The following is a 52772-nucleotide window of genomic DNA, read 5'->3' as shown; positions in this document are numbered from 1 at the left end:
CGGATATGTCAGTAGAGCCGATTTTGCACCCACTTACTTGGCCGTAGCCACGAACTGAACCCAGATTGTGACAATTTTCCGCCGTATTCTTGGCTAACTGACCTGCATACTCTTCAATCAGAGAATTCCCCAAACTCAAAAAGGTCGCCTCACGCCATGAATTCTCAGCCCGCAAAACAAATTGCCAGCCTCCCACCAGCAGGTGGGCGAGCAGCATTATTTGTGCTGGTTGGTTCCATCGGGGTGCAAAGCTCTTCAGCAATCTCGGCTTCCATGTTTGCTTCTCTAGGCTCCCCCGCAGTCAGCTCGTTACGACTAGCTTTGGCTGCCGTAGTCTTATGGCTTTTCTTGCGGCCAACCTTGCGCGGAAGGAACCGCGCAAATTGGTCCGCAATCATTTTCTACGGCGTCGTGATGGCCGCGATGAATCTGCTGCTTTATAAGGCAATCGAACACCTGCCCCTAGGGATTGCCGTGACGCTGGACTTCCTGGGTCCGGCGGTAGTCGCTTTGGTGTTCTCTCGGCGCTTGCGTGAAGCCGTCTGGGCTTTGCTCGCCTTGGCTGGAGTGATTCTCATCGCCGGACCCGGAGGTCACTTTGATGCGGTGGGCTTTGCCTTTGGACTCGGTGCGGGCCTTTGCTTTGCGCTCTACACACTGCTGGCAGAAAAAGTAGGTAAAGCCGACGATTCTTCGGTCAGTTCCTTAGCATTGTCCGTGTCCATTGCCGCCCTCGTTTCACTACCTTTTGGTACCCCTAAAGTGGCCGAAGTTTCCGCGCCTCAATGGGGTTTATTGGCGCTGAGCGGCGTTATAGGTGTAGCAATCCCCTATCTGGTCGATACGTTGGCGGCCCGAATTTCCTCGGCTCGTGTGGTGGGCACCTTATTTGCCATCGATCCGGCGATGGGGACACTCATCGGATGGCTGATTCTTGGCGAACAGCTGGGCTGGTTGTCGTTGCTCGGTATTCTTTGCGTAGCTTTGGCCGGTGCCGGGGTGACCTGGTTTGCGGCCAAACCAGCGGGACCGTTACAAGAGGTGTCCGACGATAATCAGGTGACACCCCCGGAGAGCTAAGAATACTTGTCAGACTCATAGACTAGTTTCATGCCTTCAGCACCCGAACGTTCGCGGCTAACTCCGCCGCTCTTTGCGCTCCTGATCATTCTTGGCACCACCGGCCCGCTAGCCACGGATATGTATCTTCCATCATTTCCAGAAATGACGGCGGAATTCTCCGCCTCTGCCTCCGCCATCCAACTCACGCTGACTTTCTTCTTAGTCGGTATGGGTATGGGACAGTTCTTATGGGGTGCCCTCTCGGATCGTTTAGGTCGAGCTCGGCCATTGCGATGGGGAACGATATTATTTGTGCTTGCCTCGGTGGCCGCCGCGCTCGCTCCGACGTTGGAAACACTGAGTATTGCACGAGCATTGCAGGGGTTTGGTGGGGCAGCCGGAGTGGTGATTTCTAAGGCGATCGTTGCCGATACGACCAAGGGCGTGCAGACCGCAAGAATCTTCAGCATCCTCATGACCATCGGCGCGGTGGCCCCTGCCGTGGCACCGCTTCTAGGAGCGAATTTGGGCGCACTGGGAGGATTCCGCCTGGTGTTATGGGTGTTGGCCGTCGCAGCACTGCTGATGGTTGTTGGTGCGTTAGTTATCTATCGCGAAACACACGCTATATCGGCGCGCTCCACCGGTAACTTTTTTGCGCCACTGAAGGTAGCTCTGGGTCGCCGTCGTTTTGTCGGTTATTTGGTCCAGTTCGGCTTCACATTTGGTGCCATGATGGCCTACGTTTCCGCTTCGCCTTTCCTTTATCAGACGGTGATGGGGTTGAGCGCCCAAGACTACGCGCTGTGCTTTGGCATCAACGCAGTGGGCCTAATACTCTCCGGGCTGGTCTCCGCACGGCTGGTGGGCCGTGTTCCGTTGCGCCGGACCATTACGGTGGCCTTGAGCGTACTGCTCAGCTCGGCTGTCCTGCTGTTAGTACTGGCGCTGCTACAGGTGAGCAGTCTGCTTCTCGCCGCGGTGATTTTTGTGTTCGTCTCTGCCATCGGTTTCACCATGGGTAATACCACCGGGCTGGCGCTAAATGAGGTCCGCGAAGTTTCTGGCTCTGGCTCTGCCCTGCTAGGCGCCGCGCAGTTTCTCATTGGCGCTTTAGCCACGCCGTTAGTGGGCCTGTCCGGGGCGGATTCGGCGCTAGCCTTTGCACTGACCGCGCTGGTCAGCGCTTTGCTCGCATTTGGCGCACTGATTTACACTTCGGATCGATTCCATCCCGGCAGCACAGCATCTGTTTAGTGCTGAACGACAAAAAGATCCTTTGGGAACCGAAAGTGCGGTTCCCAAAGGATCTTTAGTGAGTCAGACTTAGGCGTTCAGGCGAGCCTTCAAGCCATCAAGCTCTGCACGCAGCGAGACTGGCAGCGCGTCACCGAAGTTTGCGTACCATTCTTCGATGCCTTCGACCTCGGTGGCCCATTCGTCCTTGTTGACCGCTACCGCGGCTTCAACGTCTGCCGGGGTGAAGTTCTCCAGACCACTGATGTCCAGGGCTTCACCGGTCGGCACGTTGCCGATGATGGTTTCCTTGGCATCTGCGGTGCCTTCAATACGCTCGATGGCCCACTTGAGTACGCGCGAGTTATCGCCGAACCCTGGCCATGCGAATCCGCCTTCTGCGTTGCGACGGAACCAGTTGACCAAGAAGATTTTTGGCATTTGCTCTGGGTTGAGCTTCGCCGAAATCTTGTCCCAGTGGTTGAGGTAATCGCCAGCGTTGTAACCGATGAATGGCAACATTGCCATTGGGTCGCGGCGGATCACACCGGTGGCACCGGAGGCAGCAGCGGTGGTCTCCGAGGACAGAGTTGAGCCCATGAAGATACCGTTGGTCCAGCTGCGCGCCTCGGTGACCAATGGAATGGTGGTCTTGCGGCGTCCGCCGAAGAGGATCGCGTCGATCTTCACACCGTTAGGCGAGAAGTAATCCTCGGAGAGCATGTCAACCTGGTCGATTGGAGTGCAGAAGCGCGAGTTAGGGTGCGCTGCCGGACGGCCGGACTCAGGAGTCCAGTCATTGCCCAACCAGTCGATCAGGTGTGCCGGAGTTTCATCGGTCATACCTTCCCACCACACGCCACCTTCGTCGGTCAACGCAACGTTGGTGAAGATTGAGTTGCCCTTGGTGATCGCGCGCATGGCGTTCGGGTTGGTGGACCAACCGGTGCCAGGTGCAACACCGAATAGGCCGTACTCCGGGTTCACACCGCGCAGCTCGCCGTCCTTGCCAATACGCATCCAGTTGATGTCATCGCCCAGGGTTTCGGTCTTCCAGCCTTCAATGGTTGGATCCAGCAGAGCCAGGTTGGTCTTACCGCAAGCCGATGGGAAGGCCGCAGCAATATGGTAGGCCTTATTCTGTGGGCTGATCAGCTTCAAAATGAGCATGTGCTCGGCAAGCCAGCCTTCGTCACGAGCCATCACAGAGGCGATACGTAGCGAGTAGCACTTTTTACCCAGTAGTGCGTTGCCGCCGTAGCCCGAACCGTAGGACATGATGGCGCGCTCTTCAGGGAAGTGTACGATCCACTTGTCTTCGTTGCATGGCCAGGTAACATCTTCCTGCCCTGGCTCAAGCGGTGCACCGACCGAGTGCAATGCTGGAACGAAGAACGCTTCTTCGGCTTCCATCTTGCGCAGCACTTCGTTACCGATCTTGGCCATGATGCGCATCGAGGCGACAACGTAAGCCGAGTCGCTGATTTCGACACCGTAGGCCGGCTCATCGGCGTTCAATGGACCCATGACGAATGGGATGACGTACATGGTGCGTCCGCGCATCGAACCGTCAAACAGCCCGTTGAGCATCGACTTCATCTTTTCTGGGTCTTCCCAGTTATTAGTGAAGCCTGCGTCTTCTTCCTTCTTCGAGCAGATGAAGGTGCGCTCCTCGACTCGGGCCACATCTTTGGGATCCGAAGCGCCAGCGTAAGAATTTGGGAAGTTCGGGTCGGTCAATTTGACCAGCGTGCCTGCCTCAACCAGTTCGGCGGTCAGACGGTCGTTCTCTTCAACGGACCCGTCGACCCAATAAACACGATCGGGCTTCGTTAGCGCGGCAACTTCTTCAACCCAGGCTGCCAACTTTGCGTGCGTGGTTGGTGCTGCGTTGATAACGTTCTGATCGGAGCTCGTGCTCATTATCCATTCCCTCCATTGGGCTGAATTTGTCAATAAATCAAGGCTAGGGGTTGAGAACCAATCAATTTGTGTGATCCAATCCTCAGCAAGGACTAAATGCTAGAATTGGTAAGATAAATTTCCCGAAATTTCGGGGGTTTTAGTATGAACAATACCCTTTTTCTATGATCAAGGTCACGTATACCGGTACCCTTTTGAATTCTTCACATAACCTTCTGTTCATCTACCTCCGATAGGTTCCGGTGTCGATTTGTCGGGATTCAAATTCCTCTGTATAGTTATTTGAGGTTCGTGAGAGCGAAACAAACTAACTAAATATGCGCCCATAGCTCAGCTGGATAGAGCGCCTGTCTACGGAACAGGAGGCCGGGGGTTCGAATCCCTCTGGGCGCACAAAAATCAAAGGCTCCACTTCGGTGGGGCCTTTGCTCGTTAACTTTCTCGCTCCTGGGTATGCACTTTGACGGCCTGCACCAATCCACCCAATGATGACTAGCAGTTGACCAAAAGTCACCGCTTCACGTTTCTCCCTTTGCCGGTCAGCCTCCGCTTAAAGGGCCAGCGGGACGTTTTTGTGAATCACCGCACTTTACTATCAAATGGTTTTTTCTGGCAGAAAATCTGGTGTAAAGTTACTGGAGTCGCCAAGGCGACAAGTAATTGAATATGCGCCCATAGCTCAGCTGGATAGAGCGCCTGTCTACGGAACAGGAGGCCGGGGGTTCGAATCCCTCTGGGCGCACCAAAGAAAATTCCCACTCAATCGAGTGGGAATTTTTGTTTAAGTACGTGAACTTATTTAGACACCGTGGGATCCACGCAAAATAAGTTTCGTGGGCATGATAATTCGCTCGGGCACAGATTCCCCATTGATTCGTTGGACAACTACCTCTGCCATTTTCGCTCCCTGCTCCTCTGCATTCTGCGCCACGGTGGTCAGTGCAGGCGAAGCATTTCGCGCAAATGAGTCATCATCGATGGTGGCAATAGCAATGTCACTCGGCACCATCAGCCCGGCATCAGCGATCACTTTCATCGCACCAAAGGCCATCTGCGCGCTGGCAGCAAATAGCGAATCGATTTTTGCTCCGCTTGCCAACAATTCGCGCATGGCACTTTCTCCACTATCGGGGGTGAAATCACCGACTGCTACTGGGCCAGCAGGCAAACCCGCTTCATGAACCGCTTGCTCAAAACCTCGTTGGCGATCAATGGCGGCGCCCATATTTTGTGGTCCGGAAATCGTAACTGGATGTTTGCGCCCGGTTTTTAACATCGCCTCGGTTGCCTTGCGGGCAGCTGCAGCATTATCCACGTCCACAACGAAGACGTTTCCATTTTCGTTACTCATCGGGCGGCCACCAAAAACCAGCGGCAATGAGCCGGCCAATTCGCTATAGGAACTATCGTCGGCATGATGCGAAAGTATCAACGCACCATCAACATTTCCGCCACGCAAATACCGGCTGGTTTTTGTCGGATCTGACTCCGTGGCAATGAGCAAAGAAAGCGTGAATTCTGTAGTGCTCAGGTACATTGCAGCACCTTGGATCACCGAGGCGAAATATGGGTCTGCGAAAAATTTGGCTGTGCTCTCCGGGATCACCAAAGCAATGGAATTAGTCCGTCCCTGTGCCAAAGAACGAGCCGCCCTGTTGGGAACGTAGTTTAGTTCCGCGATGGCTTTCTCTACGGCGCGCACGACATCTGCTTTGACCTTGTCAGAACCGTTGACCACGCGTGAAACGGTTGCTCGTGAAACTCCTGCGCGTTCTGCGACGAGTTCCAGCGTTGGCTGTTGTTTACGTGGTTCGGGCATCGTGACTTCTTCGCGGTAGCTGGGTTATTCCTTATTACTTGTGTGTGGCGCGTGGCGCTTGAGTAAACGCCACGCACCGATGCTATGCCATTGTACGGTTGGCTGCGATCAGTCCTGCGTAGGCCCGACCACTGTCCTTAATAATGCGCTCCTGCGTTTCATAATCCACATAGATAATGCCAAATCTCTTCTGATATCCCCAAGCCCATTCGAAGTTATCTAACAAGGACCATACGAAATACCCACGAACGCTCACGCCGTCTTCGATAGCACCAGCGACGGCGTCGAGATGGTCAAAGATGTACTCGCTGCGTTCCGTGTCTGCCACTGTTCCATCCGGCGACAACTCATCGGTGTAAGAAGCTCCGTTTTCGGTGATATATAGCGCTGGAAGATCCGAATAATCTGCCTTCAACCGGTTCAGCAGCACCCGCAGGCCCTGCGGGTTTACCTCCCAGCCCATAGCTGTACGCGGTAAGTCCCGGCTCGGGAACGTGACGTATTCACTGCCAACAAAGGGTGAGGATTTAGGAGCGTCGGTGGGCACGACAGCTTCAGGTCCATCGCCTGCCAATGGATGTCCCGAGACATTGTCATCGTGATAGTGGTTCACACCCAAAAAATCGATGGGCTGGTGGATGATTTCCAAGTCACCTGGCTGAATAACTTCGGCCAGTCCCAGCCCGGAGACATCTTGTAAAAGATCCTCAGGATATGAACCACGGAGCAACGGATCTAAGAACATCCGATTCCATAGTGCGTCAATCCGACGTGCCGCTTCTAAATCCACGGGATCAGTAGGATCGTTGGGCACCGCGTTGGTGAGGTTCAAGGTGATACCAAGTTCTTGAGCACCAAGTTCACGCAATCGCTGCGTCGCTAGCCCATGGCCCAGATGCTGATGATGCACCGCTGCCAGGGCCGCCGCCGGTTCTTGGCGTCCAGGTGCGTGCTCGCCTGCAGCGTATCCAATGAGCGAAGAACATAAAGGTTCATTAAACGTCGTCCAGTGGTTCACCCGGTCACCGAGCTTTGCATAGATCGCTTCCGCATACTCGACAAACTTATAGGCGGTATCTCGGTTGGTCCAACCACCTTGGTCTTCAAGTGCTTGTGGCATATCCCAGTGGTAAAGGGTCAGCCACGGCAGGATCCCGTTCTCCAACAGTTCGTCTACTAACCTTGAATAGAAATCGAGACCTTCCCTGTTAACGCTTCGCCCTCCTGGAACGACTCGGGCCCAGCTGGTAGAGAATCGGTAGGAGTCTAGACCGAGTTCACGCATCAGCCCCACGTCTTCTTGATACCGGTGGTAATGATCCACTGCTACTTTGAGATTGTCCCCTCCTGCGATCACCCCTTCTTTACGTGCGAATGCATCCCAGACGGAGTCTTCCTTACCGTAGCTGTGACTCGCTCCCTCAATTTGCGCGGCCGCGGTGGCCGAGCCCCAAAGAAATTCTTTAGGCCAAGCAAAGTATTCAGATAGATGTTTCGTCATTAGCCCTTTACAGCTCCTGCCATAATTCCAGATACAAGTTGTTTGCCCGCCACTACGAATAGCAATAACAGCGGGATGGTGGCCATCAAGGCCCCGGACATCACAATCGTGTAGTCCACATACTTTGCGGATTGCAGTTGGCTCAGTGCCACCTGCAAGGTGGGGTTTTGCGGTGCTACAAGCATTGGCCAGAGATAGTCGGTCCATGCGGTCATGAAAGTGAAGAGAGCCAGAATAGCCATTGCTGGGCGCGCTGCCGGCACGCCTACATGCCAGAAGGTTCCGATCATGCTCGCCCCATCAATACGGGCAGCCTCGATCAATTCATCGGGCACTACATCCACCAAATATTGGCGCATGAAGAACACTCCGAAAGCGGTAACCAAGGTGGGCACCATGACTGCCCCCAGGGAGCCGGTCCAACCGAATTCCTTCATGACCATGAACAGCGGAATAATACCCAGCTGCGTTGGTACAGCCAGAGTCGCGATCACGAAGACTAGTAGTCCCTGACGCCCACGGAAGCGTAGCTTAGCGAACGCGTATCCGGCCAAGGTGGAAAACGTGACCACCGAAAGCGTGATGACCGAGGAAACGAGGACGCTATTTGCTAGAGCACCCCAGAAATCAATGGTGTTAAAAACCTCGGCAACATTCGTCCAGAAAGCGCCGCCAGGTAGTAGCGGTGGGTAGGTGGAGGCGAACACCGCTCCTGTATTTGAACCGATCAACAGCGAATACCACAACGGGTAGGTGCTGCCCAGGAAAAATGCGATCAATAATCCATAAGTAAGAAATCCAGGACGGCGATCCATCGAGAAATTTTTACCTTTGGCACCAGATTTTTTAGCTGCCGTAGTTTTAGCTAACGTTGCGCTACTCATGGGATTCTCCGCCCTTTTCGCCGGCCGTTACATTCGAGCCGGACATACGGTTTGAAGCAATCTTTGACTGAGCCATTTGCACCGCATGTTTGTGCGCTCTGCGTTGCTGGCGACGGTTTTTACGACTTCCCCCTTCGGAAGATGAAGCAATTGAACCCGACAGGAAGAAGTTGATCAGTCCGATCAGGATGATGATCAAGAACAACATCCACGCGACCGCAGAGGCACGGCCAAAGTCGCCACGGTTGAATGCCAGATCCCACAGGTAGAGCACCGTGGTCTGGTATTCGCGTTCGGGGCCACCAGGCACCGAACTACTGGGGTTGAATAGTTTTGGTTCGGTAAAAATTTGTAGTCCACCGATGGTTGCGGTGATGACGACAAAGATCATTGTGGGTCTGATACTTGGCAAAGTAATTGCAAAGAATCTGCGCAGTGAACCGGCCCCGTCGATAGCTGCCGATTCGTGCAGTTCGCGGGGAACTGCCTGCATGGCTGCCAAAAGAATCAGAGCGTTATAGCCGGTCCAACGCCAGTTCACCATGGTCGCGATGGCTAGATGGGAGGGAATTACTTCACTTTTCCAGGCCACCGGATCAATATTGATGGTTTGGAGCAGGTTGTTGATTAGCCCGTATTTCTCATCAAAAGCAGAGGAGAAGATGAGCGTGACTGCAACAGGGGTGACCACGTAGGGAATCAGCACGCTCATTCGCCAGAATGTTTTCGCCCGGATGTTCTGGTCCAGAATGGCCGCGATGAAGGTTGCTACGAGCAACTGCGGAATCGCCGAGAGCAGGAAGATGCTGAACGTATTGAACAGCGAGTTCCAAAAGAGCGGAGAGCTGATTTCGGCCACGTAGTTATCTAGGCCCACCCATTCGCCGGCTCCTCCGAGCAGATCCCAGTCATTGATGGAAACTACGAAGGTGTAGATCAGCGGAAAGAGTCCGACCAGTGCGAACAGAATAAAGAACGGCGAGACATAGAGATAAGGCGAGTATTTGAAATCAAACTGTCCCCAGCGGTGCCGGCGACGCATTTTCTTCTCCTGCACCGGATCACCGGCGCGATAAGTCGCGTCTGGGGTTGGCTCCCCCGGTGGCACAGTATCTCCTGTGGCATCCGAAGCATTGTTGGTCATGATGCTCATTATCGATTTCTCTTTCCCAGAAGGCCGGCCGATGATTCAGCCGGCCTACCGGCGGTGATTACTTGATGTCCAAGTTCTTCATGGTCGACATAGCTTCATCCCATGCGGCTTGTCCATCCTTGCCACCATCCAAAGCGATCGTCGCTGGACCAAAAACCTGCTCTTGGATGACCGAATCATCGGCCCCCTTGAACTGTGCTTTCACACCTTCTGCACGTTCTGCCAGTAGTTGACCAATCGGAGCATCGTTGAAAAATTTGGTCAGTTCGTTGCTTCCAAGGACCTGTTCGGAGCTCTGCGCTTCAAGGTTGCTTGGGAAAGTTCCGGCTGCTTCGAATGCTGCCGCCTGAGACTGTGCGTTGGTCAGCCACGTAGCGAGTTTGGCTGCTTCGACTGGATTCTTCGAGGTTGTTGGAATGGTGAGGAAGGTTCCTCCCCAGTTCGCTGGTCCACCAGGGAAGACCCCGGCGAAGTCCCAACCCGATGTTGCGTCGCCGCCTGCACCTTCAACTTGACCCTTGACGTTACCTAGCATCCACCCCGGGCAAGGCATGGTAGCGAAAGAACCATCCAAGAAGGCTTGCCCTTTACCCCAGTCCCATTGAGTCTGTCCGGACGACAACCCTGCTTCAGTAGCATCTGCCAACATCTTCCAGCGGTTGCTAAGTTCGGCGTTGCCGTCAATATTCAACGATCCGTCCTTTTTGTAATACCCTTCGTCGAGTTGGTTGACCATGGCGTTCCAGACAAAACCGGACTGATCAAACCAAGCCTTTCCGGTTTTTTCCTCGTATTTTTTACCAGCGGCGAAGTAGTCTTCCCAAGTGGAATCCTGTCCACCGATGAATTCAGCAAATTCGCTACGCTCTGAAGGCATACCGGCTTTTTCAAGGAGCTTCGAGTTAAAGCAAATTCCTTCCGGGCCAATATCGGTACCGTAGCCAATGATGCGTCCGTCTTTGTCAGTTGCCTGCTCAACTTTCCAGTCGACCCACTGGGACTTGAGATCTTCTATTCCGTAGTCACGCAGATCGCTAAAGGAATCAGAGACAGCCATAACCTGTCCTAGCCAACCCTCTTCGACTGCCTGGATGTCAGGAAGACCTGCGCCTGAAGCCTGCTTGGTTTTCCAATCGACCAGCGCATTGCCACCGGTGTCGATGTTGGTTGCCTCAATAGTGACGCCCGGATTTTCCTTTTCATACTTTTCGTACAAGTCATCTAGACCCATGGCGCCGAAAGTCGTGACCGTCAGGGTGACCGGATTGTCTGCGGAGGCCGGGTCCGCCTTCGCGGCATCGTCCGCGTTGCTGCAACCTGTCGCTAGCAAGGCAAGAGTGCCTAGCAGTGCGACCGATTGCGCGAGCTTTGTTTTGCTCGAGGTTTTCATCTTGTCTCCAGTGTGAGTGCGGGTATGAGAGGTCGAGAGGCTCCGTCACATCCAAAATGAGAGCGCTCTCAGGGTAGAACAGGTATCCACCTTTCGGGTTTCTACCGGACTATGAAGCATAAAAGCGCCTAAAATAAACACCGTGTGAGCGCTCTCACAAATCATCTTTCCCATATTCTGCCCGATCACAAACCGTTGTCAAGGCCGAGCCCCAGAACGATGCGCAAACGAATACCTTTTGGAGATTCTTTATTTTCAGCTAACGACTAAAAGAAGACAGGTCAAATTGTTCATTCAATCTCGGTCTTCGAATGTTGGCGGTAAACTTTTTTCTCCAAAGAGAATCCGGCGAATCAACTTCGATCCGCCGGATTCACCACGTCTACTTCTTGTTCAGCTGAAGCCCAACAAGCACCGGATCATGATCCGAGGAGCGGAACTGGTCAGGGGAGAACAGCTGAGCCACGTTGTTGTTGTAACGGCTGTACTCATAAGCGACGGACTCCGTCGCGTTGATATTCCAGATTGTTTCACCGGTCACCGTCGATGCAATTTCCGCCGATCCAAGTACATGATCCAGCGACCCGGTTCGACCTCCAAAGAGGTAGCTGTGAGTACTCGCCTCGGCACCCAAATCAACATAACCAGCCCGAGTCATCACCTTGATAGGATCCTCTGCCGAATAGGAATTGAAGTCACCGGCCAATAGCACCTTATTAGTGTTTCGTTTCTTCTTCAGTCCTTCGGCGAAATCTACTAAGGCTTCGGCTTGTTCGACGCGTGCGGCGTTCCATGCCCCTGCGCCATCACCCTGATCTGCGTTCTCGGAGCCATCTTTAGGGTCAGAGCCTTTGGACTTGAAGTGATTAGCCACCACAAGGAAACGAGTCTTAGAGTTGCCACCTACGCGTTGGAACGCCTGTGCTAGCGGGTCACGCGCATTATCAAAGGCAGCGTCATCAAGCACTACCGATTCATCAATGAGCTTCACCGCATCACGCTGGTAAATCATGGCAGTACGAATGACATCTTCGTCAGCCGGAATTTCCTCTGGGCTCGGGGCGAAGCTCCAGCGCTTTTCGCCAGCAGCCTTGTTCAACGCATCCACTAAGATTTGCAGGGCTGCGTCTCGGTCTTGACCGAGACGAGCCGAATTTTCAATTTCTTCAAGAACCACCACGTCTGCATCAAATTTGTTCAATGCCGTAACGATCTTGGACTGCTGACGCGCGAGGTTGTCGGCATTTGCAGCACCACGAGCATCACAACCACTGCGTACCGAAATCGGGTTGCCTTCACGATCGGTGTAGTAGGTGCAACCCTGAAGCTGGTCTCCGGTGGTGGTGAAGAAATTCAGCACGTTGAAGCTACCCACACTTACGTTTCCGCCAACTTCAGCCGGGGCTTCGTTCATGACTTGCTCAAAGCTCACCGGAATGTCGGAATCCTGAGCACCTACTACCTGCCCCTGTGGCTGCAGTCGCCACAGGTCGTAGCGGTAATCCATGATGACCGGAGCGGTAAAGGTAGCCCTTTTGCCTACTGTGACATGCTCGGACGCCGAAATATACGGTACTTCAACGAGCTTGTTCGCCGCGGCACCCAAGAAATTCAAAGTGGCACCGTCATCTAGAACCAGTGCGCGAGATTCGTTTTCGGCCTCCAAGGCCTTGGCTTCATCGCTTCCAGGCGTGAAAACGTCGGTGGCCTGGCGCAGGGTGCGCTCTTCGTCGAGTATCGAGCTGGTGCCTTCAGCCAAGGTAATTTCGCCGTACTGATTCAAACTGTAGTTATCAGCAACGGTCCATTGCCCCTGTGGGTCAATCAGCATTCCTTCAAATCGTTCACGTGCAGCATCAGTGTCAGGAATATCGATAGCCAGCGGCTTGATCGCTTCCGCCGGCTCAGTGAGCACTTCAACACCCTGTGCCGTAGCGCTAATTTGAGTCATTCCGTAGTATTCATCAACTTCACCAGAGACCTGAACATGATCACCTACCGCCACCTTTGCGACACCAGCCGAATACACAAAAATCGCTGAGCTGCCGGTCGGAGAGATCTCGCTTCCCGAACCAGCCGTCTGGACGTAGAAACCTCGGATTCCACCTTCTGCGTATGCCCCGGTGACTATTCCTCGAACACTTACCTGTGTGCCGGCCATTTCTGTGGCGCTTCCGGTGCCCTGAATTTCTTCGATCTCGGTCAGCTCATTCCCGGTTCCGGCCGCTGAGGCGGGCGCCATCATTCCAGCAACCAATGCGGTTCCTAGACAGGTAGCCGCAAAGGCTGTCGTGGTGCGTTTCTTCATGGAAAGTCCTAGTTCGTTGTCAGTACCGCAGCGCGGTAGCGCTCGGTTGGCCCGCAATCGATTCAATCAGCCAATAATGAATTCATGATGAATCATCAGATGGTTTCCGGTTGTTGGTCCATGAACCATCCAAGACCATGACGCACGTCACGTCTACTGGTGAGTAAATAAACTTCCGCACTAATTGAACTGACCGGTCAGTTCAATTAGTGTTAAGGGGTGTTAATTGCTAATTCATTGAGCTTCAAAGGGCGCCACGGCCAACTCGTCGACGAGACCTCTCTGGCAGTCGAGCGCGGAGCGCTATTGCTTGTAGTTGCCGATGCGCAGCTTGAGCGCACCGCTCTCGCCCTGATGCTTTCTGGGCGCATGAGCCCCAGCTCGGGGACGGTCCATTGGTCTACAGCGCCTGGCATTAAAACGCTACGCACACACAGCGCGATCGTTGACTCTCCGCAAGTCAATGAACCCGAGGCTCACCTGAAGGTTCGAGACGTAGTCAGCGAGGACCTATCTCTTATACCCGGGCCTTTCTGGCGCCGACCGCAAAGTAAAAAATGGTTAGCCAGACATGGTTTTGACCACCTCGCCGGAGACTGGATCGACACTATCGACCCACAGATCCGTCTAGACCTTCTCACTCGGCTTGCCTTGGAAAACCACGACACCGATTGCCTAGTTTTTGATTCTCCGGATCGCCACGGCATCGATGAACCAACATGGCTGGAATCGTTGGAAGAACTAACCCATACCCGTCGCCAGCTCACCGTCATCGCCGTCGTTTCTAGAGTCCCCGATAGCTGGGAGGGGCCGGTCGTCTGCGCAGGACAAACAGTCACCACCGAAGATTCGGCACCACGGACCGAGGCCGTCCCGCAGATCGAAAACGGTCCGGATGCCCTCGAAGTCGATGTCGAGAACGAGCCAGCCCAGGAACTGCCGGCGAACGAACCCACTAACACCGAGATCGTAGAAACACCTAGCTCAGCGGAGTCTGTGGCGGTGGAAGCTTATACCCCTCCAACGGATACCACCTCTGAAATCGCGAAAGAACCCGAGCCGCCCAATGCTGCCGAGCTCGTGGAACCGTCATCGATCCACCACGAAGCACCTGAAGCTCCCGAACTACCTGAAGCTCCCGAACTACCTGAACCTCCTGCGCAAGACGAAGCCGAGCTTGCAGCAAAATCATCCACCCCAAAGGACTAACTCATGACGACTCTGGGCCTTGCTCTCTCCGAGCTCAAGCGCATGACCCGTGGAACCTTGCCCAAATTGGCACTGATCGCCGTAACCTGTGTACCGCTGCTCTACGGGGCTCTTTACCTCTATGGCAACTGGGATCCGCAATCAAACCTCAGTGGCATCAAAACCGCGTTGGTGAACCTCGATGACGGGGCCGAACGAGACGGGAAAGCCACGAAGGTTGGTGACGAGGTAGTCGATTCCCTCTTGGAAGACTCAACTTTCGATTGGGAAATAGTTGACTCACAGCAAGCTGCCGCTGAGGGTGTTGCCCATGGCGATTATGCCTTCGCCATGACCATCCCCCAAGATTTCTCTGCTTCCCTCACTTCCCCCGCCGAGATGAAAAAAGCCAATGCAGCAAACCTCGAGCTAACCACAAATGATGCCAATAATTTCATGGCCAGTAACTTCGCCAAGACTCTGGCCACCGAGGTGCGAGATTCGGTGTCAAAAGAAGTTGGCACAGAAACTGCCGAAGGCATGATTGCGGGATTTGTCGACATCCACAAATCAATGGGTGAAGCTGCCGATGGGGCCAAGAAACTCTACGACGGCACCATTACACTCTCCGATGGTGTGGTCACAGTACAAGATGGCACCGCGCAATTAGTCACCGGCGGAGCCAAACTTGAAGATGGCGCACGCGCACTCCATGAAGGTACCGGCAGCCTGTCCAGTGGCTTAGGAAAGTTGACCGACGGACAAGACAAGCTTGTCGATGGAACCCACGAGCTCTCCAAGGGCAGCACCGAGCTAAATTCGGGAGCCCAGACACTGAGCAAGGGTCTAAACACCTTGGAATCAAAAACATCTACCCTACCCAGCTCGGTATCCAAGCTTAACGACGGAACCCAGAAGGCAGCCTCCTCGGCTGACCAATTAGCCACAGGCTCACGGCAGGTAGCCGACGGGAACGCGAAGCTCAGCGCCACCGCAAACGACGCTATAAGCGTGATCCAAGATTTGCAGACCGATGCCGAAACACGACTGGATCAAGTAGAAAAAGACACCGCTGATTTCCTGAATGCTCAAGTCACAGCCGGCACCCTGACTCAAGAACAGGCAGATCAGATCTCCGCGAAGCTGAAATCCACCGTAAAAAATTCTACGGTTACCCAGCAGCTTGATAGCAAGGTCAAGGATGTCAACGCAAAACTTAGCTCCACACAAGAGGACCTGAACCAGCTCGCCGAGGGGTCCGAGAAAGTTGCCGACGGCAATAAACAGTTAGCAAGCGGATTACACACCCTCGCGCAGGGCACCAAAAAATTGGATGGCTCCGTGCCAGCTCTTGTAGACGGAATCTCCTCCGCAGCAAGCGGTGGTAGCCAGCTTGCCGATGGCTCGCAAAAACTAGCCGCTGGAACCTCGACCCTAGAAGAAGGGCAAAAATCCGCTCTGTCTGGAACCAAAGAAGCCGCAAAAGGTAGCAATAAACTTGATGCAGGTGCCCAGGAACTCGCGACGGGAACAGGTACCTTGCATGACTCGTTGATCAGCCTTGATGAAGGTGTTGGCAAGCTCGGCGACGGCGCTCACGAGCTTACGGATGGCTCCGGCGACCTGTCCAAGGGACTAGACAGCGGCGTGGACCAGGTACCAAATCCTGATTCGACTGCTTCTGATCAATTAGCAAACGTGATTGGCGACCCGCTTCTGGTGAACTCGAACGCCCAGACCAAAGCAGGAGCATACGGCGCAGGGCTGGCACCGTTCTTCATGACCCTAGCCACCTGGATTGGCACATTCATCCTCACCCAGGTCATGCGCCCGGTCAATAATCGTGCGTTGGCATCTAATGGTAAAAGTTGGAAAATCGCCCTCGGGGCGTGGCTTCCCTTTGCTTTCATCTCCCTCATTCAGTGCACAGCCTTGTATGCGGTGGTAGTTTTCGCTGTCGGTTTGGATCCGGTACACCCGTGGCTGACATGGGCTCTGCTGCTGCTAGCTTCGCTTTGCTTCAGTGCATTGATTCAAGGCATCTGCGCCCTATTAGGTGCAGCAGGTAAATTTGTGGTGCTGCTGCTGATGGTTCTCCAGTTGGTGACTGCCGGAGGCACGTTCCCGTGGGAAACACTTCCGACCCCCTTGCAGTTCTTGCACCAGATCCTGCCGATGAGCAATGTGGTGACGGCGTTAAGGCATGTGATCTACGGTGCTGATCTGAGCATGCTTGTTAGTACTATCCTCCCGGTGATCGGATACATGGTTCTGGGGCTATTGTTGAGTTTCTTGGCAGTGCGCAAGCACAAGACCTGGACGCTGAAGACGCTACAACCGGAGCTGACGGTATGACCACCTCACCTAACTCGCGCCCCCGTACCCGGGCTACTGCTTCCAAGAAGCGACTATTTGCGGCATCAATGCAGCTACTCGGGGCACGCGGCCCCAACGCAGTTTCGGTAGACGAGATCGCACAAATTGCTGGTGTCTCCAAGGGAACCGTGTATTACAACTTTGGCTCCAAAGACAAGATGATTGGTCAAGTTTTGGAGTTCGGTGCTGACATGCTGGTTGCCGAGCTAGTCGAGGCATCCACGCTCTCCGAGCCTCGGGATGCCTTACGCACCATGGCAAGCATTGCCATTGATTTTGTCGAGAAATATCCTTCATTTGCACAAATCTGGATCAGTGAACAGCTACGCCCCGAAAGCGACTGGGGAGATCAAATCACCCCGGTCTATACCCGGGTGACCTCAACAATTATTGAAGTTATAGACCGGATAGTTGTTTTGGCCCAAGAAGAAAAACAACCGGTGGCTACCGCAATATTTGGTGCGGCGCTATTCTCAGCGCGGCTACGTGCCGCCTCGGCCAACCCAGAGAACCGCGAAACTATCTTGAACTCCGTACTGTTCATTGTTGGCGGGCTGATAGCCACTCACGAACCGGTGACGGATCACTAGCCAGCCTTTGAATTGTTCTCATCGGTTCTACTCTTCGTCAACCCCGGCCGACTCCAATACTGCGACGTCTGCTGCCGCTGTTGGCTCCCACGTGCGGGTGGCTTTGATCCCGGTCATTTCACCGTGGAAAATTATCACGCCGGGGTAATCGTTGAGCCGCGCAGCCAATCTGCTTTGGGCTTCGTGCGGTAACCGGTTAATGAGCGAATCGACAATGAGAACTGCTGGTTGCCGCAACAGGGCACGCGCCATGATCAACGAGGCTCGCTGAGCGGAGTCCAAAGGTTCTCCTCCACGACGCAACATGGTGCTCTCGCCCTCCGGAAGACTAGTCACCTCAAGACCGCACTCATTGGCCATACGTAGCGCCCGTTTGGTCGACGAGCCGGGGTGTCGATAAGTCAGTGCGCGAAGTACTGTGCCGCGTTCCAGGACCATCGTGTTCAAGGCTGCGCCTACCAGTTTGCGCCGTTCGGTAGCCGGCAAATCCTCGCTTCGGCCTTCGGCAATCCATAGCCCGCCTAGCCGCTGAGCATCAGTTCCAACCCTGCCGGTCGCTAACGCCTCAAGCAGGGCATGAGCTTGTGCCCCAGTGCCCAGAACCTGAATTCGCGCTCCTCCCTGTGCCCGCAGGGAGGGCCAGTTTTCTAGACCTTCGGCCGTGGGGCGAATCCGCACCGCCAACGTCTCGAGGTTCAAATCTTTGGCCACTCGGGTAGAGGTTAGTTGCTGTTCGGCTTCACGCCAAGATTTTTCCTGCTCAAGCAGTGGGGCAATAATCCGCCGGCCAGCTCGATAGTTTTGCCGATATTCAACAATCCGGCCCCACTCCCCCATAGTTCCAGCACAGATCCCCATCAGCGTTAATGCGCTGGCTAAGAGACCCGGACCTAATCCTGCCCATGAGCCAGCGGCTACGACAAGTGCGGTGCCCACCAGCGGTACGGTCAATGCGCCGGCTCGCAGCGCTCCGGCATATTTTGCCCGGTGCACTGAGGCATGCACAACCTTTTGCGCGCTCTGATCCACACGTTGCACCTCGCGGTGTACCCCGCCGGCCGCGCTAATGGTGGTGGACGCTGACACCGTGTCTGCGATGCGCGCCGCAAGATTGCCCCGGTGCCGACGTAGTACTCGTGCGGTGCGCAAGGCGCCTCGGGCCAGGCCGGCGAGCAAACTTATCTCCAACAGCACTGGAATCACTAGGGCTACGGCCAAGAGCGGAGATAAGAGCCCCAACCCGAAGGCACCAAAAATAATCAGCGGGATTCCCGCAATTAATGGCACGATTCCCTGAGTGACCCAGTTCCGGATGGAGGACAAGTCATTGCTGGAGCGAGCTACGGTAATTCCTACCGATGGTCCCCGGCTCGTCTTAAGCGCGTGGGATATCAAGGACACCCGTAGCTGAGCCACATAGTGCTGACCGAGTTTTTCTGCCTGCACCCGCTCGGCAAATTTTCCACCGAAAAAAACCGCCGACAACACGATCACCCAAAGCAGCGACCCCAGTGAGAAAGCTGCCGCGAGTTGCCCTACCTGCCATGCAATGATCACCGAGAGCACACCGACGGCCAAGGCCAGTAGCAATAGCGTCGCTAGCAGCATGCGCCGCCCGGGTGCTATCAGCGCTGGTAGCGCGGGTTCACGCTCCACTTGGTGTTCGGAATACGTGCCGGACATGGATGCTCCTAACGAGTTGGCAACAGTGCGCTAGCCACCTGGGGGTCACACAGGTCGAAGGTGTCGATGATTTCGCTCTCCATATGTGCACGAGCTTCCGCGGCAGCCAACGGGGATGCTGTGAGCACACCGGAAACTGCGGCGAGGTCAAGGCCTGCGTCAAGAAGAATTTTCTCTCCTGCTTTGGCGCCTAGCGCGTCTTGAGCGCTGAATAGTACCCGGTCAACGTGTTCCTTGAAGATTGGGTCGCATAAGAGACGTGAGGTTTCACCTTGGAAAAGTCCATCGGCGATCTCGATGATTACCGCGTCGGCACCGGTGGCACTTTGCTCTTGGATCATGCTGACTAGTAGCTCGCGCACCGTGTCATAGTCCAGTCGATAGGTGGTTGGGTAACCGAAGTCGGTGAAGTCGCAGACGCTGAAGGCTCCGGCATCGGTGAACAGGTTTGGGTCGTTCCCGGCTCCGGTACCGGTGGCTTTACCGGCAGCAACACGCAGCCCCGCGTTACTCAGACCATTAACCAGGCAGCCTAGAGCCGTTGATTTTCCGGAGTTCATGGAGGTTCCGAGGACCGCGATCACCGGTACACGATGCCCCTGGACTTGGGCGCTGGCATTGACCGAGGGATTGTCTATGCTCAGTGGGGCAAAGTCACTGAGGGTCACGACTTTGCCTCCGCGCATTAGCAGTCCAACTGGCTCCAGCTCGGTGGCCCGATCGATGGACGCGTGCTGCTGCTCGACCAGCGAGGCGACGCCGCCGCCGGCCACCAACTGGCATGGCCCGAGGTTCGCTGGAACGTGTGCCAGGAACTGATCCGGGGCATACCGATCCCCGTACGCGACCATGACTTCTTGACCAACGAAAAGCTTCTGACGCCGCGAGTGTGGTGACTGTAACGCCGTGTGCTTGCCGATTTCGGTGACCTTCGCGATGACCACGTCACCGGCGCGGGGAGCCATGGTTGAGCTGGCCACGATATTGAAGTCCTGGGGGTTGCGGTTTAGCTCGGCCGAAACAAAGCGAGTGGTGTAGGCCGCCTTGATGGTTGTGGCACGCAAAGAGTCGAGAGTCAGCCGGGTATCGCCGACGGTGTAGCTCTCGGTGTTTTCATTAGAGATGATCTGTGTGTCAATGCCCATGGTCTTAACCTTTCTCGCAACGGTTCCCCCGAGAGGAAACTGTGATCTTCATTCGGCCCTGTGCCGCGATGAATCTCAGTCAAGCGAGTGAAGATGAACCAAAGATGAACCGTTCCTGAGCCAATGAGGAGAATTTGATGAGGAGACTCTCATCAACAATTCATAAGGCCAGACCATCGTGGATTATCCACTTGACTTGGATCTTTGAAAATACTTGATGAGAATGTTCTCATGCTTAGCGCGGGACATTAAAATGTGTGACCCGCGCATCACGTGCGTCCAAATGCGAGTAAGAATTCTCGGTCTCTAACACCGTGGTACCCAAGGTGGGATAGTTCATGGCCAATTCATACACTGCTTCCTCGTCGGATTGCGCCGAAGCTAAACGCAGGGCAAGTTCTTGCAAAATTGGTTGATGCCCAATGACTAGCAATGTCGAGACGGTATCTGGCACCTCGTTGACGATGGAACATAGCGCCGACACTCCAGCTCCATAAACTCGTGAGTCGACATATGGGGTGGGCCCCTTTTCCCCCAGCTCCGACAGCACCCAGGCGCAGGTCGAGCGGGCACGCAAGGCGTCTGAACAAATAATGTAATCAGGAATCAGGTCGTTTTCCACCAACCAGGCTCCAGCCAACGGTGCTTCCCGGTGACCGCGAGCCGCCAGCGGTCGGTCATGATCACTGATACCTAAAGGGTAATCAGACTTTCCGTGACGCATGAGTATCAGTCGACGCCGTTGCACAGTATTCATAGCTCAAGCTTAGACGTGTTGCGGTTAAACGACCGAGGCGAGTAAACCTTGCGGTTCACTCACCTCGGCGATAAAAGATCTACTTAGATGGAGTATTCCGGGGCTGCCCAGACGACAACCTCTGGGTGCTCGTAGAAACGGTAACCCTGGCCGCGTACGGTGCGCACGGTGTTAGCCAGACGGCCCAACTTCGAACGCAGACGGCGGATGTGCACGTCAATGGTTCGCTCGTTTGGGATCTCCTCGGCATTGCGCCACAGGTTTTCCAGCAGTTCTTCACGTCCCACGGTGCGGGTCCCGTTTTCCACCAAGAAGTTCAGTAGTTCAAATTCCTTGAAGGTCAGGTTCAGCGTTTCACCGTCAAGGTAAACCTCGCGACGGGACAGGTCGATCAGTACGCCAGATGGACGAGGTGCGCTTGGGCGCGCTTCGGCACGAGGGCGGCGCGACAAAGTCGGATCACCCAGTGCTTGACGAACTACGTCAATTGGCTCACCCTGTGCACTGGTCGGTGCCAGCGCTACTGCCGCATGGGTCTGCGCCTGTGGAGACAGGGTAGCTAAGAATGCGCGAACCTGAGTTGCGAGCTTGCCTAGTGAAGTACCCTGTGCCTGAGCTGCAGCCTCGTCTAGTCCGACGTAAAGGACAAAACCGCGAGCGCTGGTGTCTACGCTTGGCGTACCCGCGGTCTGCACTGGCGCACTGGAGGCCTGATGCATCGGTTCACGTGTCTCATGAACGTTGTTGACCGCGCGCAGTGGACGGTAGCCCGCAGGGGCATAGCTTCCGCTACCGGCGGCTGCGCGTTGCGCCGCCGCAGCTCGATTCTGAGCGTTGCGAATTGAAACGTGTACGTATCCGGATCCAGCCGACATGATGACTTCCTTTTTGTGCGAAGGCCAAGTGATTTGGCGTTAATGCTTCGGGTTTTGCTTGCGCCGCCCATGACCTTCATTCACGAACAGCAGTTGGGTTTCCCGTCGATGCCTCTGAGTTAGACAGCTTTTTTTCTTTAGCTTTCCCACTCAACTTCACCGACGCCGAGCATTCGACAACAGCACGCAAGCGTACCGTCAGGGCCTTGACTCTGACTGCTGTTGTTGATCTGCGCCGCACTCACACAACAAGTATTCCCCGTAACATTCGAAACTTGCAAGTAACAAAGGTCACCGCTGTTCACTATGTGAGACGAATGTGTCCAAAAGTGACGGAGCGCACTTTAGTCATTTCTCGGAAATCTAAGCGCTTAACTAAGCGTATTGATCAACTCAAACACAGGAAGTTGGCAGTTTGACTATGTCATTCATGGCTGTGAATAATCATTCAGCCGGTACGGCGGTCCACGGTTCAAACATTCGCAGAAGTTGCCCCTTGACCAAATTAACCGTTTACTGAATGGGTTTTTCCTGCATAAACTCGACTTGGAAGCATAGGATTTGCACAGCTAAAACATAAAGAAGCCCTATGGCAATAGGAGAAGCTGGTTAACATGAACGATTCACGATTTTCTCCCGCCCAACTACCTCGACTCACCCACCCAGATGGCACTCCCATCAAAGTCCTCGTGGTGGACGATGAACCGTCATTGGCGGAACTAGTTGCTATGGGAACCCGCATGCTCGGCTGGGAAGCAACAATGGCGCATGATGGCCCCGAAGCTGTGGCTACCGCGCGTTCGCTATCCCCCGACGTGTTGGTCTTAGACTGGATGCTCCCGGGCTACGACGGACCGGAGGTGCTGCGTAAGGTACGCACCTATCTCCCCGAGGTTCCAGTCTTATTCCTTACCGCCAAAGATGCTGTAGAAGATCGCATTGAAGGCCTTGGCGCCGGTGCCGACGACTACGTGGCTAAACCCTTCAGCCTCGAAGAAGTTCTGATCCGTCTTCACCGTCTGGTGGAGCGCTCTGGCGCTTCGACCGCTGACTCTGCAGAACTGGTAGTAGGAGATCTGGTGCTAAACCTTGACTCACACGATGTCTCGCGCGCCGGGCGTTCCATCTCGCTCACCGCCACGGAGTTTGATCTACTGAGCTACCTCATGAATAACGCTCGCCGAGTCGTTTCCAAGTCGCAGATTTTAGATAATGTTTGGCATTACGATTTTGACGGCCAAGCAAATATCGTCGAGCTGTACATCTCTTACCTGCGCAAGAAGATCGATGTTGATGCCGAATCGATGATCCACACGGTGCGTGGCGTGGGCTACGTCCTCAAGCCTGCTGCATGAGTTCGTTTCACACCGGCCTAAGGCCCAGCTCACCCCACGCATTACAGCGAAAGCTGCTGATTATTCTGCTCGGTTCGCTGACTGCCGTCTGCGTGCTACTCGGCTTGCTCTACAACGCCGGCATGCGTCAAACGCTCATGGACCAGCTGCATGAACAACTCAACGCCTCCGTCGAACGCGCCAGCAGCTACTCGGTCGGCCTAGCTCGGCCCGATCAACGCCTGTATGCCCCCGGCCAAGCCGCGGGTACGCTCACCGCCCGATTTGTGGACCGCTATGTTTTCTCCGGCGATGTGCTCGATCAACACGGCGAACGAGTGATGCTCACCCAGGATGATGCGATCCATCTCGTGACCATCGACGTGAACTCTGAGCCCGTGCGACGTTCCTTGTCCGTGGGAGACTATCTACTCTCGGCTGTTCCCGATCCTGGTTCCGGCGGCGTGCTCATCGTTGGCCTACCACTGGACTCCACCGATCGCACTCTGCTTGAAATGGCCTGGCTGACGTTGTTCATCGCGATTAGCTTAGTGCTTGGTACAGGCTTGGTAGGAACCTGGCTAATTAGCCGCTCCTTGGCACCATTAAAACGTGTAGCCGCGGTAGCGTCCTCCGTGGCCGCCGAAGAACTTGATTCAGGCAAAGTGGAGCTGACTCAGCGTGTGGCCATAGCCGATGCGGTGCCAGGCACCGAGGTCGGGAATGTGGGACGTGCGCTCAATGCCATGCTCGACAACGTGTCGACCGCACTGACCGCACGCGAAAAATCCCAAGATCAAATGCGCCAATTTGTGGCCGATGCATCCCACGAGCTGCGTACCCCCCTGTCAGCAATTCGTGGATACACCGAGTTGCTCTCCGCCACCGAACATTTCTCGCCGGACGGTCGTCGCTCCGTGGACCGGGTACTGCAACAAAGCCACCGCATGGGTTCCTTAGTGGAAAACCTATTGCTGTTGGCCCGTTTAGACGAAGAAAACTCGTTCACTATGAAACGTTTAGATCTCTGCGTACTGACTGCGGACATCACCGAGGACTTTAAAGTCACCGCGGATGATCATCAATGGGAATTTGAGTGCCAGGCGCCGGGAACTTTTGTTGACGCCGACTCGTCGTCGCTACGTAGGGTGATTACAAACCTGCTAGCCAACGCCCGCAAACACACTTCGGCGGGTAACAGTGTGACCGTTAGTGTGGGACAAGACGTGGAAAATAATGAAGCTGTCTTGCAAGTACATGACACCGGTGAGGGGATCTCTGAAGACTTCCTACCCAAGGTGTTTGAACGGTTTACCCGCGCAGATAAGGCGCGTTCAGGCTCCGACGGCACCACCGGACTGGGGTTGCCGATTGCTAAAAGTATTGTCGAAGCGCACCACGGCACCATTACGGTGACTTCTCAGCCCGGTAATACGCTCTTCGAGGTGCGGTTGCCGCTGGCCGACGAAATGCCAGCCAGCGACAAACCAGAAACCCTCGGATAAGTGGATTTAGCTTAGGCGATGGGTGCGGTGACACCGTAGAGGCGGTCACCAGCATCTCCCAGACCCGGGATGATGTAAGACTTCTCGTCGAGCTTCTCGTCCATGGCTGCCAGCACGATGTGAACGCGATCGTCGCCGCCGTGGATTTCCTTCAGACGTTCAACGCCTTCCGGAGCTGCGATCAGGCAGATGCAGGTCACCGATTCGGCGCCTCGGGCGAAGATGAACTTAATTGCCTCGGCCAGGGTGCCGCCGGTGGCCAGCATCGGATCCAGCACAAAGACCTGACGACCGGTCAGGTCATTCGGGACGCGGTCTGCGTAGGTGATGATATCCAGGGTTTCTTCGTTACGGGCCATGCCCAAGAAACCAACCTCGGCGGTAGGTACCAAACGGGTCATGCCTTCGAGCATGCCCAAACCCGCACGCAGGATTGGAACCACCAATGGGGTGGGCTTAGCAAAAGTAATACCCGTAGTGGTGGCTACCGGGGTGACGACCTGAACTTCCTCGGTCTTCACCTCACGGGTTGCTTCATAGGCCAGCAGGGTGACCAGTTCGTCGGTCAGCTGACGAAAAATCGGGGACGGAGTGTTTTTGTCTCGAAGAACTGAAACCTTGTGTGCCACCAATGGGTGGTCGACTACCTGTACGCGCATAGGTAGAAATCTATCAGCCCACCGGGCCCGCAAACGAGAGAAAAGCCCGAAATTCCGGCGGAAAAACTCGTTGATGTGCCCAAGTAAACAGGAATCAGCGAATATTTGCTTGCTGGAACTACTCTGCCGGCACATTTTCTTCGTCGCGATCTAGCGAAGTGGTTCCTGCTCCGGCCAGATCACGTAAAGTAAAAGCACTATGGAGCACGTACATAACAGTTGGATGGATCTGGCCTTGGCGGAGGCACGAGCCGCATTAAAGACCGACGATGTCCCTATCGGCGCGATCATCATCTCCCCCGAAGGCAAGCTGCTCTCCACCGGCCGCAACGAACGCGAAGCCGGCTCAGATCCCACGGCGCATGCCGAGGTCCTGGCCATCCGAAATGCGGTAAAGGCGCTACAGGCAGAAGGCAACGCTGACGGGTGGCGACTGGAAGACTGCACCCTCGTAGTCACTTTAGAACCCTGTGCCATGTGTGCCGGGGCAATTGTGCTCGCACGCATCCCGCGTTTGGTCTTCGGAGCCTGGGATGCGAAAGCCGGGGCATGCGGTTCCGTCTTTGACATCGTGAGAGAACCACGACTGAACCACTGGGTTGAGGTCTACCCCCAGGTGAAAGAAGAAGAATGCGCACAACTATTGCGCGATTTTTTCCTTTCCAAACGCACCTAATCCCAACCTACAATGTGTTTCGAACCACTAACTGCGCATTGGACCCCTTTCGTTTTGGTGTTCTCTAAAGGTTCGTTATAGAGTTATCAGGTCTGGTGACGTGTCCGAGCGGCCGAAGGTGCAACACTCGAAATGTTGTGTACGGTAACCCCGTACCGTGGGTTCAAATCCCACCGTCACCGCCAGAAAAACCCCGGGAATCATTGATTCCCGGGGTTTTGCTTTACCTAAAACCCTTTTGGGCTTATAGGGGGCTCATAGGCCCCTTTTGCGAAGGTGTCTGCGAGCTTGCCTTCGCTTTCCCCGAAGAGACTTTAGCCCAAAGACTGAGTTAAATCTGAGATTAGGCTTTACTTCTGGATTTCGTGCTCGCTGATCTGGTTCTCCATATTGGTCCCGTTCAGTTCGAGGTAGATCTGCCCCTCGGTGACCGAGACGGACATGGTGTTGCGGCGGGTCAGCGCCTGCGCTGCCGCGTCAATGAACTTGGGCTCGAAGGAGCGAACCACAATGTCTTGTGACTGGTGGATCGTCTTGCCGCGCCATGCGGACAAGAGCTTGGCAGGATCGCGGTGGGTGTAGACGGCAGTACGATCGGCACGCTTGCTGCCAAGGTGCAGCCGCTGTGCGTCGGGAGCTCCAACTTCAATCCATGCGGTGATGCGGCCGGTCAAGTCCTTGACCAAAATGGCAGGTTCTTCACCGGTAGAAACACCACCGGCCGAGAACGTAATGCCCTCTTCCAGCTCGAGGCAGTAGGCCAACACCCGAGTGACCATGTACATTCCGGTTTCCGACGGATGCTGCGCAACGCGCAGTGAGAGATCCTCGTAAACCCCGCGATCTACATCAGCAAGTTGAACTTCAAAGGTGTGCATTGTCGCGCCGATAGCCATAGTTCACGAGTTTACCGTTAGCGCAGTGCCCTTACTTACGCGCCACTAGCTCTTTCAAGCTTTCGCTTCCGCTTTTCGCGCAATGAAGTAACCGGCCAGCGAGCTGAGGCTGGCCAGGCTCGCTAGGATTCCCACTGCTAGGTTATTGCCCAAGGAAAGCCCGGCAACAGTCAGAAACAGGAGGAATGAAACCATATAAAGATTCTTCATGGCCACAGTCTATTTGATACAGGAAGCAGATAAAAGACGTGCTGGATTATGTGCAAGTGCATGCAGGTGCTCCTCGGCGTCCTGGCGACGCTGGATTGCCACGCCTTCGGTGAAACGAATTCGCCAACGGCTCGCAAGCTGATCAGTTTCCGGGCTGAAAGGAAAGTGCTGGCGGAAGTTCCGCTCTTTGTCCAGCAGCATGTTGCTACTGCCTGCCTGCTGTGTGCGCTATGGCCATTCACCCGCTTGTTTGCCTCATCCATGTACGATTCTGGAATGAAGCTTGCCCGTTTTCCGCTGGCTCGATCCCGGTGGGACGCAGTCACGGCCGCCGTGCTCATCGGCTTGTCCTTCGTACCGGGGCTAGCGCAGCAAGGACTTGAACTGGCCGCGTCGCCCGATCGCCCGCTGAACCTGCTCGGCATAACGCTGATCGTGCTCCAGGGCGGCTCGGTTGCGATACTGCGCCGGTGGCCGCAGTGGTCCTTGGCGCTGGCCTTTTCGGCTTTCTCGGCGTACCAATTGTTCGGGTTCCCGACGACGTTTGCTGCGCTCGGCCTACTTGTCGCCGTGGTAGGCGCAGGGGCAATGCTCCAGCGGCACCGGATGCTGATTTCGATACTCGCCTTAGGCTGCTACGCAACTCTTGTCGCGGCACTGATACCGATCGACGCCACACTCACCGTGCCCGACGCATTGGCTTTCGGAGCGCTTCTGGCGGCGCTGTGGATCTTCGGCTCATGGCTCCGAACGCAGGCCACCATGCGCCGCGACCGCGCCGGGCAGGCTGAGCGGGAAGCGATCTCGGCCGAACGGGCACGCATCGCGCACGAGCTGCACGACGTGGTCACCCACCATGTGACGGCGATTCTCGTGCAGGCCGAAGCCGGGCAGTACCATCCGGATCTTGATCGGCGGACGCTGGACCTGCTGGCATCCATCGCCGACGGGGGCCGGAAAACGCTCGCGGACTTGCGCAGCCTGCTCGGGGCGCTGGATGGGAAAGCAGAAAACACGCGTGCTCCCGCCGAGCAACAGGCGGCCGAGGTCATTGCCCGAGCCCAGGCTGCCGGCCAACGGGTGAAATTTGTGGAGCAAGGCCAGCGCTACCCGCTCACCGGCGCTACGGGACTGGTAGTGGTTCGGGTAGTCCAAGAAGGCCTCACCAACGCGCTGAAGTATGCACGCGAAGGCGCCGCAACGGTGGCCATCAGCTACGGCAAGCGTGAGATTATGATCGAGGTGGCCAGTTCGGGCCGCAACGCCAAGGGCGCGGCAGCAAAATCAGGAGGTCGAGGGATCATCGGAATGCGTGAACGGGTGGAACTGGTCGGTGGCCAATTGCAGGTCGAATAGCTCGATGAGCAGTTTGTGGTGCGAGTAAGGATTCCCCGATGACCACGACCCCAACAAACACGCCAATCCGCGTGGTCATCTGCGATGACCAGGAGCTGGTGCGCACCGGATTCTCCACCATCATCAATGCCCAACCCGATCTTGTGGTTGTCGGCGAGGCGGCGGACGGCGAAGAAGCCGTGCGAGTCACCCGCCGCGAACGCCCAGATGTTGTGGTGATGGATATCCGCATGCCGCTGCTGGACGGAATCGAAGCGACCAGAAGAATCGCCGGGCCACAAGCCAGCGATGCGGCGCGAGTCCTGGTGGTGACAACCTTCTCCCTGGACGGCCTGGTGTATGACGCACTGCGCGCCGGCGCGAGCGGCTTCCTGCTCAAAGATGCCAGGCCCGCCGAGCTGGCATCGGCCATCCGGAGCATTGCCGCCGGGGACTCGCTGATCGCACCGGCGCTGACCCGCTCCTTGATCGGCCGCTTCGGCGACCGGCTGCGGCCCTCGGCAAAAGATGCCGCAATCTTCGACGCGCTGACCGCGCGGGAACGTGAAGTGCTGCTGCTGATCGCCGAGGGGCTGTCCAACGCGGAGATCGCTGCCCAACTTGTCATCAGCCACGAGACGGTGAAAACCTATGTGTCACGCATCCTTGCCAAGCTGGGCGTGCGCGACCGGGTGCAGGCCGTAGTGCTCGCGCACAGATTGGGATTCGCCGCCGGGTTCTGAGCCACCGGCCCGTCCAGATCCCCCGGGCGAGGGATCCCAAGTGTCTGCCAGCGGGTGATTTGCCCGCCCGACAAAGCCCGTAACGTCATGCTCACACCCCGAAAAAAGTAGGGAAAAGGAGCAAAAATGACAAAGTCCACGCAGCATCTCACGCCGTCAACCACGCAAGAAACACCAGCCCCCGGACAAGGATCCTGGATCAAAACGGCCATGATGGTCACCGGATTAGCCGTGGCGATGCTGGCTACTAACGCCATCGCCGCCTGGCCGCGCAACCCTGTGGCCGCGCTGGCCATCGGCCCCATCCTGGCGGCTGCCATGATCTGCCTGTACATCTTCACCGGTCGACGGGTCGAACGCCGCAAGGTCGAAGAATTCCCAGCGCACCACGCGGTGCGCCATCTGCTTCTGGGAACAGGGCTCGGGGTGCTGATGTCCGGCGCGAGCGTGGGCATCCTCGCCCTCTTCGGCGCGTATACGATCACCGGCTGGGGGTCCGTTGCCGGCATGCTGGCCGTCGCCGGAATGATGTGCGCGATCGCCGTTTCCGAAGAAGTATTCTTCCGCGGTGTCGTGTTCCGCCTGCTGCGCGGCCGCTGGGGAACGCACGTGGCGCTCGGCGTTTCAGCGATCCTCTTCGGGCTCGTTCACCTCGTGAATCCGGACGCTTCGCTGTGGGGCGCTTTCGCAATCATGATCGAAGCCGGAATCATGCTCGGTGCCGCATACCTCGCCACCGGATCGCTGTGGCTGGCCATCGGAGTGCACTTCGGTTGGAACTTTGCGACAACGGGCCTTTTCGGATCGATCACCTCCGGATCCGAAGCCCGCGATTCACTGGTCACCGCTGTGACCAGCGGACCTGACTGGCTGACCGGAGGAAGGTTTGGACCGGAAGGCAGCATCATCGCTATCTTGGTGTGCTCGATAGCCTCGGTGCTGTTCCTTGTTATTGCACGGCGTCGGAACCGGCAGCTGCTGCAACACAGCTGACGGAGGCAGGCAATGAGGTGTCCCGAGCCACGCGGCTCGGGACATCACCGCGTTTGGCGCCGCAGTGGATACTGGCTCACGGCACTGGCTGGGACCAGGAGAATATTGCGTGGCTCAATCGGTTTGTTCAGGATGTTCCTCAGCCCAGAGATGGGCACGCGAAACCAGCTGTTCAGAGAGACCTGGCAGGTTTCCCTTGCCGCTGCCCATGGCCAGGCCAAGCAGGAAAGTGCTCAAGGGTGCTGCCGGGCGGGCCACCTCGTGAGCTACATGCTTGGCAACATCAAGCACGGTAGCGATATCCACTTCGCCGGGGTCCAAACCCAACTCCTTGGTGGCTGCTTCAAGCCAATCGTTCAGTGCCTCCGGCGGCAGATGCTGTGCCATGGCTTTCCTTTCATTTTGGCGGGCGCTTTCCAGCGCCTGCGGGGTATCAATGTCTTTGCTAATTTCGTCGAGAACCGGTACCCGCGCCAGCTGAAGCTGATTCAGGGCCCGGCGCACCGGGGCGTTGACCAGGTTCTCCCCTAATTCTTCGCAGACCGAAGCCAGTGCCGAAGTGCGGTAGATTCCTGCCAGCCACTGGGTATGGCCTTCAGCGTCAACCAGCAACAGGCCGTCGGCCGCGCGTTGTCCAAAGTTATTGATCAACGCGGTCGCAACGGCGAGGGGCCGTTGCAGGTCGCACGCCAGGACCATGGACCATTCGCTGTTTTCACTGCCAATTAGCTCACCAAGTCCGGCGGAGATAGCCGCCAAAGGGCCGGCAAAGGGTGGATCCTCTCGAATGACGGCATCGGCCTTGGAGCCAGCGGATTGCGGACCGAGAACAACTACCCGCTGCGCGCCGACCTTTCGGGCCGCGGCGACCACCCGGTCAACCAGGCGCTGGCCATGCAGCACTATTTCGGCTTTGCCTTCGCCACCAAGGCGAGTGCCTCGGCCACCGGCCAGGATCAGTGCGTTAAAACCGCCGAGTTTCGGCGCACTCATGGGAGCATCCTCAGTACTTCAACCTCGTCACCGGGGTTGACCTGATTGATGCCAGCCGGGATCAATCCATAACCTTGGGCCGCACCGAACCCACCGACCGAGTGGGAGATGCACTGTGCCTGCACCGCAGGGGCACAGCGCAGCTGGTCACCATGTTCAAAGACCACCGGGATGACCTGCATGCGTCCAGCCGCGGCTTTCCAGCCCACTGCGGCAATGGCGCGCAAAGTGGGACGAAGCACCTCGCGGTGGCCTTGCATGGATCTCAGGCACGGGCGCACGAACAGCTCAAAACTGACCGCTGCGCTCACCGGATTGCCGGGCAGTGCAAAGACCATCGCGCCGGCCTCCAAGCGGCCTGCGCACTGCGGCTGGCCGGGGCGGATCTTCACCCGGGCTGCCTGCACTGCCGGTTCTGCTTCCAGCACCTGGCGCATCACGTCATAGGCCCCAGGGCCTACTCCCCCGGTGCTCAGCACGACGTCATGTGTGGAGCCAAGCAGATCCAGCTGCTCGCGCACGGCTTCGATGTCATCCACGCAGTGCACCACGGTGGCGGCCTGAATTCCGGATTCAGCAAGCAGCCCGGCCATCAACAAGGAATTGGTTTCCGGGATTTGCCCACGCGACAGCTGATCACCGGGCGTACGCAATTCTGCCCCGGTGATCAGCACGGCCACCTTGGGCATGGTGCGCACCGTCAACGTGCTGGCACCGGCTGCAGCCAATGCAGAAAGTCGGGCAGCGGTGAGCTGCTCACCGGCGTAGGCCATCAGGTCACCGGCATTCTTGTCTTCCCCGCTGCGGCGGATATCCTTACCCGCTGGCACCTGCACGTTGATCTGCACGGTACTGGCATCCCAACCATCTACCGCAGCCGACGTATCTTCGATACGCACCACGGCATCAGCATCAGTGGGAATTGGGGCACCGGTCATGATCTTCACGCACTGGCCAGGCTTCAACGCCGGATCCCAGCCACTTCCGGCCGGAACCTCGCCAATGACCTGCAGGCTCTTCGGAGCATCAGCGATATCAGCCGAACGTACCGCATAACCATCCATGGCCGAGTTATCCCACAGCGGCAGCGGGTGCGAGGAGGTGACATCTTCTGCGAGCACCGCACCATGCAAAGTACTGAAACCACCAGCCACCTCAATGCGCTGCGGCGCCAAAGGCAACACCTGCGACAGCAACTGTTCGCGGTGCACTTCAAAATCTACGGGTTCATTGCCGGTGTTCATCATTGCTCTTCCTGAATACTTCTCGGATGCTGTGCTGGCAACGTCGCCACCACGGCACGCACAAAGCGGTTGGCCGGGTCAGCAAAGACCTGCGAAACGGTCCCCTGCGCAATAATCTGTCCACGTTCCAGCACCAGCAAATCGTCGGCGAGCGCCAAGGTATCGGCGGCCGAATGCGAAACGACAATCGCGCTGGTGCCGGTGCGTTCCAGCTCTTCGCGCACCAGGGCACGCATATCCATGGCGGCCTCGACATCCAGCGAGGCAAAGGGCTCGTCAATCAGCAATATCTTCGGCTTGGCGGCCAGTGCACGGGCCAAGGCGATGCGCTGGCGCTGGCCCCCGGAGAGCGCTTCGGGACGGTGCGTGGCAATCTCTTCGAGCCCCAAACGCTGAATCCATTCGGAGGCCGCAGCCTTAGCCGTATGCAGATCTTGTCCCCCGGCACGGGCGCCAAAGGCGATATTCTTCGCCGCATCCAGGTGCGGGAACAGGTGCGGATCTTGGCCCAGCAATCCGACCTCTCGCAGGTGCGGCGGGCGGTGCTGTTTCGCGTCAGCCAGAACCGTTCCTGAAAGCTCTATACGGCCCTCGGCAATCTTTTGGATCCCGGCAATGGCATGCACAATCGTGGACTTGCCTGAACCGCTGGGACCCATCATTGCCAGCGTGCTGCCAGCGGGGACCTCGAATGAAACAGCTACGTCGAATCCGGTGCGCGGTACGCGCAGCGCTACCTTGAGCGTCATTTCAGTGCCCCCGGACGCCAGGCACGCACCAGCAACAACACCAGAACGGCGGTAGCCAGCAGGAGCAGGGACAGTGCGACGGCCGAGTCCCGCCCAGCACCCGCACCATTAAATGCGGTGTAGATGGCCAGCGGCATCGTCTGGGTGACCCCCGGAGCGTTGCCGGCAAACAGGGCGGTAGCGCCGAATTCGCCGATGGCCCGGGCGAAGCACAAGATGATTCCGGCGACCAGACCGGGTGTGGCCAGCGGCAGGGTGATGCGGGTGAGCACCATCCAGCGTCCGGCGCCCAGGGTTGCGGCGGCTTGCTCGTATCCGGCCCCGGCCGCACGCAGTGAGCCTTCCACCGCGAGCACCAGAAACGGCAGGGCGACGAAGCTTTGGGCAATGACTACCGCGGCGGTGGAGAAGGGCAGGGTGATCCCCCACAGCGAATCGATGAACTGGCCAATGGGGCTGGTGCGTCCGAAGAGGAACAGCAGCGCGACGCCGCCGACCATTGGCGGCAACACCAGCGGAACCGCGATTAGGGCACGCAACAGCTGGGCGACGCGGGCGGAACTGCGGGCGATTAATACCGCCAAGGGAACTCCGAGCACTACGCACAGAGCGGTGGCAGCCACCCCGGTACGCAAGCTCAGCCACAGTGCGGACAGTGCCTCCTCGCTGGTGGCGTCGGCCAGCAGCGTGGACCAGCTCGCCCGGGCGATGAGCGCGAGCAAGGGCAGCACAAGCAACGCAATGCCCAGCAGTGCCGGGGCGATGGCGAACCCCGGAACCCGTACCCCGGTATCGCTAGCCATTGACGTGCCCGGTCCCGGTGCCAAAACCGTGCTCGGCCAAGATCTGCTGACCACGCTCGCTAATCACAAAGTCAACGAAGGCCTTGGCCCCCGGATTCTCACCCAGGGTGGCAATCGGGTAGGAGTTGACGATTTTTTCGGCGCCTTCCGGCACGATCGCTGCAACGCTGGCATCGCTTTGGACATCGGTAGCATAGACCAGCCCAGCATCGGCTTCACCGGCAGCAACCTTTTGCAATACCGCGGTGACGTTCTGCTCTTCGCTGGCGGCCGTGACTTTCACGTCCTGGGCTTCGAGCAGTCGTTGCGAAGCCGCTCCGCATGGCACCTGTGCCGCGCACAGTACGGTGGTGGCATCAGCTAAGTCTTCAAGGGAATCAATATTCGCCGGGTTGTCCTGCGGCACCGCAATCACCAGGGTGTTGCTGGCAAAGATGACTGGTTCATCGCCAATGCCGGCCTCGGTCACCTCGGACATATTGCGCTCGTCAGCCGAGGCGAAAACATCCACGTTGGCGCCTTCAAGGATTTGTGTGGCCAGGGTCGAAGAGCCGTCGTAGGAGATGGCGTTGATCTGTACTTCCGGGTTCTCAGTGGTGAATTCTTCGGAGATCTGTTCGAAGGATCCCTGCAGGGAGGCCGCCGCGGAAATGGTGATTGGCTCCGCGGATTCTTCTGCAGAAGTACCGGTGGCCGAACAGCCTGCCAAAGCCAGCACGGTCACCACTGCCCCGGTAAGGGCTCGGAACCGCAAAAACGGGCGGTGCTGCATTGGTTCTCCTTAGATTTACTGCTGGAGCCAATGCTACCTGCGTGCTCACTCGGCCTAACCCATTTTACGTACCTGATTTGTTACTTTCTCGTTAACCGTCTTTCCAGCGAGAGTGCTGGGGTCTACTGTGGAGAGTATGAAAGCTCCATTAGCAGGGGACATCCTTGATGCCCGTTCACGCCCCCTGCATGACTTGCGGATTTCGGTCACGGACCGCTGCAATTTCCGGTGTGTGTACTGCATGCCCAAGGAAATTTTCGGTCGTGACTTCGTCTTCCGTGAGCGCTCCGAGCTGCTGAGCTTCGAGGAGATTGAACGTCTGGCTCGCGTTTCGGTGTCCCTTGGTGTCACCAAGCTGCGTTTGACCGGTGGTGAACCATTGCTGCGTCGCGGCATCGTGGATCTGGTGGCGATGCTGTCCAAGCTGCGCACCCCCGAAGGTCAGCCGGTGGATCTGGCGATGACTACCAATGGCTCTGCTTTGCCGGTGCTCGCCCCCGCATTAAAAGCAGCCGGCCTGAACCGCGTCACCATCTCCCTGGATTCCTTGGATGATGAAAAGTTCAAGACCATCAACGACGTGGATTTCCCGGTCTCCAAGGTTCTGCAAGCGATTGAGGTGGCCCGCGAAGTCGGCCTGGGGCCGGTCAAGGTCAACACCGTCATCAAACGCGGTGTCAACGACGGTGAAATCCTTTCCCTGGCGGAGCACTTCCGTGGCACCGGGACCATCCTGCGCTTCATTGAATTCATGGATGTGGGCACCACCAACGGCTGGAAGCTGGATGAGGTGCTGCCCTCGGCAGAAGTCGTCTCCATGATCAACAAGCGCTGGGCGCTGGAGCCGGTGACGAAGACCGAACCGGGCGAAACCGCCAACCGCTGGCGCTATCAGGACGGCGCCGGGGAGATCGGCGTGATCTCCAGCGTCACCAATGCCTTCTGCGGCAGCTGCTCACGCGCCCGGGTTTCGGCCGAGGGCCAGCTATACACCTGCCTTTTTGCCGGCTCCGGCTATGACTTGCGCCAGCTGATGCGCGACGGGATCAGCGATGAAGATCTTGCTGCCGCGTTGACCGGACACTGGCGCAAGCGCGATGACAACTACTCGGAGTTGCGTGCCGCGCTGAGCCCGGGCAACCGCAAGCGCATCGAGATGTCCTACATCGGCGGCTAGCCCATCGTTTTCTGCCCGTCCAGGGATTCGCGGATGATGTCCGCATGTCCACAATGCTGGGTGGTTTCGGCGATGATATGCAGCAGCGTGCGGCGTACCGACCACTGCTGATCGACAAACCACGGAGCTACGGGCAGCTCGTGGACCGTATCCAGATCCACGTCGGCCAGTAACGTATCGGTGCGGTTAGCTACCTGCGTATAGTTTTCCAGCAGCTCGTCCAGGCGTTCTCCGGGCAACATCCGCAATTCGTCCTGGAAGGACTCAATTGCTTCAGGTGGCATCTTGCTGAAGTCTGTCCCGTCCCAAGCCATGGCGGCCCGTCCCTTGACGATGAATTCCTGCCACTGCTTCTCCACTGCGGTTACATGCTTGACCAATCCTCCGAGGGTCAGTTCGCTGTCGGTGGTGCGCTGCGCCGCCTGCTCGTCGCTGAGTCCGCGGACGGTGAAGCGCAGGAAATGACGGGCGTTGGCTAGCGCCTGGAACAGGTCCGCGCGTTCCCCTGTCAGAGCGGTTTCGGTGATGGCCATGGTGTTCATAGTTGCCTCCTGGCATAAGCTGCTGCCGGTATTTCCGGCTGTTATTACCAGAGTAGATACAATAAGTGCCAGTTTTTGTCCTCAATTGAGGCAGACTTGTTGCATGAGTACCAGCACCAGATTTTTGCGTTTGCTCTCCTTGCTGCAGACCCACCGCTACTGGTCCGGCGACGAGCTGGCGCAGCGGCTGGACGTCAGCTTGCGCACCGTACGCCGGGACATCGACCGGCTGCGCGATCTGGGCTATCCAGTACAGGCAGATCGTGGGGTGGGCGGCGGCTATCAGCTGGCGTCCGGTGCGGCCCTGCCCCCGTTGGTGCTTGACGACGAGGAAGCCGTGGCGCTAGTGGTCGCGTTGCAATCCACCGTTCACTCAGGTTCTTCCGTACTGGCCGAGGCCGCGCTGCGGGCGATGGGCAAAGTTGTGCCGGTGCTTCCGGCCAGGTTGAGACAGCGGGCGCAGGCACTGACTGCGAGCACCGTCCCGCTGGATTCGCAGTCACCCGCACCCGATCCTGTGGATCCCGCGGTGCTGGTGGCCTTTGCCCAAGCATGCCGCGACCATGAACGAATCGCGTTCGACTACCGGGATGCCAAAGGAGCCCCCAGCTCGCGCAGGGTCGAGCCGGTACAGCTGGTGAATGTGGGCAACCGCTATTATCTGGTGGCTTTTGATCTGGATCGCGATGATTGGCGCAGCTTCCGAGTAGACCGTGCACAGAACCCCTCACCCAGGGCGGGGTCTGTAAGTTTAACGGTGTAACTCCTACTCAGGAGATAATAAATGAACACCGAAAACCTCGATGCTCCCAGCATCGAAAAGACCACCGAGGACGCAGTGGCCAAGAACCCAACATCCCGTACCTTTGATCCCAAACTCATCGACCAGCTCGTCGGCCAAGCCCGTGAACAAGGCCTGGCCATCGACGGGGAAAACGGGCTTCTCGCCGCACTGACCAAAAGAGTCGTCGAATCAGCCCTCGAAGGGGAAATCACCGACCACCTCGGCTACGAGAAACACGAACGCGGCGACGCAGATAACTCACGTAATGGCATCCGCAGCAAAACCGTCCAAACCAAAGGCGGACCGATCAGCATCGACATTCCCCGCGACCGCGAAGGCTCTTTTGAACCAGCAATCGTGAAGAAACGACAACGACGCCTGGGTAGCATCCAAGACGTCGTTCTGTCCCTCTCTGCCCGAGGCATGACTCACGGTGATATCGCAGCCCACCTAGCCGATGTGTATGGCACTACGGTGTCCAAGACAACTATTTCTACCATTACCGACAAGGTTTTGGAGGGAATGAGCGAATGGCAAAACCGCCCTCTGGACCCTGTCTACCCGGTGGTGTTCATTGATGCGATCCACGTCAAAATCCGTGACGGGCAGGTTGCCAACCGTCCGATCTACGTCGCCCTGGCAGTGACCGCCGAAGGCAACCGAGACATCTTGGGTCTGTGGGCTGGAGACGGTGGGGAAGGAGCGAAGTACTGGCTGCAAGTGCTTACCGAAATCAAGAATCGTGGCACCGAAGACGTGCTCATGGTGGTCTGCGACGGACTGCAGGGTCTGCCTGATTCCGTGGCGGCTGTGTGGCCTGAAACGGTAGTGCAGACCTGCGTGGTGCATCTGATGCGTAATTCGTTCAAGTACGCGTCCAAGGCTGACTGGCCAGCAATCTCTGCCGGACTGAAGCTGGTCTACCACGCTGCGACGCTCTCTGAAGCTGAGGACCGCTTTGCGGACTTCAAGACGGAGTGGGAAGAACGGTATCCGGCGGTGATCCGTTTGTGGCAGAGGGCGTGGAGCGAGTTTGTCCCGTTTCTGCAGTTTGACCGTGAGATCCGTCGGATTGTGTGCACCACGAACGCAATTGAGTCGGTTAACGCCCGGATTCGTAAGGCGGTGAAGGCCCGGGGGCATTTCCCGACCGAGCAGTCTGCGTTGAAGTGCGTTTATATGGCGTTGATGGCGTTGGATCCCACTGGCCAGGGGCGGGCGCGGTGGACTCAGCGTTGGAAGCCGGCGTTGAATGCCTTCGATATTGCGTTTGACGGTCGTCTGAGCGCACGGATGTAAGTTGTTGTTATAAGAATAGTTACACCGTTATCTTGACAGTCCCGCTCGAGGTGCTGGCCGCGACGTTGGTCGTCCTGGTCCTGTGGGTGACCATTCCTGCCCCTGATCTGGCGTTGAGAATCACCCAGATCGCGCTCGGCGTCGTGGCAATCACAGGTGTTGGCTTACGTCACTTCTACCCACGGATAGCGTTCACGCTCGCGTTTATCAGCACGGTCGTTGCAGCAGTGCTTGGCCTTACCGTTGACCCACTATTGCTGGCTGGTATCGCCTTGAATTCGGTCGCAGCCCAGCATGGCCGCCGGGCTTTTGCTCCGTGGATGCTGGGCGTCGTTCTTGCCGGGGCATTCATATCGATATTTATTAATGTTTCCGGTTCCGAAGATGACATGCGCAACGTGTTGTTCAGCGGTATCACGTTGTGCGGGGCGTGGGCTTTGGGAGTGAAAACCCGCACGGCACAGCAATTAGTTGCCGCGAACGCAGCGATCGAAGAACGCATGCGACTGGCTAGAGATGTTCATGACGTGCTTTCCCATTCCTTGGGAACGATCGGTGTCCAAGCAAGCGTGGCAGCACACATTGACGGGCTCAATCAGGTGCAGCTACGCTCCACCCTGCGAGACATTGAACAGCTTTCTCGCTCGTCCATCGCCGAACTCAAAATGCTGCTCAGCACGACGCGGAGAACGGATGACGAAACCGCACTCCCGGCGGCACTGCCGAATTTGCTGGCCGAGACCGCGCGTACGGCCGAACAATCTGGTGTCCTGACGACCATCACTGCCACCGGTATCGAGGAATTGCCGGCCGCGCACCGCATCACCACACATCGCATTGTGCGAGAGGCAGTCAGCAACATGATCCGGCACTCCGGGGCAACCCAATGCGACATCAAAGTCACAGCAACGGATCGCTCGGTGACCGTCACCGTCACCGACAACGGCCGTGGCGATATCTCGCACGGAAATGGCGGGTTTGGACTGATGGGAATGCAAGAGCGTGTGAACCTGCTCGGCGGAACCTTCCAAGCCGGGACCCTCCCTGCCGGAGGATTCGGAATATCGGCAGTACTGCCCCTGGCCCACGGAGAATATGGTGAAAATGAGTGACATGATTCGGGTTCTGATCGCAGATGACCAAGAACTCTTGCGCGGGTCCTTCCGTCTTCTGGTAGACAGTGCCCCGGGCATGATGGTCGTGGCTGAGGCTGCCGACGGAGAAGAAACCACCGCACTCTGCGCCCAACATCGCCCAGACGTGGTGTTGATGGACGTGCAGATGCCCCGGATGAGCGGGCTGGAGGCAACCCGTGCGCTTTGTTCTCAGCCGGACGGCCCGAAAGTTATCGTGCTGACGATGTTCGACCTCGATGAGTACGTCTATGAGGCGCTTCGTGCCGGGGCATCCGGGTTTCTCCTCAAGAACTCGCCTCCTGCCGAATTGTTGCGCGCGATCAAGGTGGTCCACGAGGGTAATGCCCTGCTGGCCCCCGAAATCACCAAGCGGCTCATCTCCACGCTGGCACCCCTTCCGAATGCTTCCACCATACGAGCGGGTGTGCCGCGAACGGATGCACGGTTGGATCGATTGACCGTGAGAGAACGTGAAACCTTCACGCTGATCGCCCGCGGCAGATCAAACGACGAAATCGCCACCGAGCTCCACCTGTCCCGGATGACGGTGCGAACCTATGTCAGTCGCATCCTCACCAAACTCGACTCCCGCGACCGCGCCGGACTGGTCGTCATCGCCTACGAAACAGGATTCATCACGCCCTGACAATCAGGTTCCTCATCGTTGACCGAGCAGAACTGTCAACATTCGCGGACTGCATTCACCCTTGAGCACTGGTAGGTGACTGCGAAATTGTTCCAAAGTGTCAACACCAGGGGACAGAGACCGATCACGGTTCTTGTTTGACTTGAACCTATGATCGAAATCAACAATCTCGTCAAACGCCACGGCACCCGCAATGTTGTCGATGACATCAGCTTCACCGCACAACCTGGCCGCGTCACCGGGTTCCTCGGACCGAACGGAGCCGGCAAAAGCTCCACTCTGCGCATTCTCTTGGGACTGGACAAGGCCACCTCCGGAACGGCTCTGATCAACGGGAGCGCCTACCGCAGCATGCACAATCCGCTGCGCACGGTGGGGGCGATGCTCGACGGTCCAGGTGCCAACAAGGGCCACACTGCCAAAGCCCATCTCACGTGGATCGCGCAAAGCAACGGCATACCGCTCTCCCGGATCAGTGAAGTCCTCGCGAAGACCGGTCTGAGCGATGCCAGCCGCACCAGGATCGGCGGATTTTCGCTCGGCATGGGCCAACGCCTGGGCATTGCTGCAGCACTACTGGGTGATCCGGAAATCTTGGTGCTCGACGAGCCAACCAACGGGCTTGATCCCGACGGGATCCGCTGGATACGCCGATTTTTACGGTCCATGGCGGAGGATGGGAAAACAGTTCTCGTTTCCAGCCATCTGATGGGAGAGATGGAAGAAACCGCTGATGACTTTGTTGTCATCGCCCGAGGCCTGGTTGTTGCACAGGGCGCCGGAGACGAAGTCCGAGGAAACCACTGCAACTTGGAGACGGCATTCTTCGCACTCACCGAAGGACAAACAGAATATCTTTCCGGCAGAATCGATGGCGCTGAACAAGCATGATGAATCTCTTTCGATCCGAAACCACTAAGTTGTTCACGACCGTTTCAACATGGGTCATTGCCGGTGTGGCGATCATGGCGACTTGGCCGATGGCCCTGACCAACGCGGGAGCGTCTAATCTACCGGTAGATGACCCGAGACTCTTTTCGTCTGAGCCCATTCCACTGGAGTTCCAAGGGTTCGAGATGGCAGGGTTTGGATACGTGCTCGTGGTCGTACTGGCAGCTCTCTGGGCAGGAAACGAGTATGGCAGCGGAATGCAGATACGCACCACCCTCACTGCCACTCCGAAACGCGGACGGCTTTTCCTCACGAAAGCACTGTTGCTGGCGGTAAGTGTCGGGATCATCGGTTTCATCACGATGACCGGCACGATCATCATCACCCATATGGCTTCAAGCTCCGGCCTTGACCCATTGGGATTGTCGCCTGAAATCTGGAAGCACCTTGGCGGGGTGACCCTCGCCTGGACAGTGACCGCGCTCATCGCCTTCGCCATCGGGTCCCTCGCCCGAACTGCGATCCTGCCACTGCTTTTGATAACACCCTTGGTCATCGGCATTGGTGACTTCCTCGCCACGTTCTGGAGTGGCGCAAAGTACTTGCCCGTGGCAGCCGGAGCGTCCATGTATAGCGACCCCGCCGCCGGAACCTACCTCAACCCGCTGACCGGCGGAATCGTTCAAGGACTGTGGGCACTCGGGCTGCTCTTCGCCGCGTACGTTTCATTTTGCCGCAGAGATGTCTGAGACATGAGCATGCTCAACACCCTTCGTTCCGAACTCACCAAGGCGCTCACCTTGCGCAGCATCCAGGCCACTCTACTTGCGGCTGTCTTGGTGCCGCCCTTGCTAGCATTCTTCTCAGGTCTGGCCTTCGACCCCACACGCACTGCGGCGGGTGGTTTTCCCCTCGAGTCACATGGTTTTGAGACCGCAGGCTTCGGACAACCGATCATCATCCTGTTCGCAGCTCTTGTGGTGGGCACCGAGTACTTGGATGCTCAAGTGCGAACAACTCTCACCGCTACACCCTCACGGACCCGGATCATCGGTGCCAAAATCCTTGTCACGGCGCTACTGTCCTCGCTTGCTGCTGCGCTCTCCACGACAGGTGCCGTGCTCCTCAAACATGCCGCCCTCGGTGACCATGGACTCAATTTAGACCAATTCACAACATCCATGGCATGGAACCTTCTGGGGGTAATCATCAACTACACCCTGCTCGGCTTAATCGCTGCCAGCGCGACACTGATCATGCGCAACTACATTGCCACCATCGTGCTCCTCGTCCCGATGGTCCTGGGGCTGACAATCTCTTTGGTCGGTGCGATACCGGTGCTGAAGTTCCTTCCCGACCTGGCAGGAATCCAACTCCTGACCGCATATCCCGGCGTCGGACTCCTTGAACCGATACCTGGTGCATTCGTCATGACGGCCTGGGCACTCGGACTCGGAACTATTGGGTGGCGGCTGTTCCATGCCCGCGATGTCGGAACCAACTAGAGGCCCTGAGGAGTCAGCGGCGACGCCCACGGGGGTTGCGCCCGCAAGGGGAACCTTCTGCGGGACACCGTTCGCTGATTTCGGCTCAGATGCGCTTTCTGACCTCAGCCCAGGACTGGAGAAGGTTGCAGCTGGAGCCGGCTGTGGTAGGCGAGCTTGAGCTAGCCGACACAGATCGGTTGTTGGCCGGAGCGATCACAATCCCAGCAATGACGACCGGTATTTTCAACTGGAATCGCTTACTGCCCTTGTCTGTTCGGAGTCTGACTGCTCTTGCGGCCTGTGACCAGGGTCCAAATAGCGTCGATGACGAAGACTAAGACCCATATCTTCCCTGCACCGTACAAGAAGCTTGGGATTCCTTCGAGCTCGGGTCGTCCTCCGGAGGCGAGGTGTTCGCCGAAGTCGCTGGCACTGAATGAGTCCACTATCCAGGACATGCCCATGAAGGCCAGTGCGATCTGAGCGACGGCGAAAATGAGTAGATGCCAGCCGAGGCCACTGAGTTTAGAATTGTCTGTCTTGGTCGTTGCCATCATCTTTTCCTCTTGGTTCTGTTCGGATTTCCAGGACTGCGAGACTGACCTATTCGCTTCCTCTGAAGTAGAAACAGTCAGTGTCATTTCCGGGGTTGCCTCGTCTCGGGGGACGTTGGCGACGCCAGAGCGACGTACAGCCCACGGCGTGACGATGGCCCCGGCGGCGATGACGCCCGCAAACAGGATGCAGGCAACCTGCCAGGACGTTGTCTCATAGGTGACACCAGCCACCAGTACGCCGACTCCGGCACCGGCCAGCTTGGCTGACTCGTAGAGCCCAAACCCCTTTCCGGCGCGTTCAGCTGCCACCTGGGCGATGACGGATTGCTCGATCGGGATAATCGCTGCCCACGCTGCAGCACTAAGAATCCACAAGGCGGTAATCAGCAAAGGTGAGGGCGCGAACGCCAAAGTGAACGCGAATGTGGCACTGGATAGCGCAGCGATAGCTGCGACTCTGTGCCGCCCGATCCTCATGGTGATCCGGTGCGCCGGCCCTGGAATCAGGCTCATCATAATGGCTCCAGGCAGGAACACCAACGCGATAGAAACCACATCGAGATCGAAGGCCCCTTGAAGGTGCAACAGCAACAGCAATCCAATTGCTGCTTCAGCCAGCGAGGTTAGTCCGGTAGCAAGCAACATTGGTCGTAGCCGCTGCGTCGGAAAGTCAGACTCTGCCCGTTTCGAGGACGCAGCGGGGCGTCGAGGTGCTGTTGCGATCATTACCGCCGAGACAAAGCAGGCGCCGGAAGCGGCCAAGAAAACACCTTGGAAGTTCAATGAACCTATCAGCGTCAGGCCGGCGACGAAGGCCACCCATGAACCAGTTTCCTGCCACGTCATCAACTTCGGGAAAGCAAACGAATCTGAACCTGCCGACTCGCTAACTATGGCCCGTAAAGCCACCCAGAACAGTGCGCCCCCAAGACCACCAAGTACTGCAGAGAAGAATGCCATAGCAGGGCCCGTGGACAGAGCGTATCCAGCGCACGAGAGCCCATACAGCACTGCCCCGGTTGCTACAATAATCCGGCGTTCCCACATGTCGGCCAGCAATCCGGCGGGGAACCTAGCAGCAAAAGAGACAAAGAGTTCCGTAGCAACCAAAATCCCGATTACCGTCGCATTGAGCCCAAGTGCCGCGCCCGCCCACAAGGGGATCAAGAAATCCAGCAAGTCCGCGGGGCCACCGACCAGCGCTGCCGACCACCTCGCTGCGGACTGGCGCACAGGAGCACTCGGGGCAACCGGGGAAGATTTCATGATCCTAGAATACACACGTATTCTAGGATCATGAGTGCAGGGGTAAATAAGCGGGATGTCTTTGCCGCATCGGTACTGGACCTGATTGTCCGCGGAGGCATCCAATCTGTCAGCATCCGCACCGTGGCAGCAAATTCGGGCTGGTCCGTCGGCGCATTGCAAAAGACATTCTCCAACAAGGATGCCTTGCTCCGTGCCGCCGTCGATCTGGTTATCTCCAGAGCCGAGGCGCGTATGGACGCTCTCACTTTCAGCGGAGACTCCGTAGACTACCTGGTTCGCTTGGTCGAGGAAACCTTGCCCCTCGACCAGCAGCGCACGGAAGAGGCCATTGCCTGGAATGCGTTCGCTGCCGAGGCTATCCACACACCTTGGATCGCCGAAATCCTTATAGGCCAGGATCAGCTGGTTTCTGACCAATTGGTAGAGGCCTTGCGGTCTTTCGGTGCAGCACAGCCGGAAGCTGCTGCGGCTGGCATCATTGCAGTTTCAGACGGCCTTACGCTCCGGCTTCTATATGATCCGAAACGGGCAGCGGAATTCTGTACGGTACTACGACCGATCATCAATCACTTGCTCACCATCTAGGCCACCCCTAACAAGGAATCCCATAAGCGGAACCGCTATCGAGACAGGGTTTTCTCGAACAACAGATTATGTTCGTCGTAATATGCCTCGGTAACGCCGAGTGACCGCATTCCCAGGCGCTCACATACTCGCGGTGAGGCTGCATTGAGTGGATCAGTGACGGCAATAACGAACCGAAGTCCGTTGTTTGCCGCGTCCGTCATGACAGCGCTGGCCGCCTCAGTGGCATAACCTGCACCCTGGGCATCGGGGTGTAAATGCCAACCAATTTCCACAGGAGCTTCGCCTTCGACATCTATCGAGAATGGGATGGGTTTGAGCAGGATATTCCCGAACAATTCACCAGATTCGCGAGAGGAAATAGCCCAGAGCCCGTGAACAGGGTCGTCAATAGTACGACGACGAATGATGGATTCCACAGCTTCCGAGCGACCCGTCATCGGCTTTGCTTGAGGACCAAGGAATCGAACAGTCTCCCACCGGGACTCAAGATCGAACAGAAAGTCGGCGTCGTCTACATCCCATGGCCGCATGATCAATCGTTCACTGCTGATAGTTCTCATCCGTCAATTATCTAGTACAACGAGTCCAGTTGATGTAAACGCGAGCTCAGTTCCGGTAAGCCGGCCCTCTATTGGAGCGCCCGCAAGCGGAACCTTCTACGGGAAGGACGAGATCGCATGCAACACTTCCACGGTCGCATTCGTGGTCATTGTTGACGCGACGAAGCAATTGGCAGACAGATTGAAGGTAGCTTTTTGTTGGGCGAAGCTAAAGTTCATCAGATACTTGAAATCGGGCAACGAAGCAGCAGGGATTTCTCATCCCTGAAAAATAGGTAAGGCGCTACGTTACTTGATCCATTGCTGTACTGTTCCCAGAGCGAAAACGGCAAAGAAGAATGCACAGATCCAGAAAGCGACGAGTACCCAGTTTCTAAAGAACTTACTTTCCTGGGAACCCGTTCGTATTCGGTCCCGACGTTCCCACACGAAAATCCCGAGAAACAGCAAGGCCAGGAGCAACGTAATGACGGCTGCGGGTAACAAAATGATCCCACTTTCAACTGACCTGATGAAATGACTTTGGTGCTCAGGCTAACACGAGGCGATCAGCCTTATTTCGTATGCAGGCGGCATTGTGTCGCTACGAGGCACCGTTTAGGGAACGCTCTACGGGAAATCAACCGGCACGCGGAGTGATAGCCACATTAGACACAGCGGGGATGAATGATTTTTAAGCTGATGTGATTCAATTTTCAGATTTCTTGCTTGTCCTGAAGAAGATGTAGCCAAAGGCACCCGCAAACATGGCGGCCCATATGAAACGCACTGCTTCGTCGAGTTCCCATGCACCCAAAACAGCGAAGAAGGTTACGAATGTGAGCAGGGTGCATGCAGCGTTGACTATCTTTTCCATTGGAAGCCTCTGTTTGTGATTGGAGTAGTGAGTGAGGCACGCCTTTGGCGTCGCCAAGTTGCGCAGTGAACGTGCTTGGACCCAGCTGTCTAGAAAGGCAGGTTGTTTGCCTGCATTGGGTGCACGATGAGAATTCCGGTGACTTTCCCGGCGCCGTTGTAGGCAACTCGCCCGAGCCATTCGCCTGCTTCATGATTGATTTGCGTTTGTCCTGTCAGGCCGCCGCCGAGGTACTGGTTCAGTTTCTGTGCAACAACATTCGTGCCGTCGGCAGTTTGAATGGTGGTGTTGGAACAAGATTCGAACTGTCCACTGTCTGCCACCACTTGGTCCCAGACATCCATAACCTTTTTCTTCGTCAGGACGCGGGAACAGGTGAAGGTCATCAGTGATTTCACGGAACCGTAGTCACCTTTGCTGAGGTGCTCAAAGATATTTTCGGCTCGCGAGGTGAGGTCAATAATTGGGTTAGCCATGGTTTCTTCTCCGATGCCTGTCGTTGAGATGGTTCCGAATCGCTTGAATGCCGCCTGTCGAGTAATACCGAATGCGTTGCCTATGGCTTGCCATGACACGCCTCGCGCCCTAGCTACGGCAACGGAGCTCTCCAAATGTACTTGGGCTGCCTGCTTTAATGCCGATCCTAAACTCTCCCGACCAATCGTTCTCCAACACTGACCGTTCCTCATCATTGAGTGCAAATCAAGGCAGTGACCGATCCAGAAGTGGGCACGAAATCTCAGATGAGCTCATAGTTCGATGGGTCAAAGTTGCTTGTTTGGCCCATCGAAGTTATGGTTGGTGACACTACATGTTGTGCCTCTATGTTCGGTTGAGCACAACATATAGCTTGTATGCGTGCATCAGTCCAAAATCAATTGAGTGAAGGAGGAGATACTAAGGTGACCGCCCAAAGAAATAAATTCTTAGACCTCGCGGTACGAGAATTCAAAGATTCTGATTCTCCGGATCTCGTGTACTTTTCAAGCGTCTCGGAGAACACCAGTCGCTTCGTCGACCGACTGCAGTCGCATGCGGTGCGCATCCCGCTGCGACCCCGTCTGGAAGGGCTGATTCGGGTAACTAGGCCTTTCGTGCTGATCGTGCCGACCTATGGCGGCGGGGAGCGCGCCGGTGCTGTGCCGAAGCAGGTGGGTATGTTCCTGAACGACCCTGCCAACCGGGCACTGATCCGCGGGGTCATCACCGCGGGCAACACCAACTTCGGCGAGCACTACTGCCTCGCCGGCCCCATCATCTCGACCAAGTGCCAAGTGCCCGAGCTGTACCGCTTCGAATTGCTCGGCACTGACCGCGATGTCGAACGCGTCAGAGAAGGACTGCCCCGCTTCTGGGCGCAGCAGCACACAGAGGAAAGGAAGACGGCATGACCACTACCATCGACTCCCCGCAGGCTCTCACACGACCGGAGGGCATAGGGGCGCGAAAGGACTACCACGCACTGAACGCGCAGCTGAACCTGTTCGGCCCCGATGGATCGATCCAGTTCAGCAAGGACCGCGAGGCCGCGTGCGCATACTTCCGCCAGCACGTCATCCCGAACACCAAGGTGTTCGGCTCGGTATGGGGGCGGCTGGAATGGCTGATCGACAACAATTACTACGAGGAAGCGTTCCTGCGCGCCTACGACCCCGCTTTCGTTACCTCGCTGCACGAACGCGTGGAGATGGCCGGGCACCGCTTTGCCACCTTCCTCGGTGCCTTTAAATTCTTCACTTCCTACGCCCTACGCACTTTCGACGGGACCACGTACTTGGAGGATTTCGGGGAGCGCGTTGCCGCTACCGCGCTATTCCTCGGGCAGGGCAACGAAACACTGACGACCAGCTTGGCAGACGAGATGATCTCGGGACGTTTCCAGCCGGCAACCCCGACGTTCTTGAACGCCGGAAAAGCGCAACGCGGCGAGCTGGTCTCCTGCTTCTTATTACGGCTGGAAGACAATCTGGAGTCCATTGGCCGTGGCGTGAACTCGGCGCTGCAGCTGTCCAAACGCGGTGGCGGCGTTGCACTGCTGTTGACAAATCTGCGCGAGACCGGTGCGCCGATCAAACAGATCCAGAACCAGGCGTCCGGGGTCGTGCCGGTCATGAAGATCCTTGAAGACTCTTTCTCCTACGCCAACCAGCTCGGCGCCCGCCAAGGCGCTGGCGCGGTCTACCTTCACGCACACCACCCGGATATCCTCCGGTTCCTCGACACGAAGCGCGAGAATGCGGATGAGAAGATCCGGATCAAGACCCTGTCGCTGGGAGTTGTGATCCCGGACGTGACCTTCGAACTGGCCCGGGACAACCGGGACATGCACCTATTCAGCCCTTACGACGTGCAGCGAGAGTACGGCACGCAATTATCAGATCTGCCGCTCACCGAATACTACGATGACCTTGTAACGAACCCGCGGATCCGCAAGACCACGATCAGCGCCCGCGAGTTCTTCAAGACCCTCGCCGAACTGCAGTTCGAGTCCGGCTACCCCTACGTCCTCTTCGAGGACACCGTCAACCGCGCCAACCCGCTCGTGGGGCATATCAACATGTCGAACCTGTGCAGCGAAATCCTCCAGGTTAACACGCCCTCGACGCTAAACGCCGCCGGCGGCTACACAAAAATCGGGAACGACATCTCATGCAATCTCGGCTCGCTGAACATCGCCGCCGCGATGGCATCACCCGACTTCGGCACCACCATCGAGACCGCCGTACGGGCGCTGACGAGCGTTGCGGACCAGACAGACATCGATGCAGTGCCATCGATCGCAGCGGGGAACAACGCTTCGCATGCGATTGGACTCGGACAGATGAATCTTCACGGATTCCTCGCCTCACAGCGCATTCGTTATGGCAGTGAGGAAGGCGTTGACTTCACTGACATCTATTTCCTCACCGTCACTTACCACACGCTACGCGCTTCAAACCAGATCGCCATCGAACGCGGAACTGCGTTCGATGGGTTCGAGACCTCGACCTACGCTGATGGCTCCTACTTCGATAAGTACATCGCACGAGACTGGCTGCCTGCCACCGAGCGAGTCGCTGCACTGTTCAGCCAAGTAGGAATCGCGATCCCGACCCGTGAGGACTGGCAGGCGCTACGCAAGTCAGTCATGGCGCACGGCATTTACAACGCCTATTTACAGGCGATCCCACCGACCGGATCAATCTCGTATGTCAACAATGCGACCGCATCAATCCATCCAATAGCGGCAAAGATCGAAATCCGAAAAGAAGGCAAACTAGGCCGCCTCTACTACCCAGCCCCACACATGACCGACGACAACATCGAATTTTTCGAGGACGCGTACGAGCTCGGCTACGAAAAGATCATCGACACCTACGCCGCCGCCACCCGCCACGTCGACCAAGGCCTCTCACTCACGTTATTCTTCCGCGACAGCGCCACCACCCGGGACATCAACAAAGCGCAGATCTACGCCTGGCGTGCCGGAATCAAAACCCTCTACTACATCCGCCTGCGTCAACCCGCCCTCGAAGGCACCGAAATCGAAAACTGCGTCTCATGCGCACTTTAACGTTGAAACTCTGATCTGCCAGAAGGAACCCCCATGAATTCCAGCAACACTCTTCAACCAATCACCGAAATCTCTGTGACCCCGCCGGGCTACCGGCATGCCCCGGATGCCCGCATACGTCCTATCAACTGGAACCGTGTCGGCGATGACAAAGACCTTGAAGTTTGGAACCGCCTCACCGCCAACTTTTGGCTCCCCGAAAAAGTCCCGCTCTCCAACGATCTTCCTGCCTGGCAAAAGCTCACCCAGGAAGAACGCACACTGACCATGCGAGTATTCACCGGGCTCACAGCGCTCGACACAGTCCAAGCCACCGTTGGGGAGATCTGCCAGATCCAAGATGCCCGGACGGAACACGAAGAGGCCGTCTACACCAACATCGCATTCATGCAAGCAGTGCACGCCCGTTCCTACTCCTCCGTTTTCTCCACCCTCACCTCGACGCCTGAGATTGACAGCGCTTACCGATGGGCCATTGCCAACGACCTACTCCAGGAACGGTGCAAAAAGGTACTTACCCACTATTACGGGGATGACCCGCTTAAGCGCAAAGTCTCCTCAACGCTGCTCTCCTCGTTGCTCCTGTATGCAGGGTTCTATCTGCCGTTGCACTTCTCCGTCCACGCGACACTCACAAACACCGCGGACATGATCCGGCTGATCTTGCGCGACAAGGCTGTGCACGGCTACTACTCCGGATACAAGTACCAGCGCGGCCTCGAAACCCAGTCCCCTGCCACGCAGGAAAACATGCGCGAATTTACCTATGCACTCCTCGACGAACTCTATGAACTCGAATTGCAGTACTCCGGTGAGCTTTACGAACCGCTCGGGCTCATGGACGACGTAGCCGTCTTCGTCCGCTACAACGCAAACAAAGCGCTCATGAATCTCGGCTATCCCGCCCGCTTCACACCTGAAGAAACAAACGTCAACCCCGAGATCCTCGCTGCCCTCGCACCAGGAGCGGATGAAAATCATGACTTCTTTTCCGGGTCCGGCTCTTCCTACATCATCGGCAAGGCCGAAGACACCAGCGACGACGACTGGGATTTCTAACCCAATCCTCATTCCCACATACTCGATCCTAGAAAGAGCATTGTCCCTTGAATAAGAACGTCTCCGTCCTCGTCGGCAGTCTGCGTCGAGGATCCTACGCACGAAAAATCGCCCACAATCTTATCGACTATTTCCCTGAAGGCTACAACGCACGCATCGTCGAGATCAGGAATCTACCTCTCTACGATTTCGACTACGATGACCCCCAGGTCAGCGACAAACCGACCCCGCCTGAATACGCGCTGTTCCGCAAGATCATCAAATCCTCCGACGGGATATTTTTTGTCACGCCCGAGAACAACCGCACCATCCCCTCCTGCCTGAAAAATGCCATAGACATCGGTTCCAAACCCAACAGCGATGTCGCTTGGGAAAACCTTCCCGCGGGAATCGTCAGTCACTCCGTTGGGCGTATGGGCGGGTACAGCTCGCAGAAGAACCTTAGGCTGGCCCTTTCATATTTCAACATGCCCACTCCCGGCCAACCAGAAGTCTTTCTTTCCCAGTCACCCACGCTTCTCGATGCAGACGGCCATGTGAACCAAGAATCCACAGTGGAATTTCTTCAAAACTATGTCTCTCGCCTTGTTCAGCTCATCGAACAAAACACCGATTCCCGCTGACCCTCTGACCAAGCTACAAGGAGAACCTACAATATCAACGCTCGTGCGATGCCGAACATGGGGGCGGTCCAAACAAGCCTAACCAGCAAGTTGAGCCGAAACATGGGGAAAATGGCTTAGAGCAGCGCGCTGAAGCTAATCCCTTTGAACTGAGCGAATGAAGTTTAGAAACCTCTTTTCAGCCCAGTTCCCTTTTCTCATTATTGAAGGTTGATAACTTCACGACTATTGCGATCTGCTTGTTATCCTGAATCCATACAAACTTCAGACCCGCGACGGGACCCCGCACGGTTCGGACCGAGCGTTTCACCTCACTCGTCCTTGCGGAAAACCCAATCGAATGGTCAGGCGCCCATATTGGTCGCCTGACCATTCGCATCTATCGGATACTTGAGCCGCCAAACGGATCGATTCATATGGCGCTTTGCAGTCTTCCCGAAGAAACTACACATCAAACTTCAAAACCAGAGCAGAACCATAGTAAGCAAACAAAGAGACATTCGACCCGCGTAAGCCACGCTGCCGGCTATACCCTCAGCAAACCAATTGCGTCGCGTTACTGCGTGATGCGGTTGCAACACGTCTGACAGGCAATTAAACCCCGCATCCTAAGCAACATCAGACCACAAAAAGAAGTGCACGCTTTCCTACTTCGCCCATATGGCTAAATCAGACCAATTCGCTGGCATACCCAGGCTGTCAACGGTGAGGCTAGAAGAGCTGGGAAAGCCATTTATCAGCTCGATCATTTTTTCGGACCAGTCGCATTCGGGATCGATCGATCGCAATAGATAGGCCATGATAGCTACTACGTTGTAGAGCCCGAAGACCTGCTTAGATGATTCCTCTTCTTTCAAATGATCCAGCAGCGGAATCTGGCCAAGCGCAGGTCGCTTCGGCGCAAAGACAAGTTTTCGGTTAAAGGGCTCTTCAGGATTGAGGG

Annotated in this window: 48 protein-coding genes, 3 tRNA genes and 1 pseudogene; 27 read left to right on the top strand and 25 right to left on the bottom strand. The window is 56.7% G+C overall.

Annotated elements, in window-relative coordinates; translation table 11 throughout:
• Positions 1 to 156: 156 nt before the first annotated feature.
• Together CIK74_RS02395 and CIK74_RS02390 are read left to right on the top strand one after the other, a co-directional pair.
• Positions 157 to 1080, top strand: coding sequence for an EamA family transporter (locus CIK74_RS02395; RefSeq protein ID WP_096254179.1), 924 nt, complete (start codon positions 157 to 159; stop codon positions 1078 to 1080).
• A gap of 30 nt (positions 1081 to 1110) precedes the next feature.
• Positions 1111 to 2319, top strand: coding sequence for a multidrug effflux MFS transporter (locus CIK74_RS02390; protein WP_096254177.1), 1209 nt, complete (start codon positions 1111 to 1113; stop codon positions 2317 to 2319).
• Between the two features lie 69 nt (positions 2320 to 2388).
• Here the strand turns inward: CIK74_RS02390 and CIK74_RS02385 are convergent, their stop codons facing one another.
• Complete coding sequence (locus CIK74_RS02385; RefSeq protein ID WP_096254175.1) at positions 2389 to 4221, bottom strand: phosphoenolpyruvate carboxykinase (GTP); 1833 nt, start codon at positions 4219 to 4221, stop codon at positions 2389 to 2391.
• Between the two features lie 319 nt (positions 4222 to 4540).
• On the opposite strand from CIK74_RS02385, the gene CIK74_RS02380 reads away from it, so the two are divergent.
• Together CIK74_RS02380 and CIK74_RS02375 are read left to right on the top strand one after the other, a co-directional pair.
• A tRNA-Arg gene (locus CIK74_RS02380) sits at positions 4541 to 4614 on the top strand.
• A gap of 275 nt (positions 4615 to 4889) precedes the next feature.
• Positions 4890 to 4966: transfer RNA gene (locus tag CIK74_RS02375), tRNA-Arg, on the top strand.
• Between the two features lie 54 nt (positions 4967 to 5020).
• Here the strand turns inward: CIK74_RS02375 and CIK74_RS02370 are convergent.
• The 6 genes from CIK74_RS02370 to CIK74_RS02345 all read right to left on the bottom strand — a co-directional run bounded on the left by CIK74_RS02370 (position 5021) and on the right by CIK74_RS02345 (position 13276).
• Complete coding sequence (locus tag CIK74_RS02370; RefSeq protein ID WP_096254173.1) at positions 5021 to 6040, bottom strand: LacI family DNA-binding transcriptional regulator; 1020 nt, start codon at positions 6038 to 6040, stop codon at positions 5021 to 5023.
• Between the two features lie 82 nt (positions 6041 to 6122).
• Positions 6123 to 7541 (bottom strand): GH1 family beta-glucosidase, encoded by a 1419-nt coding sequence (locus tag CIK74_RS02365; protein ID WP_096254171.1) that lies wholly within the window; start codon positions 7539 to 7541, stop codon positions 6123 to 6125.
• Complete coding sequence (locus tag CIK74_RS02360; protein ID WP_229677221.1) at positions 7541 to 8356, bottom strand: carbohydrate ABC transporter permease; 816 nt, start codon at positions 8354 to 8356, stop codon at positions 7541 to 7543. The genes CIK74_RS02365 and CIK74_RS02360 overlap by 1 nt, the downstream gene beginning before the upstream one ends.
• 61 nt (positions 8357 to 8417) lie before the next feature.
• Positions 8418 to 9467: a sugar ABC transporter permease gene (locus CIK74_RS02355; protein WP_096254184.1), complete on the bottom strand. Its 1050-nt coding sequence runs from the start codon at positions 9465 to 9467 to the stop codon at positions 8418 to 8420.
• Positions 9468 to 9636: 169 nt separating this feature from the next.
• Complete coding sequence (locus CIK74_RS02350) at positions 9637 to 10968, bottom strand: extracellular solute-binding protein (RefSeq protein ID WP_096254167.1); 1332 nt, start codon at positions 10966 to 10968, stop codon at positions 9637 to 9639.
• Between the two features lie 382 nt (positions 10969 to 11350).
• Positions 11351 to 13276 carry an ExeM/NucH family extracellular endonuclease gene (locus CIK74_RS02345; protein ID WP_096254166.1) on the bottom strand — a complete coding sequence of 642 codons (1926 nt, stop codon included), beginning with the start codon at positions 13274 to 13276 and terminating at the stop codon, positions 11351 to 11353.
• A gap of 237 nt (positions 13277 to 13513) precedes the next feature.
• Here CIK74_RS02345 and CIK74_RS02340 point away from each other — a divergent pair, with 237 nt between their 5' ends.
• The 3 genes from CIK74_RS02340 to CIK74_RS02330 are packed head-to-tail and all read left to right on the top strand — an operon-like array spanning position 13514 to position 17430.
• Complete coding sequence (locus CIK74_RS02340) at positions 13514 to 14485, top strand: ABC transporter ATP-binding protein (protein ID WP_205738224.1); 972 nt, start codon at positions 13514 to 13516, stop codon at positions 14483 to 14485.
• A 3-nt stretch (positions 14486 to 14488) separates the two neighbouring features.
• The gene (locus tag CIK74_RS02335; RefSeq protein ID WP_096254164.1) at positions 14489 to 16819 is read left to right on the top strand and encodes a YhgE/Pip domain-containing protein; all 2331 of its coding nucleotides are present in this window, start codon (positions 14489 to 14491) and stop codon (positions 16817 to 16819) included.
• Positions 16816 to 17430, top strand: coding sequence for a TetR/AcrR family transcriptional regulator (locus tag CIK74_RS02330; protein WP_096254162.1), 615 nt, complete (start codon positions 16816 to 16818; stop codon positions 17428 to 17430). The genes CIK74_RS02335 and CIK74_RS02330 overlap by 4 nt, the downstream gene beginning before the upstream one ends.
• A gap of 27 nt (positions 17431 to 17457) precedes the next feature.
• On the opposite strand, the gene CIK74_RS02325 is transcribed toward CIK74_RS02330, so the two are convergent.
• From CIK74_RS02325 to CIK74_RS02310, 4 genes are all read right to left on the bottom strand, one after another.
• Positions 17458 to 19113, bottom strand: a complete 1656-nt coding sequence (locus CIK74_RS02325) for an ABC transporter ATP-binding protein (protein WP_096254159.1) — start codon at positions 19111 to 19113, stop codon at positions 17458 to 17460.
• A gap of 8 nt (positions 19114 to 19121) precedes the next feature.
• A complete protein-coding gene (locus CIK74_RS02320) occupies positions 19122 to 20258 on the bottom strand; it encodes a DUF1611 domain-containing protein (RefSeq protein WP_240520436.1) in 1137 nt (378 codons plus the stop codon).
• A 235-nt stretch (positions 20259 to 20493) separates the two neighbouring features.
• Positions 20494 to 21015, bottom strand: coding sequence for a histidine phosphatase family protein (locus CIK74_RS02315; protein WP_096254157.1), 522 nt, complete (start codon positions 21013 to 21015; stop codon positions 20494 to 20496).
• An 83-nt stretch (positions 21016 to 21098) separates the two neighbouring features.
• On the bottom strand, positions 21099 to 21890 hold the full coding sequence (locus CIK74_RS02310) for a winged helix-turn-helix domain-containing protein (protein ID WP_096254155.1): 792 nt from the start codon (positions 21888 to 21890) through the stop codon (positions 21099 to 21101).
• Positions 21891 to 22504: 614 nt separating this feature from the next.
• On the opposite strand from CIK74_RS02310, the gene CIK74_RS02305 reads away from it, so the two are divergent.
• Together CIK74_RS02305 and CIK74_RS02300 are read left to right on the top strand one after the other, a co-directional pair.
• On the top strand, positions 22505 to 23245 hold the full coding sequence (locus tag CIK74_RS02305) for a response regulator transcription factor (protein ID WP_096254153.1): 741 nt from the start codon (positions 22505 to 22507) through the stop codon (positions 23243 to 23245).
• The gene (locus CIK74_RS02300) at positions 23242 to 24729 is read left to right on the top strand and encodes a HAMP domain-containing sensor histidine kinase (RefSeq protein WP_096254151.1); all 1488 of its coding nucleotides are present in this window, start codon (positions 23242 to 23244) and stop codon (positions 24727 to 24729) included. The genes CIK74_RS02305 and CIK74_RS02300 overlap by 4 nt, the downstream gene beginning before the upstream one ends.
• A gap of 11 nt (positions 24730 to 24740) precedes the next feature.
• On the opposite strand, the gene upp is transcribed toward CIK74_RS02300, so the two are convergent.
• Positions 24741 to 25388: a uracil phosphoribosyltransferase gene (gene upp / locus CIK74_RS02295; protein ID WP_096254149.1), complete on the bottom strand. Its 648-nt coding sequence runs from the start codon at positions 25386 to 25388 to the stop codon at positions 24741 to 24743.
• A 199-nt stretch (positions 25389 to 25587) separates the two neighbouring features.
• Between upp and CIK74_RS02290 the strand changes: the two genes are divergently transcribed.
• Together CIK74_RS02290 and CIK74_RS02285 are read left to right on the top strand one after the other, a co-directional pair.
• A complete protein-coding gene (locus CIK74_RS02290; protein WP_096254147.1) occupies positions 25588 to 26064 on the top strand; it encodes a nucleoside deaminase in 477 nt (158 codons plus the stop codon).
• Positions 26065 to 26158: 94 nt separating this feature from the next.
• Positions 26159 to 26249, top strand: a tRNA-Ser gene (locus tag CIK74_RS02285).
• 165 nt (positions 26250 to 26414) lie between these two features.
• Here CIK74_RS02285 and CIK74_RS02280 read toward each other — a convergent pair.
• Positions 26415 to 26960, bottom strand: a complete 546-nt coding sequence (locus CIK74_RS02280; protein ID WP_096254145.1) for a YaeQ family protein — start codon at positions 26958 to 26960, stop codon at positions 26415 to 26417.
• A gap of 54 nt (positions 26961 to 27014) precedes the next feature.
• Positions 27015 to 27155 carry a hypothetical protein gene (locus tag CIK74_RS18625; protein ID WP_205738223.1) on the bottom strand — a complete coding sequence of 47 codons (141 nt, stop codon included), beginning with the start codon at positions 27153 to 27155 and terminating at the stop codon, positions 27015 to 27017.
• A 75-nt stretch (positions 27156 to 27230) separates the two neighbouring features.
• Here CIK74_RS18625 and CIK74_RS02275 point away from each other — a divergent pair, with 75 nt between their 5' ends.
• The 3 genes from CIK74_RS02275 to CIK74_RS02265 all read left to right on the top strand — a co-directional run bounded on the left by CIK74_RS02275 (position 27231) and on the right by CIK74_RS02265 (position 30241).
• Positions 27231 to 28526 carry a histidine kinase gene (locus tag CIK74_RS02275; protein WP_170947704.1) on the top strand — a complete coding sequence of 432 codons (1296 nt, stop codon included), beginning with the start codon at positions 27231 to 27233 and terminating at the stop codon, positions 28524 to 28526.
• Positions 28527 to 28564: 38 nt separating this feature from the next.
• Positions 28565 to 29248, top strand: a complete 684-nt coding sequence (locus tag CIK74_RS02270) for a response regulator transcription factor (RefSeq protein ID WP_096254141.1) — start codon at positions 28565 to 28567, stop codon at positions 29246 to 29248.
• Between the two features lie 126 nt (positions 29249 to 29374).
• The gene (locus CIK74_RS02265; protein WP_096254139.1) at positions 29375 to 30241 is read left to right on the top strand and encodes a CPBP family intramembrane glutamic endopeptidase; all 867 of its coding nucleotides are present in this window, start codon (positions 29375 to 29377) and stop codon (positions 30239 to 30241) included.
• A gap of 114 nt (positions 30242 to 30355) precedes the next feature.
• Here the strand turns inward: CIK74_RS02265 and CIK74_RS02260 are convergent, their stop codons facing one another.
• From CIK74_RS02260 to modA, 5 genes are read right to left on the bottom strand one after another with little or no spacing between them, the layout of a single operon-like run.
• Positions 30356 to 31234: an NTP transferase domain-containing protein gene (locus CIK74_RS02260; protein WP_096254137.1), complete on the bottom strand. Its 879-nt coding sequence runs from the start codon at positions 31232 to 31234 to the stop codon at positions 30356 to 30358.
• Complete coding sequence (gene glp, locus CIK74_RS02255) at positions 31231 to 32481, bottom strand: gephyrin-like molybdotransferase Glp (RefSeq protein WP_240520435.1); 1251 nt, start codon at positions 32479 to 32481, stop codon at positions 31231 to 31233. Before glp ends, CIK74_RS02260 begins: the two co-directional genes overlap by 4 nt.
• On the bottom strand, positions 32478 to 33227 hold the full coding sequence (locus CIK74_RS02250) for an ATP-binding cassette domain-containing protein (RefSeq protein ID WP_096254135.1): 750 nt from the start codon (positions 33225 to 33227) through the stop codon (positions 32478 to 32480). Before CIK74_RS02250 ends, glp begins: the two co-directional genes overlap by 4 nt.
• Positions 33224 to 34030 (bottom strand): ABC transporter permease, encoded by an 807-nt coding sequence (locus CIK74_RS02245; RefSeq protein WP_096254133.1) that lies wholly within the window; start codon positions 34028 to 34030, stop codon positions 33224 to 33226. Before CIK74_RS02245 ends, CIK74_RS02250 begins: the two co-directional genes overlap by 4 nt.
• Complete coding sequence (gene modA, locus CIK74_RS02240) at positions 34023 to 34802, bottom strand: molybdate ABC transporter substrate-binding protein (protein WP_096254132.1); 780 nt, start codon at positions 34800 to 34802, stop codon at positions 34023 to 34025. Before modA ends, CIK74_RS02245 begins: the two co-directional genes overlap by 8 nt.
• A 136-nt stretch (positions 34803 to 34938) precedes the next feature.
• Between modA and moaA the strand changes: the two genes are divergently transcribed.
• A complete protein-coding gene (gene moaA / locus CIK74_RS02235) occupies positions 34939 to 35979 on the top strand; it encodes a GTP 3',8-cyclase MoaA (RefSeq protein ID WP_096254130.1) in 1041 nt (346 codons plus the stop codon).
• On the opposite strand, the gene CIK74_RS02230 is transcribed toward moaA, so the two are convergent.
• Positions 35976 to 36521, bottom strand: a complete 546-nt coding sequence (locus CIK74_RS02230) for a DinB family protein (protein WP_205738222.1) — start codon at positions 36519 to 36521, stop codon at positions 35976 to 35978. The two genes, moaA and CIK74_RS02230, sit on opposite strands and share 4 nt — an antisense overlap.
• A gap of 103 nt (positions 36522 to 36624) precedes the next feature.
• Here CIK74_RS02230 and CIK74_RS02225 point away from each other — a divergent pair, with 103 nt between their 5' ends.
• The 7 genes from CIK74_RS02225 to CIK74_RS02195 all read left to right on the top strand — a co-directional run bounded on the left by CIK74_RS02225 (position 36625) and on the right by CIK74_RS02195 (position 42782).
• The gene (locus tag CIK74_RS02225) at positions 36625 to 37284 is read left to right on the top strand and encodes a YafY family protein (RefSeq protein ID WP_240520434.1); all 660 of its coding nucleotides are present in this window, start codon (positions 36625 to 36627) and stop codon (positions 37282 to 37284) included.
• A gap of 21 nt (positions 37285 to 37305) precedes the next feature.
• Complete coding sequence (locus CIK74_RS02220; protein ID WP_096254128.1) at positions 37306 to 38604, top strand: IS256 family transposase; 1299 nt, start codon at positions 37306 to 37308, stop codon at positions 38602 to 38604.
• Positions 38605 to 38636: 32 nt separating this feature from the next.
• Positions 38637 to 39716, top strand: a complete 1080-nt coding sequence (locus CIK74_RS02215) for a sensor histidine kinase (protein ID WP_141392841.1) — start codon at positions 38637 to 38639, stop codon at positions 39714 to 39716.
• Positions 39709 to 40386 carry a response regulator transcription factor gene (locus tag CIK74_RS02210; RefSeq protein ID WP_240520433.1) on the top strand — a complete coding sequence of 226 codons (678 nt, stop codon included), beginning with the start codon at positions 39709 to 39711 and terminating at the stop codon, positions 40384 to 40386. Before CIK74_RS02215 ends, CIK74_RS02210 begins: the two co-directional genes overlap by 8 nt.
• A gap of 150 nt (positions 40387 to 40536) precedes the next feature.
• The gene (locus CIK74_RS02205; protein ID WP_096254121.1) at positions 40537 to 41277 is read left to right on the top strand and encodes an ATP-binding cassette domain-containing protein; all 741 of its coding nucleotides are present in this window, start codon (positions 40537 to 40539) and stop codon (positions 41275 to 41277) included.
• Entirely contained in the window at positions 41274 to 42026 is a 753-nt protein-coding gene (locus CIK74_RS02200) for a hypothetical protein (RefSeq protein WP_096254119.1), read from the top strand. Before CIK74_RS02205 ends, CIK74_RS02200 begins: the two co-directional genes overlap by 4 nt.
• Positions 42027 to 42029: 3 nt before the next feature.
• On the top strand, positions 42030 to 42782 hold the full coding sequence (locus CIK74_RS02195) for an ABC transporter permease (RefSeq protein ID WP_096254116.1): 753 nt from the start codon (positions 42030 to 42032) through the stop codon (positions 42780 to 42782).
• A 239-nt stretch (positions 42783 to 43021) separates the two neighbouring features.
• On the opposite strand, the gene CIK74_RS02190 is transcribed toward CIK74_RS02195, so the two are convergent.
• Entirely contained in the window at positions 43022 to 44587 is a 1566-nt protein-coding gene (locus tag CIK74_RS02190) for an MFS transporter (protein WP_096254113.1), read from the bottom strand.
• A gap of 30 nt (positions 44588 to 44617) precedes the next feature.
• Here CIK74_RS02190 and CIK74_RS02185 point away from each other — a divergent pair, with 30 nt between their 5' ends.
• The gene (locus CIK74_RS02185) at positions 44618 to 45175 is read left to right on the top strand and encodes a TetR family transcriptional regulator C-terminal domain-containing protein (RefSeq protein ID WP_096254111.1); all 558 of its coding nucleotides are present in this window, start codon (positions 44618 to 44620) and stop codon (positions 45173 to 45175) included.
• A gap of 35 nt (positions 45176 to 45210) precedes the next feature.
• Here CIK74_RS02185 and CIK74_RS02180 read toward each other — a convergent pair whose 3' ends face one another.
• The 3 genes from CIK74_RS02180 to CIK74_RS02170 form a co-directional block, all read right to left on the bottom strand.
• Positions 45211 to 45738: a GNAT family N-acetyltransferase gene (locus CIK74_RS02180; RefSeq protein ID WP_096254109.1), complete on the bottom strand. Its 528-nt coding sequence runs from the start codon at positions 45736 to 45738 to the stop codon at positions 45211 to 45213.
• A 688-nt stretch (positions 45739 to 46426) separates the two neighbouring features.
• Complete coding sequence (locus CIK74_RS18620; protein ID WP_170947703.1) at positions 46427 to 46594, bottom strand: hypothetical protein; 168 nt, start codon at positions 46592 to 46594, stop codon at positions 46427 to 46429.
• A gap of 89 nt (positions 46595 to 46683) precedes the next feature.
• Positions 46684 to 47169: a hypothetical protein gene (locus CIK74_RS02170; protein WP_096254106.1), complete on the bottom strand. Its 486-nt coding sequence runs from the start codon at positions 47167 to 47169 to the stop codon at positions 46684 to 46686.
• 327 nt (positions 47170 to 47496) lie between these two features.
• Between CIK74_RS02170 and nrdI the strand changes: the two genes are divergently transcribed.
• From nrdI to CIK74_RS02150, 4 genes are read left to right on the top strand one after another with little or no spacing between them, the layout of a single operon-like run.
• The gene (nrdI, locus tag CIK74_RS02165; RefSeq protein ID WP_096254105.1) at positions 47497 to 47985 is read left to right on the top strand and encodes a class Ib ribonucleoside-diphosphate reductase assembly flavoprotein NrdI; all 489 of its coding nucleotides are present in this window, start codon (positions 47497 to 47499) and stop codon (positions 47983 to 47985) included.
• Positions 47982 to 50147, top strand: coding sequence for a class 1b ribonucleoside-diphosphate reductase subunit alpha (gene nrdE / locus CIK74_RS02160; RefSeq protein WP_096254103.1), 2166 nt, complete (start codon positions 47982 to 47984; stop codon positions 50145 to 50147). Before nrdI ends, nrdE begins: the two co-directional genes overlap by 4 nt.
• Positions 50148 to 50180: 33 nt before the next feature.
• Positions 50181 to 51206: a class 1b ribonucleoside-diphosphate reductase subunit beta gene (nrdF, locus tag CIK74_RS02155; RefSeq protein ID WP_096254102.1), complete on the top strand. Its 1026-nt coding sequence runs from the start codon at positions 50181 to 50183 to the stop codon at positions 51204 to 51206.
• 47 nt (positions 51207 to 51253) lie between these two features.
• Positions 51254 to 51829 carry an NADPH-dependent FMN reductase gene (locus CIK74_RS02150; protein ID WP_096254100.1) on the top strand — a complete coding sequence of 192 codons (576 nt, stop codon included), beginning with the start codon at positions 51254 to 51256 and terminating at the stop codon, positions 51827 to 51829.
• A 647-nt stretch (positions 51830 to 52476) separates the two neighbouring features.
• Here CIK74_RS02150 and CIK74_RS02145 read toward each other — a convergent pair.
• Positions 52477 to 52772: pseudogene (locus CIK74_RS02145) on the bottom strand (Abi family protein); the annotation flags it as partial.

The organism is Glutamicibacter sp. BW77 (assembly GCF_002332285.1).
GTDB lineage: Bacteria > Actinomycetota > Actinomycetes > Actinomycetales > Micrococcaceae > Glutamicibacter > Glutamicibacter bergerei.
This window is presented reverse-complemented; position numbering and strand designations above follow the sequence as displayed.

Excerpts from the sequence above, each read along its gene's own strand:
- nrdF (WP_096254102.1), top strand. The coding sequence starts at position 50,181 with ATGAATTCCAGCAACACTCTTCAACCAATCACCGAAATCTCTGTGACC.
- CIK74_RS02310 (WP_096254155.1), bottom strand. The coding sequence starts at position 21,890 with ATGTCGGCTGGATCCGGATACGTACACGTTTCAATTCGCAACGCTCAG.
- CIK74_RS02335 (WP_096254164.1), top strand. The coding sequence starts at position 14,489 with ATGACGACTCTGGGCCTTGCTCTCTCCGAGCTCAAGCGCATGACCCGT.
- CIK74_RS02210 (WP_240520433.1), top strand. The coding sequence starts at position 39,709 with ATGAGTGACATGATTCGGGTTCTGATCGCAGATGACCAAGAACTCTTG.
- glp (WP_240520435.1), bottom strand. The coding sequence starts at position 32,481 with ATGATGAACACCGGCAATGAACCCGTAGATTTTGAAGTGCACCGCGAA.
- CIK74_RS02330 (WP_096254162.1), top strand. The coding sequence starts at position 16,816 with ATGACCACCTCACCTAACTCGCGCCCCCGTACCCGGGCTACTGCTTCC.
- moaA (WP_096254130.1), top strand. The coding sequence starts at position 34,939 with ATGAAAGCTCCATTAGCAGGGGACATCCTTGATGCCCGTTCACGCCCC.
- CIK74_RS02365 (WP_096254171.1), bottom strand. The coding sequence starts at position 7,541 with ATGACGAAACATCTATCTGAATACTTTGCTTGGCCTAAAGAATTTCTT.
- CIK74_RS02245 (WP_096254133.1), bottom strand. The coding sequence starts at position 34,030 with ATGGCTAGCGATACCGGGGTACGGGTTCCGGGGTTCGCCATCGCCCCG.
- CIK74_RS02320 (WP_240520436.1), bottom strand. The coding sequence starts at position 20,258 with ATGGGCATTGACACACAGATCATCTCTAATGAAAACACCGAGAGCTAC.
- CIK74_RS02190 (WP_096254113.1), bottom strand. The coding sequence starts at position 44,587 with ATGAAATCTTCCCCGGTTGCCCCGAGTGCTCCTGTGCGCCAGTCCGCA.
- CIK74_RS02260 (WP_096254137.1), bottom strand. The coding sequence starts at position 31,234 with ATGAGTGCGCCGAAACTCGGCGGTTTTAACGCACTGATCCTGGCCGGT.
- CIK74_RS02225 (WP_240520434.1), top strand. The coding sequence starts at position 36,625 with ATGAGTACCAGCACCAGATTTTTGCGTTTGCTCTCCTTGCTGCAGACC.
- CIK74_RS02305 (WP_096254153.1), top strand. The coding sequence starts at position 22,505 with ATGAACGATTCACGATTTTCTCCCGCCCAACTACCTCGACTCACCCAC.
- CIK74_RS02220 (WP_096254128.1), top strand. The coding sequence starts at position 37,306 with ATGAACACCGAAAACCTCGATGCTCCCAGCATCGAAAAGACCACCGAG.
- CIK74_RS02265 (WP_096254139.1), top strand. The coding sequence starts at position 29,375 with ATGACAAAGTCCACGCAGCATCTCACGCCGTCAACCACGCAAGAAACA.
- CIK74_RS02180 (WP_096254109.1), bottom strand. The coding sequence starts at position 45,738 with ATGAGAACTATCAGCAGTGAACGATTGATCATGCGGCCATGGGATGTA.
- upp (WP_096254149.1), bottom strand. The coding sequence starts at position 25,388 with ATGCGCGTACAGGTAGTCGACCACCCATTGGTGGCACACAAGGTTTCA.
- CIK74_RS02390 (WP_096254177.1), top strand. The coding sequence starts at position 1,111 with ATGCCTTCAGCACCCGAACGTTCGCGGCTAACTCCGCCGCTCTTTGCG.
- CIK74_RS02360 (WP_229677221.1), bottom strand. The coding sequence starts at position 8,356 with ATGGATCGCCGTCCTGGATTTCTTACTTATGGATTATTGATCGCATTT.
- CIK74_RS02205 (WP_096254121.1), top strand. The coding sequence starts at position 40,537 with ATGATCGAAATCAACAATCTCGTCAAACGCCACGGCACCCGCAATGTT.
- CIK74_RS02230 (WP_205738222.1), bottom strand. The coding sequence starts at position 36,521 with ATGAACACCATGGCCATCACCGAAACCGCTCTGACAGGGGAACGCGCG.
- CIK74_RS18620 (WP_170947703.1), bottom strand. The coding sequence starts at position 46,594 with ATGGAAAAGATAGTCAACGCTGCATGCACCCTGCTCACATTCGTAACC.
- nrdE (WP_096254103.1), top strand. The coding sequence starts at position 47,982 with ATGACCACTACCATCGACTCCCCGCAGGCTCTCACACGACCGGAGGGC.
- CIK74_RS02355 (WP_096254184.1), bottom strand. The coding sequence starts at position 9,467 with ATGCGTCGCCGGCACCGCTGGGGACAGTTTGATTTCAAATACTCGCCT.
- CIK74_RS02195 (WP_096254116.1), top strand. The coding sequence starts at position 42,030 with ATGAGCATGCTCAACACCCTTCGTTCCGAACTCACCAAGGCGCTCACC.
- CIK74_RS02300 (WP_096254151.1), top strand. The coding sequence starts at position 23,242 with ATGAGTTCGTTTCACACCGGCCTAAGGCCCAGCTCACCCCACGCATTA.
- CIK74_RS02185 (WP_096254111.1), top strand. The coding sequence starts at position 44,618 with ATGAGTGCAGGGGTAAATAAGCGGGATGTCTTTGCCGCATCGGTACTG.
- CIK74_RS02280 (WP_096254145.1), bottom strand. The coding sequence starts at position 26,960 with ATGGCTATCGGCGCGACAATGCACACCTTTGAAGTTCAACTTGCTGAT.
- CIK74_RS02350 (WP_096254167.1), bottom strand. The coding sequence starts at position 10,968 with ATGAAAACCTCGAGCAAAACAAAGCTCGCGCAATCGGTCGCACTGCTA.
- CIK74_RS02200 (WP_096254119.1), top strand. The coding sequence starts at position 41,274 with ATGATGAATCTCTTTCGATCCGAAACCACTAAGTTGTTCACGACCGTT.
- CIK74_RS02395 (WP_096254179.1), top strand. The coding sequence starts at position 157 with ATGAATTCTCAGCCCGCAAAACAAATTGCCAGCCTCCCACCAGCAGGT.
- CIK74_RS02385 (WP_096254175.1), bottom strand. The coding sequence starts at position 4,221 with ATGAGCACGAGCTCCGATCAGAACGTTATCAACGCAGCACCAACCACG.
- CIK74_RS02290 (WP_096254147.1), top strand. The coding sequence starts at position 25,588 with ATGGAGCACGTACATAACAGTTGGATGGATCTGGCCTTGGCGGAGGCA.
- CIK74_RS02250 (WP_096254135.1), bottom strand. The coding sequence starts at position 33,227 with ATGACGCTCAAGGTAGCGCTGCGCGTACCGCGCACCGGATTCGACGTA.
- CIK74_RS02275 (WP_170947704.1), top strand. The coding sequence starts at position 27,231 with ATGCAGGTGCTCCTCGGCGTCCTGGCGACGCTGGATTGCCACGCCTTC.
- CIK74_RS18625 (WP_205738223.1), bottom strand. The coding sequence starts at position 27,155 with ATGGTTTCATTCCTCCTGTTTCTGACTGTTGCCGGGCTTTCCTTGGGC.
- modA (WP_096254132.1), bottom strand. The coding sequence starts at position 34,802 with ATGCAGCACCGCCCGTTTTTGCGGTTCCGAGCCCTTACCGGGGCAGTG.
- CIK74_RS02325 (WP_096254159.1), bottom strand. The coding sequence starts at position 19,113 with ATGTCCGGCACGTATTCCGAACACCAAGTGGAGCGTGAACCCGCGCTA.
- CIK74_RS02270 (WP_096254141.1), top strand. The coding sequence starts at position 28,565 with ATGACCACGACCCCAACAAACACGCCAATCCGCGTGGTCATCTGCGAT.
- CIK74_RS02315 (WP_096254157.1), bottom strand. The coding sequence starts at position 21,015 with ATGAATACTGTGCAACGGCGTCGACTGATACTCATGCGTCACGGAAAG.
- CIK74_RS02345 (WP_096254166.1), bottom strand. The coding sequence starts at position 13,276 with ATGAAGAAACGCACCACGACAGCCTTTGCGGCTACCTGTCTAGGAACC.
- CIK74_RS02370 (WP_096254173.1), bottom strand. The coding sequence starts at position 6,040 with ATGCCCGAACCACGTAAACAACAGCCAACGCTGGAACTCGTCGCAGAA.